A 57,245-nucleotide genomic window follows, 5' to 3' on the forward strand; every position below is an offset into this window, starting at 1 on the left:
GACGCCGTTCCTCGCCGACCGCGCCCGGGAACGGGGCCGCGCCGGCCGCGGCCTCCGAGCGGGCGGAGGCGCCGCCGTGGCGCCGGACGCCGGTGCTGCTGGCCGGGCTCGCCACGGTGGCGGTGCTCGCGGTGGGCGGCGCCTGGACCTGGCGGCGGCGCCGCCGACCGGTCGCCGCGGCCCTCTCCGGCGCGGGCCCGGGGACGCTCTACCCGCGCCCGGCCGCGCCGCGCCCGGAACAGCTCCGCCGCAAGCCGTCCGTCTGGTTGATCGTCCCGGTCGCCGCCGCCGTGCTCGCCGGTACGGTGGGGACGGCGGCCTGGACGGCCACCCGGCAGGTCGCCGCCATCGACACCGACAGCCAGCCGACCGGCGGCGCGTGGGTGGGTCAGGGGATCAACGGCGCCGTCGGCGAGCCGCTGCGCGAGTCGGCGTTCGAGTTCACCGTGTACCGCGTCGCGTGCGAGCCGGGCACGGCGGCCCGGCAGTGCGAGGCCACGGTCGGGGTGCGAAACCTCACCCCGGAGCAGCAGAGCTGGCACGGCCGGCTGCAACGGGCCTACCTGCCCGACGGCAACTTCGTCAGCACCGACGAGCAGGCGACCCGGGCGGCCAACCAGGGCCGGGACGTCTTCGCCCAGCCGATGGCGGCCGGCAGCCGGACGGTGCTGCCACTGGTCTTCACGGTCGACGGGCAGGCACCGCCGCAGCAGTTGGAGCTGCGCAGTGGGGTGTTCTCCGCCGGGGTCCGGGTGGACGTGCCCTGACGGGGCGCCGGGCGGCGGTCGTACCCTGGAATCCGTGACCGCTGCCCTCGTCCCGACCACCGCGCTCGACGCGGCGCGCTGGCAGGCCGAGTGCCGGGCGCACGAGGAGCGCGCCGACTCCCTCACCGCGGGCCACCGCGCCCGCAAGGCCACGAGGCAACGCCACGCGATCGACGACTTCCTGTACGACTACTACGGCACCCGCCCCTCGGTGCTTCGACGGTGGCACCCGGGCGTGGGCGTCTCCCTGGCGCCCGGGCCGGACGGCCCCGCACCGCACCGGCAGTGGCGCTGGTACGCCACGGAGGCGGACGGGGTCGTGAGCCTCGACGTCGCGGCGTTCCTCGCCGACCGGGCCGAGTCGGTGCGCTTCATCCGTCGACTGCTGTCGGCGATCGCGTCACGACCGGCCTTCACCGGCTGCTTCGGCCTGCACGAGTGGGCGATGGTGTACCGCCAGCGTGAGCATCGGCATCCACTCCCCTTGCGACTCGGGCAGGAGGGCACCGACGCGGTGGTCGAGTCGCACCAGATCCGCTGCACGCACTTCGACGCGTTCCGGTTCTTCACCCCGGACGCGGTCGGTCTCAACCGGCTCCGACCCACCAGGGAGAGCCAGGTCGAGCTCGACCAGCCGGGCTGCCTGCACGCGTCGATGGACTGCCACAAGTGGGCAACCAAACTGGGCCCTGCGGTTCCCGGGGACCTGGCGCTCGACTGCTTCGAGTTGGCGAGGGACATCCGGCTGCTCGACATGCGGGCGTCCCCGTACGACTTCTCCTCCTACGGAGAGCCGGCCGTGGCCATCGAGACCCCTGAGGGCAAGGCCGAGTACGTCGCGCGGCAGCGCGAGTTCGCGCAGCGGGCCGCACCGCTGCGGGCGCGACTGGTCGCCGAGTGCGACCGGCTGCTGTCGACCACCGTCGGCTGAGCGGTACCGCCCGGCAATCGTCTGCTCCATGAGCGGTGACTGGCGGCGCCGGATCTCGACGACCATACGGTCCGCTCGCGCGATACCGCACAGGTATCTTTATGCCGCACAGGTATCAGCCTTCGTCGGCAGTGGTTCCTCAGTCGCCGTCGACGCGGCGGTCGCGCTTGCGCTGTGACCGGCGCTTCTTGTCGGCCAGCCGGCGCTCCTTCGCCCCACGGGACGGGCGGGTGGGCCGGCGGGGCGGTGGCGGCGGGGCGACGGCCTCGCGCAGCAGCGCGGCCAGCCGTTCCCGGGCGGCCTCCCGGTTGGCCAGCTGCGCTCGGTGCTCGCTGGCGGTGACGGTCAGCACGCCGTCGACCAGCCGGCCGGCGAGCCGCTCCAGCGCCCGCGCCCGCAGCGGCTCGGGCACGCCGGGCGAGGCGGCCAGGTCGAAGCTCAGCTCGACGCGCGAGTCCGTGGTGTTGACGCCCTGGCCACCGGGCCCGGACGACCGGGAGAAGCGTTCCCGCAGCTCGGCAGCGGGAACGGTCCACCGGTCGTTCACCCGCAGTCCGTCGTCCACCCCCCGAGGCTAGCGCCCCTGCCGGACACTCGGGGTGGCGGACGGGCTCGGGGTCTGGCCCGGCGGGCCGGGCTGGTCGCCGGAGCCGGCGGCGGCGTACGCGACCGCGCCCACCAGCAGCAGGGCGATCACCCCGATCTTCGTGGTGGCCACCCTGATCAGCAGCCACGCGGCGCGCCGGGCGCCGGGCACGGTCTTCTTGGCTGTCTGGTAGTCGGCCCACCCGCGCCGTGCCCGGGCGTACGCCGACCCCACACCGGTACCGATCAACAGGCCCACCAGCAGGAGGGCCACGAACTCAGGACGCTCCACCCACGCCAGTATCCATACTCAGCGTGATATTTCCATTGGCCGATCGTTTCGCGCCGGCTATCCGACAGTTTTCACATTCCCGGGCCGCCCCGGGGGCGGGATCGCAGCTCAGCCCCCCTTTCCGATGATCGTGTCGGCGGTCCGCCGCACCTGTTCGATGGGAATGGCGAAGCCGATGCCGATCGACCCGTTGCCGTCGATCGTGGCGATGGCCGTGTTCACCCCGACCACCTCGCCGCGCGCGTTGACCAGCGGGCCACCCGAGTTGCCCGGGTTGATCGAGGCGTCGGTCTGCACGGCGGTGTGCCGGTTGTCGCCGAGGCGTACCTGTCGGTCCAGTGCGCTGACGATGCCGGCGGTGACGGTGCCGGGCAACCCCAGCGGCGAGCCGACCGCCAGCACCGGCTCGCCCACCCGGGTGGAACCCGGTTTGGCCAGCGGCAACGCCGCCAGACCGGCCGACGGCGGCACCCGCAGCACGGCGAGGTCGCTGCGCGGCTCCCGCCCCACCACCTCGGCGGCGAACCGCCGCCCGTCGGGCAGCTCCACCGTCACCGAGCCGCCGCGCCCCTTGGCCAGGATGTGGTCGTTGGTGACGATGTGCTGCTGGTCGTCGACGGCGAAGCCGGAGCCGGTGGCCGAGGCGCCGCCGGCCCCGCCCACGAGCACCGAGACGACCCCCGGCACGGTCTTCCCGGCCGCCGTCACCAGCTCGGCCGGGACGGGGGCTGCCGAGGCCGCCGCCGGACCGGGAGCATCCTCGCGGCCGGCCACGACGCCGCCGGCCACCGCGCCGGAGGCGGTCGACAGGGCCACCACCGCCAGCGCCGCCAGCACCCGCCCGCGCGGTCCCCGTCCGGCCGGGCCGTCGTCCGGTCCGCCCCCGTCCCGGCGGGGCCGCCCGTGGAGATCCAGCTCCGGCGAGATGAACCAGGGGCCGCGCGGTTCGCCCAGCCCGGTCTGCACTGCCATGCGTACGCTCCTCACGTGTCCTTCTCGACGGTGGCCGTACGGGATCAGGGCAGCCGGGCGAACCACCGCATCGAGCCGGCCGCGGCACCCATGGCGAACACGAGCCCGAGCCCGATGAACCGGGCCGAGATGTCCTGCCGCTCGACGCGGTACCCGACCGAGGTGCCGATGTCGTCGTAGACGGCCCGCAGTTCGTCGCTCGTGCTGGCCTCGTGGAACCGGCCCCCGGTCTCCTCGGCGACCGCGCGCAGGGTCTGCCCGTCGACGGGCACCTGGATCGGCCGGCCACCCCGGTCCACGGTGCCGTCCGGGGTGCCGAACGAGATGGTGTGCACCGGCACCTTCATGTCGATCGCCTCGGACGCCGCCTCCATCGGGTCCATCCCGGAGGTGTTCGCCCCGTCGGAGAGCAGGATGATCCGGGCCGGCGGCGGGTCCTTCGCCGCCTGGCTGTCGAAGCCCTTCACCGCCCCGAGCGAGGTGCTGATGGCCTCGCCGATGGCGGTGCCCTGCACGCCGGTGGCCCCCTCGACCAGCCGCTCGATGCCCTCGTGCAGCGCCTCCCGGTCGGTGCTCGGCGGCACCAGCACCGCCGCGCTGCCGGCGAAGGCGACCAGCCCCACGTTGAACTCGTCCGGCAGGCCGTCGACGAATTGCCGGGCGGACTCCTTGGCGGCGCTGAGCCGGTCCGGTTCCACGTCGCCGGCGAGCATCGAGGTGGAGACGTCGACGGCGACCATCACCGTGGCCCGCTCGCGGGGCACCCGCACCTCCGCCGTGGGTCGGGCGAAGCCGACCACCAGCAGCGCCAGCATGGCCAGGAAGAGCCCGGCCGGCACGTGCCGCCGCCAGGCGGGGCGGTGCGGCGCGACCCGGTCGAGCAGCCGCAGGTTGGTGAAGCGGACGGCGTAGCGGCTGCGTCGGCGCTGCATCAGCAGGTAGCCCACGGTCAGGGCGAGCACCCCGAGCAGGAGCCAGAGCCGCACCGGTGACTGCCAGATCACGCCGCACCTCCCCGGGGCGCCCGGGCCGGCGCGGCCACGAGCCGCCGTTGGGCCCGCACGTGCCGCACGATGTCGGCGCCCCAGTCCCGGTCGGTGCGCAGCGGCAGGTGCGTGGCCGCGCAGCGGCGCAACGCCTGGCGTACCTGGTCGCGCTGGGCGCTCGCGGCGGCGGCGTAGCGCTCGCGCAGCGCCCGGTCGCCGGTCCAGAGCTCGCGCCGACGCCCGGTCTCCGGGTCGACCAGGGTGACCAGGCCGACGTCGGGCAACTCCAGCTCCCGGGGATCGGTGACCTCCACGGCGAGCACCTGGTGGCGTACGGCGAGGCGGCGCAGGGGGGCCTCCCAGGACGGCGCCTGCCGAGGGTCGTCGGGCAGCCCGTCGAGGAAGTCCGAGACCACCACGACGAGGCCGCGGCGCAGCGCCACCCGCTGCACGGCGGCCAGCCCGTCGGCCAGGTCGGGGCCCGCCGGCACCGGCCCGTCCCCGTCGTGACCGCCGACGCGGGGAGCGGTCAGCAGGGCCCGGAGCAGGCCGAGCAGGTGGGTCCGCCCGCTGCGGGGCGGGAACCGGCGCAGCCCGTCCGGGCCGAGCACCTGTGCGCCGAGGCGGTTGCCCACGCCCGCGGTCAGGAAGCCGACCGCCGCGACGGCCGCCACGGCCAGCTCACGCTTGTCCAGCTCGGCGGTGCCGTACTCCATGCTGGGGCTCGCGTCGACCAGCAGCCAGGTGGTCAGCTCCCGGTCGGCGTCGACCTGGCGCACGTGCGGGACCGTGGTGCGGGCCGTCACCGCCCAGTCCATCCGGCGTACCTCGTCCTCACCGGGCCGGTACTCGCGGCTGCCGGCGGTCTCGCTGCCCGGACCGGGCAGCAGGCCGCGGTACCGGCCGTGCAGCAGCCCGTCGAGCCGGCGCGTGACGGTCAGCTCCAGCCGGCGCAGGCGCCGGTCTCCGGTGAGGTCGGCCAGTCCCGGACCGGTCGGCGCGGGGGCCGGCGCGGTGGTGGCGCGCCACCTCATGCCGCCGCCAGGTCGGAGGCGTGTTCCGGGTGGCCGGTGGCGACGCGGGGTGGCGGTACGGCCTCCACCAGCCGCCGGACCACCGCCTCGGCGGCCACCCCGTCGGCGACGGCGTCGAAGGAGAGCACCAGCCGGTGGGCGAGCACGTCGACGGCCAGTTCGCGGACGTCCTCGGGCAGCACGTACTCGCGACCGCGCAGCAGCGCCTGGGCCCGCGCGGCGCGGACCAGGCCGAGGGTGGCCCGGGGGCTGGCCCCGTACGCGAGCAGCGGGGCGATCTCGGGCAGGCCGAACCGCCCGGGGTCGCGGGTGGCGAGGATCAGCCGGACCACGTACTCGGCGATCGCGTGGTGCACGAAGACGTGGGCGGCACGGGCCTGCAGGTTCCGCAGCCGCTGCGGATCGAGCACCCGGCGGGCGGTGGGCCGGTCGGCGCTCATCCGGTAGAGGATGGCGAGTTCGTCGGCGTCGCTCGGGTAGTCGACGACGACCTTCATCATGAACCGGTCGCGCTGCGCCTCCGGCAGCTGGTAGACCCCCTCCGACTCGATCGGGTTCTGGGTGGCCAGCACGAGGAACGGCTCCGGCACGGGATAGCTACGCCCGCCGATGGAGACCTGCCGTTCGGCCATCGCCTCCAGCAGCGCGGACTGCACCTTGGCGGGGGCCCGGTTGATCTCGTCGGCGAGCACCAGGTTGGCCATGATCGGGCCCAGTTCGGTGTCGAAGTCCTCGCGGGAGGCCCGGTAGATCCGGGTGCCGACGATGTCGGAGGGGACCAGGTCCGGGGTGAACTGGATCCGGGAGAAGGTGCCGCCCACCACGGTGGCCAGGGTCTGCGCGGCGAGCGTCTTGGCCACGCCGGGCACGCCCTCCAGGAGGCAGTGCCCGTCGGCGACGAGAGCGGTGAGCAGGCGCTCGACGAGCCGATCCTGCCCGACGATCACGCGTTTGACCTCGAAGAGCGTCTGTTCCAGGTCGGCCGGGGTCGCATCGGGATCGGCCGGGCTGCGCACGCTGGCCAGGGTGTCCGAGATGTCCGTCACGGTGCTTGCTTCCCGTGCCGACGGGCGGACAAACGTCGGATTATCAGCGCCGGGGCGGCCCTTAGCCACCCGAACCGGGACGCCCCTCCCGACCGTACGCGGACGCGCCGACCACGGCCCGCCACGGCCCGCTGCGGGCGTCGATCATGCAGTTGGGGTGCCCCGCACAAGGCGCGATCCAGGGCACATCTCCCACCACAACTGCATGATCGACCTGAAGGGGCGGGCGGGGTGGGTGGGCGGGGTGGGTGATACGGCGGTGCAGGCCCCCTCACGTGGGGGGGCGGCGCCGTCAGCGGGGGCTCAGTTGGCGATGACCAGGTGGAACGGTCGGTCGGCGTAGCTTCCCGACGAGTTGCGGGTCTGGACGAAGACCGCGTTCGGCGTCTGGAGCCGGGGCGCGACGGAGATCTCGCCGCCCGGAGGCACGTTGTACGGGTCGGTGGTGCCGATGGTGGCGTGGAACGCCTTCAGCGAGACGTTGTAGTTGAACAGCACCTGGTACTGGCCGGGGCCGTAACGGGTGGCGGAGACCGCCTCGGGCGAGCCACGGAGCAGGGTGCCGCCGCTGGTGACGACGGCGGAGGCGACGGTGCCCGGCGCGGTCGCCTGCGCGGACGGCCCCTGCGCCAGGGCGGCCTTGGCCGCGCGGGCCTCGGCGGGGGTGACGGCCGGCTGGCTGCCGGAGCCGGGCTGGCGGACGGCCGGCTGGGCGACCTCGACGGGCGCCTGGGCCGCCGGCTGGGCGACGGCGATCCCGCCCCCGGCCAGGGTGAGCGCCAGCGCGGTGAACGCCACCGCCACCGCCTTGCGTCGGAAGAGTGTGGTCATGACAGGGTCTCCCTTTTGTTGACCGTGCGGATTCGGCCTGTCCCACCGATCGAGGGACGGCTGATTTCCATTTCGTGGGCCGGGCGAAAATGAGCGACAAGTGCCTGGAGCTCGCACCTCAGGCCGCACCTTAAATGTTGTCGCTTCAACAATCTCACCCGCTCTGAGCTGGGATTACTACTCAGAGTTTCGACGTCTCAACCCACTGGAAGGTAGCACCACAAAAAGCCGGGCGTCAATAGTTGATCACGCCCTGTTAATGCTTCGTCCGCGCTCGGGATAATTGTGAGAAGCGAGCGCTCGACCATTCACGAATTGGCTGGCGGGCGCGCCCGGCCGCACCGGGTGCTCACCACCTCGGGCCGCCACGAGCGAGGTCCGGGCCACCGCGAGGGCAGGTTCGGCGCCGCCACGAGCGAGGTCCGGCCGCGAGGGCAGGTTCGGGCCGCCGCGAGGGCAGGGGACCCGCTACCCTCCAGCCGTGGTCATCGAGGTGCCTCGGCAGGCGACGAGCCGCCGGGCGACGCGGCTGCGCGCCGCGCTCTGCTGGGCCGCCGTCGCACCCGGCGTCGCCTGGGCGGCGGTACGACTGGGCGGGCTCGACCGGGGGCCGCTGGTACAGCTGCTCGCCTTCACCCCGTACGCCGCCGCCGGCAGCCTGCTGCCGCTGCTGCTCGCGCTCGCCCTGCGGCGCCGCTGGCCCGCGGTGGTCGCGGCGCTGGCCACGGTGACCCTGGTGGCCGTGGTGGCACCCCGGGCCCTGCCCTCCGGCCAGCCCCCGGCCACCGGTCCGGAGGTGCGGCTGCTGACCGCCAACCTGCTCGCCGGGGCCGCCGACGCGCGGACGCTGGTCGAGCTGGTCCGGGGTCACCGCGTCGACGTGCTCGCCGTGCAGGAGTTCACCCCGGACGCCGAAGCGGAGCTGGACCGGCTCGGCCTGGGCCGGCTGCTGCCCCACCGGCGGCTCGACCCGCGGGTGGGCACCGTCGGCTCCGGGCTCTACGCGCGGTTCCCGATCGGCGAGGGCGGCGTCCGGCACAACCGCGGCGGCTGGGGCTTCGACCAGTCCCACGGCACGGTGGCGGTGCCCGGGGCGCCGGCGGTGCGGGTCGAGTCGGTGCACCCGTCGGCCCCGTACGCGCTGGACCAGGTCGGCCACTGGCGCGCCGACCTGGCCGCACAGCCGCCCGCCACCCCCGAGGGGCCGCTGCGGATCCTCGCCGGCGACTTCAACGCCACCCTCGACCACGCCCCGCTGCGCGCCCTGCTGGACACCGGCTACGTCGACGCCGCCGACCAGGCCGGCGCGGGCCTGGTCGGCACGTGGGGCCCGTACGACGGGGACCCGATCCCCCCGGTGACCATCGACCACGTGCTCGTCGACCGGCGGATCGCCGTGCGGGCGGTCACCGTGCACCGGGTCCCGGGCAGCGACCACCGCGCCGTCCTGGCCGAGCTGCGCCTCCCCGCGCGGTGACGCCCGGGCCGGCCCGCGGCTTCCCGCGGCGCGGGTGGCCGGGGCGGCTCAGACCCGGGCCCGGTCGAGGCCGTAGGTGAGCGCGTCGACGAGGGCGTGCCAGGACGCCTCGACGACGTTGGGGTGCACGCCGACGGTGGTCCAGTCGCGTCCGCCGCCGTCGGCCGTCTCCAGCAGCACCCGGGTCACCGCGCCGGTGCCGTGCGTGCCCTCCAGGATCCGCACCTTGTAGTCGGCCAGCTCGAAGTCGCGCAGCTCCGGGTAGTGCCGGGCCAGCCCCGTCCGCAGCGCCTCGTCCAGGGCGTTGACCGGACCGTTGCCCTCGGCGGTGGCGATCACCCGCTCCCCGCGTACGCGGATCTTGACGGTCGCCTCGGAGACCACCGCGCCGTCCTCCCGGTGCTCGACCAGCACCCGGTACGACTCCAGCGCGAACGGCCTGGCCGGGGCGGTGTCCAGCTCGGAGCGGACCAGCAGCTCGAACGAGGCGTCGGCGGCCTCGAACGACCAGCCGCCGGCCTCCAGCTCCTTGACCCGCCGGGTGACCCGCGACAGCGCCTCCGGATGGCCGGCCAGGTCCAGGCCGAGCTCGCGGCTCTTGAGCTCGACGCTGGCCCGGCCGGCCATCTCGGTGACGAGGATCCGCATGTCGTTGCCCACCACCTGTGGGTCCACGTGGTTGTAGAGCAGCGGATCCACCTTGATCGCGCTCGCGTGCAGGCCCGCCTTGTGGGCGAAGGCCGCGGCCCCGACGTACGCCTGGTGGGTGTCGGGGGCGATGTTGGCGATCTCGGCGATGGCGTGGGAGACCCGCACCATCTGCCCCAGGCAGCCGTCCGGTAGGACGGGCAGCCCGAGCTTGAGCTGGAGGTTGGCGACCACGGCGAAGATGTCCGCGTTGCCGGGGCGTTCGCCGTAGCCGTTGGCGGTGCCCTGGAAGTGGCGTACCCCCGCCTCCACGGCGGCGACGGTGTTGGCCACCGCGCAGGCGGTGTCGTTCTGGCAGTGGATGCCGAGCAGCTCCGGGCCGACGCCCAGCCGGGCGGTCAGGTCGACGATGGCGGCGGTCACCTGGGAGGGCAGCATGCCGCCGTTGGTGTCGCAGAGCACCACCCGCTCGGCGCCGGCGGCCAGGGCGGTCTCCACCACGGCGGCCGTGTACGCCGGGTCGGAGCGGTAGCCGTCGAAGAAGTGCTCCCCGTCCACGAAGACCCGCCGGCCCTCGGCCACCAGGTGCGCCACCGTGTCCCTGATCATCGCCAGGTTCTCGGCCGCGGTGGTGCGCAGCGCCCGCTCGACGTGTCGCAGGTCCGCCTTGGCGACCAGGGCGACCGCCGGCGTCTGCGCGTCGAGCAGGCCGCGCACCTGCGGGTCGTCGGCGACGGGCACCCCGGCGCGTCGGGTGGCCCCGAACGCGACCAGCAGCGCGTGCCGCAGGTCGAGTTCGGTGCGTGCCCGACGGAAGAACTCGGTGTCCTTCGGCACCGCGCCCGGCCAGCCTCCCTCGATGAAGCCGACCCCGAACTCGTCGAGCAGCCGGGCCACCGCGAGCTTGTCGACCACCGAGTAGCTGAGCCCCTCACGCTGGGCGCCGTCGCGCAGCGTGGTGTCGTACACCTGGAACGTCATCAGGGAGTCCTTTCGGAGAGCAACAAAAAGACCCCCCGCGGAAGCGGGAGGTCTGCGCGCTCGGCGGAGGGGGCCGGCGCGCTAGGTGCGAATAAACAGGTGGGTGTTCGTCACGAACGCCACTCTGCCACCCGGGTGCCGTTTTTGGGAGGCACAATCCACATCGCGGGATGGTGACGCAGGGTTCCGTTACCGCAGCGACGGCGGGCCTGCCGGCACGACCCGTGACCGGTGATCGACTTCACAAGTCGCCTGGCCGCCCCCCGGCGGAAACGGGGCTAGGGCAGTATCTGGAATTGATCCAGTTACCGGCCTTCGTGCCGCTGTCAAGGAGGACCTGTGCTCACTGTCGGTGACCGCTTTCCCGAGTACGAACTCACCGCCTGCGTGTCGCTGGACGCCGACAAGGCGTTCGAGTCGATCAACCACAAGTCCCACCAGGGCAAGTGGCGCGTCGTCTTCTTCTGGCCGAAGGACTTCACCTTCGTCTGCCCGACCGAGATCGCGGAGTTCGGCCGGCTGAACGAGGAGTTCGCCGACCGGGACGCCCAGGTCCTCGGCGTGTCGGTGGACAACGAGTTCGTCCACTACGCGTGGCGCAAGGACCACCCGGACCTGCGCGAGCTGCCGTTCCCGATGCTCAGCGACGTCAAGCGCGAGCTGACCGCCGCCTGCGGCGTGCTCGGCGAGGACGGCGTGGCCCAGCGGGCGACCTTCATCGTCGACCCGGACAACGAGATCCAGTTCGTCATGGTGACCGCCGGCTCGGTCGGCCGCAACGTCTCCGAGGTGCTGCGGGTGCTCGACGCCCTGCAGACCGACGAGCTCTGCCCGTGCAACTGGAACAAGGGCGGCGAGACCCTGGACGCCACCAAGCTCCTCGCCGGCGCCGGGGCCTGACCATGGGTCTGGACGCGATCAAGGCGGCTCTGCCGGAGTACGCGAAGGACATCAAGCTCAACCTCGGCTCGACCATCGCCAACAGCACGCTGACCCCGGCCCAGGCCTGGGGCACCGCCCTGGCCTGCGCCGTCGCGGCGCGCAACCCGCAGGTGCTGCGGGAGATCGCGGCCGAGGCGGGCGGCCAGCTCAAGCCGGAGGCGATCGAGGCGGCGAAGGGCGCCGCCACGATCATGGCGATGAACAACGTCTACTACCGGGCCAAGCACCTGATCGGCGACGAGCAGTACCAGTCGATCCCGGCGCGGCTGCGGATGCAGATCATCGCCAAGCCGGGCGTGGACAAGGCCGACTTCGAGCTCTGGTGCCTGGCGGTCTCGGCGATCACCGGCTGCGGGGTGTGCCTGGAGTCGCACGAGAAGACCCTGCGCAACGCGGGCTTCAGCCGCGAGCAGGTGCACGAGGGGCTGCGCATCGCCGCCGTCGTGCACGCCGCCGCGGTCACCCTGGACGCCCAGGCCGCGCTCGCCTGACGCGTACGCCCGGTGGGCCGGCGCCGCGCTCGCGGCGCCGGCCCACCGTCGTCTCCGGCGTCCGCCCCGCCCGGTCCCGTTTCCGGTGCCGACCGCCCGGGTAGCTCCCCGCAGGAGGCAGAGGACACCGACCGGCGAGACGACTGGCGACAGTCGGGGCAGGAGTTGTCAGATGGACACGCTCGACCCGCACAGCACCCACGGCAGCCCGGACCCGCTGCGCGGCGGCGGCCAGGGCGAGTTCGCCGGCGGCGCCCCGGCCGGCACGTTCGACCCGTGGCGTTACCGGGACACCGCGAGGGTCGCCGACGCCGACCTCGTCGGCTACAAGGTCGAGGCCACCGACGGCGGCATCGGCAAGATCGACAGCGCCAGCCACGAGGTCAACGACAGCTACCTCGTGGTCGACACCGGACCGTGGATCTTCGGCCGGAAGGTGATGATCCCGGCCGGCACCGTCAACCACGTCGACCACGACGAGCGCAAGGTGCACGTCGACCGGAGCAAGGACCAGATCAAGGCCGCCCCGGAGTACGACGAGAGCGCCGACACCGACCCGACCTACCGGGACCGGCTCGGCGGCTACTACGGCGAGACGTACTCGGCCATCCCGCCCGGCACCGCCCGCTGACCGGCAGCACCGGCGCGACGGCCTCCCGTGGAGCACGGGAGGCCGTTACCGTGTCAGCGTGGACTCCACCGAGGACGGTCGCAGGATTCCCTTCGCCACCATGTTCAACTTCCGCGACGTCGGCGGCCATCGCGGCCACGACGGTCGCCCGGTGCGCCTCGGGCGGCTCTACCGCTCCGACTCGCTGCACCGCATCGACGACACCGACCGGGAGGCGTTCGCCGCCCTCGGCGTGCGCACGGTCATCGACCTGCGCCGTCCGTACGAGGTGGAGCGCGACGGCCGTGTCCCCCACTTCGACGGCCTGACCTGGCGCAACATCCACCCCGAACACACCGAGTGGGGCGAGCGGCTCTACCGGCCCGGCACCGACCTGGCCCGCTACCTGGCCGACCGCTACGCCGACCTGGCCGGCACCGGCACCGCCGGGCTCGCCGAGGCGATCGGGCTGATCGCCGACTGCGCCAACGCCCCCGTGGTCGTGCACTGCGTCGCCGGCAAGGACCGCACCGGCATCGTCTGCGGCCTCACCCTCGCGGTGCTCGGCGTCGGTGACGACGACATCGCCGCCGACTACGCCCTGAGTACCGAGGCCGGCGAGCGCTACCGCGCCTGGTTCGAGTCCACCGGCCGGCGGACCGGTCAGACCCTGCCGGTGCTGACGTGCCCCGCCGAGGCCATGACGCTCTTCCTCGCCGAACTGCGGGCGGCCCACGGCTCGGTCGAGGGCTACCTGCGCCACGCCGGCGTCACCGACGCCCAGCTCGCCGCCCTGCGCGACCACCTGCTCGACTGAGCCCACGCCGACGCCGTCCCGCGCAGGGCTGCGCGGGACGGCGGGTGTGACGTGGACGGACGGGTGGAGCCGACCGCGCCGTCAGAGGATGCGGCGGACCCAGCCGTGCGGGTCGTCGGCCCTGCCCCGCTGGAGATCGACGAGCTGCTGGCGCAGGGCCGTCGTGACCGGGCCGGGCTCGCCGCCGCCGATCAGGAACTCGCCGTCGGGAAAACGCACCTGCCCGATCGGGGTCACGACCGCGGCGGTGCCGCAGGCGAAGACCTCGCGCAGCCGGCCGCTCGCGGCGTCCGCCTGCCAGTCGGCGAAGCTCACGGGCCGTTCCTCGACGCGGTGTCCGGCGTCGGCCGCCAGGGTGAGCACCGACTCCCGGGTGATGCCGGCCAGGATCGCGCCGGTCAGCGGCGGCGTGACCACGCTGCCGTCGTCGTAGACGAAGAACACGTTCATGCCGCCCAGCTCGTCGACGTAGCGGCGCTCCACCGCGTCCAGGAAGACCACCTGGTCGCAGCCGTGCTCGATCGCCTCGGCCTGCGCCACCAGGGAGGCGGCGTAGTTGCCGCCGCACTTCGCCGCGCCGGTGCCTCCCGGGGCCGCCCGGATGTAGTCCGGGGAGACCCAGACCGTCACCGGCTTCACCCCGCCGGAGAAGTACGCGCCGACCGGCGAGGCGATCACCACGTAGAGGTACTCGTTGGCCGGCCGGACGCCGAGGAACACCTCGCTGGCGAACATGAACGGCCGCAGGTAGAGGCTGCCGTCCTCACCCTCGGGGATCCAGTCCCGGTCGATCTCGACGAGGAGGCGCAGTGAGTCGACGAAGGCGTCCTCGGGCAGCACCGGCATCGCCATGCGCCGCGCGGAGATGCCGAACCGGGCGGCGTTGGCCTCGGGACGGAACATGGTGACCCCGCCGTCGGCCGTCCGGTAGGCCTTCAGCCCTTCGAAGATCTCCTGCGCGTAGTGCAGCACCGCGGCGGCCGGGTCCATCGGGATCGGCGCACGCGCCTCGACCCGGGCGTCGTACCAGCCCTTGCCCTCGGCGTGACGGATCGTGACCATGTGGTCGGTGAAGACCCGACCGAAGCCCGGGTTGGCCAGCAGGGCGGCCCGGTCGGTGACGGATACCGGCGCGGGATTCGGACGGATCTCGAAGTCGAGCTTGTCACCACCGCTCATCGCGCTGACCTCCCTGCGGGGCTACGGCACACGGGTCCGCATGCCGAGAAACTGGTGCGAGAAACTTACCCCGAACGGTAGTGGAGCGGGTAGCGCCGCCTGCCGGTCGTACCGACGCGCGGCTGTCACCGCCGGGCCGGATGCGGCCGGGCGGCGTGATGGTCACTCTGGGTGGGACGGTCGGTCACCTCACGAGGTGGCGTACGCGGCCAGCCGGTCGCCGACCTCCTCGGTGCGCAGTGCCGCCCCCGGGGCCCGGCCGGCCAGCTCCACGCCCACCGCCGCGGTGACCCGGGCGGCGGCGTCGGCGTGCCCGAGCTGGTCGAGCAGCAGGGCCGCCGAGAGTACGGCCGCCACCGGGTCGGCCACGCCGCGCCCGGCGATGTCCGGCGCCGAGCCGTGCACCGGCTCGAACATCGAGGGGTGCGCGCCCTCGGGGTTGATGCTGCCGCTGGCGGCCAACCCGATGCCGCCGGTGACGGCGGCGGCGATGTCGGTGAGGATGTCGCCGAACAGGTTGTCGGTGACCACCACGTCGTAGCGCTGCGGCTGGGTGACCAGGAACATCGCGGCGGCGTCGACGTGCTGGTACTCCGTGGCCACGTCGGGGTGCTCGGCGGCCACGGCGTCGAACGCGCGCGCCCACAACGAGCCGGCGTGGGTGAGCACGTTGGTCTTGTGCACGAGGGTGACCTTGCGCCGTTCCCGGCGCGAGGCGCGGGCGAAGGCGTCGCGGATCACCCGTTCCACGCCGTGGCGGGTGTTCAGGCTCTCCTCGGTGGCCACCTCCGCCGGGGTGCCCCGGTGCAGCGCGCCACCGGCGCCGGCGTAGAGGCCCTCGGTGCCCTCGCGGACCACCACCAGGTCGACCTCGCCGGGCTTGACGCTCGCCAGCGGCCCCGCCACGCCGGGCCAGAGCCGCGACGGGCGCAGGTTGACGTACTGGTCGAAGGCGAAACGCAGCTTGAGCAGCAGCCCCCGCTCCAGCACGCCGGGCGGGACGGTCGGGTCGCCCACGGCGCCGAGCAGGATCGCGTCGTGCCCGGCCAGCTCGGTGAGCACCGAGTCGGGCAGCACCTCGCCGGTGCGGTGCCAGCGGGCGGCGCCGAGGTCGTACTCGGTGGCGTCCACCCCCGGCAGCACCGCGTCGATGACCTTGCGGGCCTGCGCGACCACCTCGGGTCCGATCCCGTCCCCGGCCACCACCGCGATCCGTGCCACGTCCCTGTGCCCCCTCGCCTCGCCGTTTCGTCCGACCGTACGCCGACGTCCCGACTCCCGGTACGAACCTTCCATCATGCGGGAAATGAAGATGCACAGCATCCTCCCAGCTGGCATTCATGACGAGGTCATCTCCGCTGCCTAGCGTGGGGACGAGCGGGTCTACGGGGGCCCGTGACGGAGGCCACGACGACGCGGCCGGCGTCAGCGAGGGAGCAGCGTCATGCGGATCGACCAGCAGCCACGGACCCGCTGGGTGGACCAGTCGGGCTTCCGGCCACACCGGCCGGACCTGCGGCTGGGAGCCCGCAACCACCGGGTGGACCGGCCCCGCCCGGTCGGTGAGGACCGGATCGCCGTCCAGCACACCGTGCGGACCTCGACGGCGGAATACTCGCTGCTGCTCAACGCCCCCGAGTGGCTGGGCCGACGCGCCGTCGGGGAGGCGCTGCGCGACGCGGTCGCGGAGCTGCGGGCGGTCGACATCACCTACGGCCCGGCCCGGCCGGAGAGCCTGGTCTCCCGGCTGCGTCGGGGCGAGATCAGCCCCGACTCGTACCCGCCGCTGGCCGACCTGGTGGGCCGCTGCGCGGCGATGCGGGCGGCCACCGACGGCTGGTTCGACGCCTGGGCGGTGCCGGGCGGCTTCGACCCCGGCGGACTGCTCGGCGGGTGGGCGGTGGAGCGGGCCGCCGCCCGGCTGCGCGCCGCGGGCGTGCACGACTACGCCGTGCTCAGTGGCGCCGACCTGGTCGTACGCGGACACGCGGCGCACGGCGGCCCGTGGCGGGTGGCGGTGCACCACCCGACGGACCGGCACCGGGCGCCGCTCGTGCTGGAGATGACGGCCGGCGCGGTCGGCACCTCGGGGGTGAGCGGACGGCAGGGCCACGTGGTGGACCCGCACACCGGCGAACCCGCCGACCAGTTGGTCGCCGCGACGGTCGTCGGGCCGGACCTCGCCGTCGCCGACGCCTACGCCACCGCGCTCTACGCCGCCGGGCCGGCCGGGTTGGCGTGGTTCCGCAACGGCTCGGACTATCGCGCGCTCTTCACCCACCGCCGCTGAACGCGGCCCACGTCGCCCGGACAGCGGGCCGGACCCGCGATCGGCCCCCACGGTCTCGGCAACGACCGTGAGGGCCGGTCAGCGACGAGTGCGCGTGGCTCGCGCAATCGAGGGGTGCGGGCCGGCCGGCCGGACGTCGACCTCGCCACCCGAAGACGGGCCCACGCCGCGAGCTCGGCCAGTGACCGCACCGGTACGCTAGCGAATCGACGCAACTCAACGCAAGGGTCTCCACAGCGGACTGTCGCGACAGGAGCGTGACCGCGTCGGTGGCGGGGTGATTTCGACGCGGCGACGCCCGGATGGCACGCTGTCCGCCGTGAGTTTCGATCTGAGCGTGTGGGCCCTGGCGGACGGGGCGACACCCGAGGACGTGCGGGCGGCGGTGCTGCGGTGCCGGCAGGGCCAGCACGTCGACCGGTACCCGGACCCGCGGGTGGTGGGGTTCTACCGGGCCATCACCGGCAGCTATCCGGACCGGCCGGCCGGACCGGGCACCCCCTGGGCGGTGGCGCCGCTGCACGCGGCCAGCGACCACGTGGAGCTGAACCTGCACCCCACGTGCGAGGACCAGGTGCTGCTCGACATCGAGCGGCTGGCCGGCGCGTACGACCTGATGCTCTTCGACGCCCAGGACGGCTCGGTCTACCCGCCGCCGGCCCGGCTGCCCGGCTGACCGCTCCCCCGACGACGAGGGGCCCGGCGCGTCGGCCGGGCCCCCGCGGTCGTGCGCTCGGGTCACTCGTCGCGCAGGTCCGCCGCGCTGGCCGCGACCGCGCCGATCGAGTCCGCCGCCGAGGTGAGCAGGTCGGCGCCGAGCGCCTGGTCGACGGTGAGGGTCATCAGGGTCTCGCCGCCGGCCTCGCGGCGGGCCACCTGCATCGCCGCGATGTTGACGCCGGCCTCGCCGAGCAGCGTGCCGACCGTGCCGACCACGCCGGGGCGGTCGGCGTAGCGCAGGAAGACGAGGATGCCCTCCGCGCCGATCTCCACGTCGAAGCCGTCGACCTCGGTGAGCTTGATGACGTCGCGGCCGCCGGCGGTGGTCACCGTGCCGGAGACGCTGACCGTACGGCCGTCGGGCAGCGCGCCGCGGACGGTGACCAGGCTGGGGTGGTCGACCGCGTCGGCCTGGGCGACCAGCGTGACCTCGACGCCGCGCTCGGCGGCCAGGTGCGGCGCGTTGACGTAGGTGACCTGCTCCTCGACCACCGAGCTGAACAGCCCCTTGGTGGCGGCGAGCTTCAGCACCGACACGTCGTGGTTGACGATCTCGCCGCGCACCTCGACGGTGACGCTGGCGGCGACCCCGCCCGCGACGGCGGTGAAGGCCCGGCCGAGCTTCTCGGCCAGCGGCAGCAGCGGTCGCACGTCCTCGGCGACCACGCCGCCGGCCTGCACGTTCACGGCGTCCGGCACGAACTCGCCCTGCAACGCCAGCTTCACGCTCCGGGCCACGGCCAGGCCGGCCTTGTCCTGCGCCTCGCCGGTGGAGGCGCCCAGGTGCGGGGTGGCGACCACGTTGTCGAAGGCGAACAGCGGCGAGGAGGTGCAGGGCTCCTTGGCGTAGACGTCCACGCCCGCGCCGGCGACCCGGCCCTCGGCGATCGCGTCGGCCAGCGCCTGCTCGTCGACCAGCCCGCCCCGGGCGGCGTTGACGATCCGGACGCCCGGCTTGACGACGGCCAGCTCCTTCTCACCGATCAGCCCGACGGTCTCCGGGGTCTTCGGCAGGTGGATCGAGATGAAGTCGCTCTCCCGCAGCAGCTCCTCCAGGCCCACGAGGCGGACGCCGAGCTGGGCCGCGCGGGCGGGCTGGATGTAGGGGTCGTACGCGATCAGCCGGGTGCCGAAGGCGGCGATCCGCTGGGCGAAGAGCACGCCGATGCGGCCGAGGCCGACCACGCCGACGGTCTTGCCCTGGATCTCGACGCCGGTGTACTTCGACCGCTTCCACTCCCCCGCCTTCAGCGCCGCGCTGGCGCTGGCGGTGTTGCGGGCCACGGCGAGCAGCAGCGCGAGGGCCTGCTCGGCGGCGGAGACGATGTTCGAGGTGGGGGCGTTGACGACCATGACGCCCCGCGCGGTGGCGGCCGGCACCTCGACGTTGTCCAGACCCACGCCCGCCCGGGCGACGACCTTCAGCCGGGGCGCGGCGGCGATCGCCTCGGCGTCGATCTGGGTGGCGCTGCGCACGATGACGGCGTCGGCCTCGGAGAGCGCCGAGAGCAGGGCCGGCCGGTCGGTGCCGTCGACGTGACGGACGTCGAAGTCGTGGGCGAGCACCTCGATGGCGGCGGGTGCGAGTTCTTCGGCGATCAGTACGACAGGAGTCATTGGTCCTCGTAGTTGTCGTCAGAGCGGTGGGCCGGGCTGCGGGACGCCGCGCTGCGCCCTGCGCTGATCCGGGCCATGGCCGTCAGGTGCCGGCTACGCACCTACCCGCGATCGTAGGGGGCGGGCCGGCCGGGAGGTCCCGGACCGTGGGGTGAGTGCCCTCACAACGGGTGACGACCGGCCGGTGAACGGCGCGCGACGCGGCGCCCGGGCGCGGGTGTGCCGCTCGGCGCCGGCCGGCGCGACGAGCGGCGTCGGTGGTGGTGCGGACAGGGAGGTGGTGGTCGGACGAGGAGGCGGCCCGACCGGGCGCCGGGGAGAGCGCCCGGGCCGGACCGCCGGGGAGAACGCGTCAGGCGGTCTCGGTGATCGGCCGGTCGACCCAGCTCATCATGCCGCGCAGCTTGCGGCCGGTCTCCTCGATCGGGTGCGCCGCGCCCTCGGCCTGCCACTTGCTGAAGTTGGGCCGGCCGGCCTCGTCCTCGGCCACCCACTCCCGGGCGAACTCGCCGGACTGGACCTCACTGAGGATCTTGCGCATCTCCTCCTTGACCCGGGCGTCGATGACGCGCGGCCCCCGGGAGAGGTCGCCGTACTCGGCCGTGTCGGAGATGCTGTAGCGCATCTTCGCGATGCCGCCCTCGTACATGAGGTCGACGATCAGCTTCAGCTCGTGCAGGCACTCGAAGTAGGCCACCTCGGGGGCGTAACCCGCCTCGGTGAGCACCTCGAAGCCGGTCTGCACGAGCGCCGCCGCGCCGCCGCAGAGCACCGCCTGCTCGCCGAAGAGGTCGGTCTCGGTCTCCTCGGTGAAGGTGGTCCGGATGGCGCCGGCCCGGGTGCCGCCGATGCCCTTGGCGTACGACAGGGCCAGCGCGAGGGCGGTGCCGCTGGCGTCCTGCTCGACGGCGACCAGGCAGGGCACGCCCTTGCCGTCGACGTACTGGCGGCGGACCAGGTGCCCCGGGCCCTTCGGCGCGACCATCGCCACGTCGACCTCGGCCGGGGGCTTGATCAGCCCGTAGCGGATGTTGAAGCCGTGCCCGAAGAAGAGCGCCTTGCCGGGAGCCAGGTTCGGCGCGATCGACTCGGCGTAGATGCTGCGCTGGGCGGTGTCCGGCGCGAGGATCATGATGACGTCGGCCTCGGCCGCCGCCTCGGCCGGCGTGGCCACCCGCAGGCCCTGCTCCTCGGCCTTGACGCGGCTCTTGGAGCCCTCGGGCAGACCGACCACCACGTCGACGCCGGAGTCGCGCAGCGACAGGGCGTGGGCGTGGCCCTGGCTGCCGTACCCGATCACCGCGACCTTGCGGCCCTGGATCAGGCCCAGGTCGGCATCGTCGTCGTAGAACACCTCAACGCTCATGGTTTCCCTTTCGTACGGCGGCCCGGCGGCCCGCCGTGGATCTGTGCGGTGTCGGTCCCAGGCGACGCACGGCGCCGGCCTGGTCGGGCGGTCCCGACCGGCACGCGGGCGCCGGCCGGGTCGGGGTCAGGCGGCCCGGAGCGAGGGCCCGGCGGTGATGGAGCGCGAGCCGCGCCCGATCGCCACCAGTCCCGACTGGACCATCTCCTTGATCCCGAAGGGTTCGAGGTCGCGCAGCAGCGCGTCGAGCTTGTCCGGGGTGCCGGTGGCCTCGACGGTCAGGGTGTCCGGTGCCACGTCGACGACCCGGGCCCGGAACAGGCTGACCGTCTCCAGCACCTGGGCCCGGGCCGCGCGGTCGGCGCGCACCTTGACCAGGAGCAGTTCCCGGGCGACCGAGACCTGCGGGTCCAGCTCGACGATCTTGAGCACGTTGACCAGCTTGTTGAGCTGCTTGGTGACCTGCTCCAGCGGTGACGACTCGGCGTTGACCACGATGGTGATCCGCGAGACGTCCGGGTTCTCGGTCTCGCCGACGGCGAGGCTGTCGATGTTGAAGCCGCGCCGGGAGAACAGGCCGGAGACCCGGGCCAGGACGCCCGGCTTGTTCTCCACCAGGACGCTCAGGGTGTGCATGGTCATGCCACGACCTCGCTCCGCTCGGTCGTGCCCTGACGCGGCACGGGGCTGAGCCTGGTGATTCGCTCGCGTTGCTCGCTCATGTCAGATGTCATCCTCGTCGAAGGCCGGGCGGACGCCCCGGGCGAACATGATCTCGTCGTTGCTGGTGCCGGCGGCGACCATCGGCCACACCATGGCGTCCTTGCCGACGACGAAGTCGATGACCACCGGGGCGTCCTCGATGGCCATCGCGGCGGCGATGGTCCGGTCGACGTCCTCGGCGTTCTCGCAGCGCAGCCCCACGCAGCCGAGGGCCTCGGCGAGCTTCACGAAGTCGGGGATGCGGTGCTTGTGGGTGCCGAGGTCGGTGTTGGAGTAGCGCTCGCCGTAGAACAGCGTCTGCCACTGCCGCACCATGCCGAGGTTGCCGTTGTTGATCACGGCGATCTTGACCGGGATGCCCTCCAGCGCGCAGGTGGCCAGCTCCTGGTTGGTCATCTGGAAGCAGCCGTCGCCGTCGACCGCCCACACCACCGTGTCCGGCTTGCCGACCTTGGCGCCCATCGCCGCCGGCACCGCGTAACCCATCGTGCCGAGGCCGCCGGAGTTCAACCAGGTGTACGGCTTCTCGTAGGAGATGAACTGCGAGGCCCACATCTGGTGCTGGCCGACCCCCGCCACGTAGATCGCGTCCGGGCCGACCAGCTCGCCGAGCCGCTTGATCACGTACTGCGGGGAGAGGGTGCCGTCGTCCGGGTCGTCGTAGCCCAGCGGGTACCGCTGGCGCAGGTCGTCGAGCTGGGTCCACCAGTCGGCGAGGTCGGTACGCCGGCCGGCCGCCTGCTCGGTGCTCACCGCCGCGATCAGCTCGTCGATGACGTGCCGGGCGTCGCCGACGATCGGGACGTCCGCGTGCCGGTTCTTGCCGATCTCGGCCGGGTCGATGTCGGCGTGCACCACGGTCGCGTCCGGGGCGAACGAGTCCAGCTTGCCGGTGACCCGGTCGTCGAAGCGGGCGCCCAGGGCCACGATCAGGTCGGCCCGCTGCAGGCCGTACACCGCGGAGACCGTGCCGTGCATGCCGGGCATGCCCAGGTGCTGCGGGTGCGAGTCGGGGAACGCGCCGAGCGCCATCAGCGTGGTGACCACCGGGATCCCCGTCAGCTCGGCCAGCCGGCGCAGCCCCTCCGTGGCGCCGGCCCTCAGCACGCCACCGCCGACGTAGAGCACCGGGCGTCGCGCGCCGGCCATCAGCCGGGCCGCCTCGCGGATCTGCTTGCCGTGCGGATGCAGGGTAGGGCGGTAGCCGGGCAGGTCCAGCGTCGGCGGCCAGGTGAAGGTGGTCGCCGCCTGCAGGACGTCCTTGGGGATGTCGACCAGGACCGGCCCGGGCCGGCCGGTGGCGGCCAGGTGGAAGGCCTCGGCCAGCACCCGCGGGATCTCCTCCGCCTCCTGCACCAGGAAGTTGTGCTTGGTGATCGGCAGGGTGATGCCCTGGATGTCCGCCTCCTGGAAGGCGTCCGTGCCGATCGAGGGCCGCGCGACCTGACCGGTGATGGCCACGATCGGCACCGAGTCCATGTGCGCGTCGGCGATCGGGGTGACCAGGTTCGTCGCGCCCGGGCCGGAGGTGGCGATGCAGACCCCCACCCGGCCGGTCGCCTGGGCGTAGCCCGTCGCCGCGTGCCCGGCGCCCTGCTCGTGGCGGACCAGGATGTGCCGGACCGTGGAGTCGTAGAGCGGGTCGTACGCCGGCAGGATGGCGCCGCCCGGGATGCCGAAGACGACGTCGACGCCGAGCGCCTCGAGGGACCGCACGAGGGAACCGGCGCCGCTGACCTGGGCCGGGGCGGGTGTGCGTACCCCCGGGACGGTCGGGGTGGCCGCGACGCGGGCGGCGCCGGCGGGCTCGGCGTCGCCCGTGGGCTCGGCGACCGTGCGGGCCCGGCGGGCGGAGTGGGCGAGTGTCTCTGGCGTGGGTCTCGTCATGGCGGTTCAGGCCTTCGGCTGGAGTGGGTGCGGCTGTTCGAGCGGGTGACGCGGGCAGGGCCCGGCGTCGATGGGTTCGACGGCAACAAAAAAGCCCTCGTGCAGGATGCACGGGGCCAGCGCACTCTCGACGTGGAGAGAGTGCGCTCAGGTAAGTACTCGCAGCGACCGGTACGACGACATGCGGTCAAGCCTGACGCATCTCACGCGATGAGTCAACTGATCCCACATGTTGGTTGACGGGCCGTCGGATTTCACCCGTCCGGGCGCCTAGCGACCCCACTCCACCTGCGCGGACTCCTGCTCGGAGGAGCGCGGGGCGGGCAACGTCGGCAGCCGGCGCGGCGGCGGCGACGCGGGCGGGACGGCCGGGGCGGCGACCGGGGCGGGGCGGGCCCCCGGCGACGTGGCCGCGTCCAGCATCGCCTCCAGGTGCTCGGCGGGAACGCCCCAGCCGAAGAGCGCTCCCTGACCGAACCGGCAGCCGGCGGCCACCACGGCGGCCAGCTCGGTCGGCGTGGTGACCCCCTCGGCGACGACCTCCAGGCCGAGCTGGTGGCCGAGGCGCATGACGATGTCGACCATCGGCGCGAACGCCGGGCCGTCCCTGTCCACCGGCCGCACCGGCTCGTGCTCCGCGACCAGCCCGTGATCGATCTTGAGGATGTCGATGGGCAGGCGACGCAGCTGCCCGAGCGACGAGTAGCCCGCGCCGAAGTCGTCCAGCGCGATGCGGACACCGGTGGCCCGCAGCGCCGTCAACCGCCGGATCAGCTCGTCCAGGTCGGTCGCGACGGCGTGCTCGGTGACCTCCAGCACCAGCCGCTGCGGCGGCACGTGGTGGGCGCGCAGCGCCTCGGCGACCTGGACCACGTACTCCGGGGCGTGCAGCTCGCGGGGGGACACGTTGACCGATACCCAGACGTCGTGGCCGTCGGCCAGCCAGCGGGAGAGCTGGTGGCACGCCTGGTGCAGCACCCAGGCGCCCAGCTTGGCGATCATCCCGCACTCCTCGGCCAGCGGGATGAACTCGTCCGGACCGACGTTGCCCAGCACCGGATGGCGCCAGCGCAGCAGCGCCTCCGCGCCGACGGGACGCACCGAGGGCAGCGAGGCCACCGGCTGGAACACCAGGCGCAGCTCGTCGCGCTCGATCGCGCCGCGCAGCTCGTGCTCCAGCGTCGTGCGCCGGCGCAGCAGCTGGTCGTACGCGGCGTCGTAGCGCTCGATCCGGTTCTTGCCCTGCTGCTTGGCGTAGCGCAACGCCAGGTCGGCGTGGCGCAGCAGCAGCTCCACGTCGGGCTCGTCGGCCCAGCCCGCCACCCCGATGCTCACCGACAGGAAGACCGGCCCCTCGGGCTGCTCGTAGGCGCGCCCCAACACCCCGAGCAGGCGCTCGGCGACCCGGCCCGCGTCGGCGGGGTGCCCGTGCACCAGCACCGCGAACTCGTCGCCGCCGAGGCGGGCCGCGACGTCGCCGGGGCGCAGGTTCGTGCGCAGTCGCTCGCCCACCTCGGCCAGCACCGCGTCGCCCACGTCGTGGCCCCGCATGTCGTTGACGTGCTTGAAGCCGTCGAGGTCGAGCCCGAGCAGCACGCCGGGGACGCCGGCGTCGGCGCAGCGGTGCAGCGCCCGCAACAGCCCCCGCCGGTTCGCCAGCCCGGTCAGCTGGTCGGTGTGCGCCAACTCCCGGAAGTGCGCCTCGCGCTCGGCCAGCCGCCGGGCGTAGCCGCGCACGTCGCGCAGCGTCAGGTACTGCCGGGTCACCAGGGCGAAGCCCTCCACGCTGCCCGCCACGATGCCGAGCGCGTCGAACCGGCCGTCCTGCAGCAGGTGGTACATCGCCGAGGCGGCCATGGCGAACATCGGCACGAACGCGTACGCGCCGTCGCGGCGGATCAGGTCGAGGGCGGGCCGCGCCGCCGCGTCCAGCCGGCGGGCGGCCCACGCGGCGGCCACCAGGCCGGCGGCGAGCACGCCCGCCCCGACCAGCGCCACGGTCGGCCCCGCCTGGCAGAGGCCGGTGGCGAGGCCGAGGCCGCCGCAGGTCACGGCGGTGGCCCCGGCGCCGAGCCAGGCGGCGCGACCGCGCGGCGGCGGAGCGCGGAAGGCCACGATGAGGGCGAGCCCGGCGGTCAGGGCCGCGCTGAGGGTGGCGAGCAGGATCGGCACGCAGGCCATCGGGGTGGCGCCGCCGAGCAGGCGGGTGGGCTCGGAGAAGAGCACCCAGCCGACGAACCAGAGCGCCGCCGCCATCACCAGGCCGTCGAGCGCCGTCCGGGCGGTGGCCGCCGCCGTGGCGGCCACGCCGGGCGACCGGAGCAGAGCGGCGGAGAAGAGCAGCCCGGCCGTCGCCGTGCCGATCGACACGACGCCGGCCCAGCCGGTGCTCCGGTCGCCGGCGTGCCCGGCGGTCCAGGGCGCCACGGCCACCCCGAGCAGCAGAGTGGCCAGCGCCACCACGGACGCGGCGGCGAGCAGCGCGTACGCCTGCCGGTGCGGCCCGGGGCGGCGGCGGGAGCCGGCGACCGAGAGCGTGGTGGCCGCCGCGGCGACCAACCCGCACAGCACCGCGACCGCGACCATGCCCGGGGGGAACTGCACGTGCCAACTGTGCCGGATGCCGGCCCCGCGCGGGAGCCCGGGTGTGCATCCTTTGGGACACGGCGCGCACGCCCACCGGCCGCCGGGGCGGCGGTGTCACACTGGTGGGCATGCCTGAGCTGCGGTCGAAGACCTCCACGCACGGTCGGACGATGGCCGGCGCCCGGGCCCTGTGGCGGGCCACCGGGATGACCGACGACGACTTCGGCAAGCCGATCGTCGCCATCGCGAACAGCTTCACCCAGTTCGTACCCGGTCACGTGCATCTCAAGGACATGGGTGGCCTGGTCGCCGAGGCGGTGGCCGAGGCCGGCGGGGTGGGCCGCGAGTTCAACACCATCGCGGTCGACGACGGCATCGCCATGGGCCACGGCGGCATGCTCTACTCCCTGCCCAGCCGGGAGCTGATCGCCGACGCGGTCGAGTACATGGTGAACGCGCACTGCGCGGACGCCCTGGTCTGCATCTCCAACTGCGACAAGATCACCCCGGGGATGCTGCTGGCCGCCCTACGGCTGAACGTCCCGACCGTCTTCGTCTCCGGCGGGCCGATGGAGGCCGGCAAGACGATGGCGATCGAGGGCGTCGTGCACTCCAAGATCGACCTGATCGACGCCATGATCGCCTCCTCGAACGAGGCGGTCACCGACGACCAGCTCGGCGAGATCGAGCGGTCGGCCTGCCCGACCTGCGGCTCGTGCTCCGGCATGTTCACCGCCAACTCGATGAACTGCCTCACCGAGGCGATCGGCCTGGCGCTGCCGGGCAACGGCTCGACGCTGGCCACCCACGCCGCGCGCCGGTCGCTCTTCGTCGAGGCCGGCCGCACCGTCGTGGAGATCGCCAAGCGGTGGTACGACGGCGACGACGCCTCCGTGCTGCCGCGCGCCGTCGCGAGCCGGGCCGCGTTCGAGAACGCGGTCGCCCTGGACGTGGCGATGGGCGGCTCGACCAACACGATCCTGCACCTGCTCGCCGCCGCCCGCGAGGCCGAGCTGGACTTCGGCGTCGCCGACATCGACGCCGTCTCCCGCCGGGTGCCGTGCCTGGCCAAGGTCGCCCCGAACTCCCCGCAGTACCACATGGAGGACGTGCACCGGGCCGGCGGAATCCCGGCCATCCTCGGCGAACTGGACCGGGCCGGCCTGCTGCACCGCGACGTGCACGCGGTGCACTCCCCCAGCCTGCAGCGCTGGCTGGCCGACTGGGACGTCCGGGGCGGGTCGGCGACCGGGGAGGCGGTCGAGCTGTTCCACGCCGCCCCGGGCGGGGTGCGCACCACCGAGCCGTTCTCCACCACCAACCGCTGGTCGTCGCTGGACACCGACGCGGCCGGGGGCTGCGTACGGGACCTCGCGCACGCCTACAGCGCCGACGGCGGCCTGGCCATCCTGCACGGCAACCTGGCACCGCAGGGCTGTGTGGTGAAGACCGCCGGGGTGCCCGAGGAGTGCCTGACCTTCCGGGGCCCGGCCAAGGTCTACGAGTCGCAGGACGACGCCGTCGAGGCGATCCTCAACAAGCGGATCGTCGCCGGCGACGTGGTGGTCATCCGCTACGAGGGGCCGAAGGGCGGCCCCGGCATGCAGGAGATGCTCTACCCCACCTCGTTCCTCAAGGGCCGGGGGCTGGGCCGCTCCTGCGCGCTGCTCACCGACGGCCGGTTCTCCGGCGGCACCTCCGGGCTCTCCATCGGGCACGTCTCACCCGAGGCGGCCTCCGGCGGGCTGATCGCGCTCGTCGAGCCCGGCGACGAGATCGTCATCGACATCCCGGGCCGGTCGATCGAGCTGAACGTGGCCCCCGACGTGCTGGAGGCCCGGCGGATCGCCCAGGAGAAGCGCGACAGGCCGTACACGCCGGTGGACCGGCAGCGGCCGGTGTCGGCGGCGCTGCGCGCGTACGCCTCGATGGCGACCTCGGCCAGCGACGGCGCCTACCGCCGCGTCCCGGAGTAGCCGCCGCGGCGGGCCGTCCTCGTGAGCGGATGATCGGTGCTCGCGGGGCGGTGACGTCCGGGCCGCGCGGCACCACCAGACGGCGGCGAACCGTCTACGACGTCAGCTCGACAGCGTTGCGCGGGTGCACCGCCTCCGCTCGTCAACGGGCGCGGTGCCACCGGCGACGCCGGGCGTACCCAGCGTGGGAATGCCACGCCGAAACGCCCGGACCGTCTACTCGGCCTCCTCGCGGGGAAACACCGACGGCCCCGATGTGGGGCTCTGGCTGCGGATCACCGAGCGCCTGCTGCATCAGCCCGAGCCCGCCGACCAGGTTCTCCCCGCCCGCCACCAGCGACGGCTGCGGATCCGGGTCGCCGTGGAACTTCTCGTTCCTCAGGTCCGCCCAGCCGACCTGGCGGAGCTTCACCTCTGAACCCTCCAGCAGTTTCGCCGACGACCAGAAGCTCTCCGTCGCCAACTCCCGCAGGCGCTCCGCCTTGATCGGGTCCACGGCCTGCGCCGCCTCCGCCAGCAGCGACATGCCCCGACCCAGCCGGCACACAATTCCAGTGCAAGGATGCTGGTCCATCCCGTAACCGCATCCCGAGCAGGACTGTCGGATGGGCAACACTTCCTGGCTCCACTGAGGAGTGCGGCGTCGAATGGAGCCATGTCCCCCGATCTTCGCCTCGGCACCGATGAGCGACCCGGAGCGGCGCAGTGAACCAGCCGAGTCCACCACCTTCGGACAGACGGGTCGTGCTGGTGTCGACGGTTGCCGGCGTGGTGGGCGCGGTGGCGGGTGTCATGCAGTGGCTGACCAGCGCCGGCGCCTGGGCCGTGGTGGCGGTCGGGCTCGCCGGCCTCGCCGCGGCCTGCTGGGCGCTGGGGTGGCTCTGGATGCAGCGTCGCCCGGTTCTCGCCACCCTGGTGGTGCTGTTCCTCGTGGTCCTGTCGGCGGTGACCGGCGCGGCCACCGACCGCATCGTGGGCCGGGATCCGGCCGGTGCACGTACGCCGGTCGCGGCGACCCCCTCCCCCGAGGACCGGCCGACACCCGCTGTCCCGACGGTTGCCATCCCGACGCCGACACGCTCGGCGACACCGACCGGCGGTCCCACCGATCCGACCGATGCCCCCGACCCGAGCACCTCCGCGAGCCCGACCTCCGGCGGCGTGAAGTCTCCGAGTCGCACCGGGGAGGGGGTCACCCTCTCGCTGAGCTACTCCCTCGACCTCGACTCCACGGCCCCGAACTGGAACGTCCAGTACGGCTATTCGTCCGGTCAGGGCGTGGACGTGCACCTGAGCCGCGGGTCGCCACCGGTGCGGACCCCTGGTGACGTCGTCGTGATCGACGGGACGCCGTCCGAGAGCGCCTGCGAGACGTCCGTCACCCGGCAGAACGAAATCCTCAGCGAACAACTCCGGACAGGCCAGTCCTTCTGTGTGCGGACGACAGAAAGACGTTGGGCGTGGTTGACCGTCAAGCGCTACGAACCAGGGAAGACGCTCACCTTCGACGTGATCGTCTGGTAGCGGCGGGCACGGGCCGCCAGTCACCTGAACCGGGGGTCGCCCGACTCAGCGACCGGGCGAGGAAGCATCGACCTGCTCAACACCGGCCACCCGAAGCCCGACCTCGTCGCTTCCGCTCGCACCTTCTTCCTCAGCCGGGAGCGTGACGACGCTGCTCACCCAGCCCTGGCCACCTCCTGAGCGTCGTCGCCGGCCAGGCCCTCTCTGCCGGGCAGCACGACGGTCCGGGCGTACCGGATGGCGGCTGGGGTGTCGGGGAAGACCAGGCCGTCGCGGCGCAGCCGGTCGGCGACGCCGAGGGTGGCCAGCACCTGGTCGTGGCCGGGGTCGATGCCGGAGAGCAGCACGGTGACGCCGCGTTCCTGGAGCCGCAGGATCGCGTCGCCGAGCACCTGCGCGCCGGTGGCGTCGAGGGTCGTCACCCGCGACATCCGCAGGATCACCACGCGCACGTCGGCCACGTCGGAGAGCTGGAGCAGGAAGCTGTGCGCGGCGGCGAAGAAGAGCGGGCCGTCCAGCCGGTAGGCCACGATGTGGTCGGCGAGCAGGGCCCGCTCCTCGGCGCTGTGCTCGCCGGGATCGAGCGGAACCCGTTCCACGCGCGCCGTGCGGGCCACCGCGCGCAGGGCGATCACAATCGCCACGCCCACCCCGACCGCGACGGCGGTCACCAGGTCCAGGGCCACCGTGACCGCGAAGGTGAGCACCAGCACGAGGGCGTCGCCCCGGGTGGCGCGGGCCAGCGCCCAGAGCGACCCGGCCTCGACCATCCGGACGGTGGTGGCCAGCAGGACCCCGGCCAGGGCGGCGAGCGGGATCCGGCCGACCAGCGGGGCGGCGGCCAGCACGATCCCGGCGAGGGCGACGGCGTGGGTGAGTGCGGCCAGCTTCGAGCCGGCGCCGGCGCGCACGTTCACGGCCGTACGGGCGATGGCGGCGGTGGCCGGGATCCCGCCGAACACGGGCGCGGCGAGGTTGGCCAGCCCCTGGCCGAACAGCTCGCGGTCGGGGTCGTGACGCTGGCCGACGGTCATCTGGTCGGCCACGGTGGCGGAGAGCAGGCTCTCCAGGGCGGCCAGCGCCGCGACCGCGAGGGCGGAGGGCAGCAGGACCCCGACGGCACCGAGGTCGAGGAAGGCCAGCGAGGGCGCGGGCAGGCCGGCGGGCAGGGCGCCGATGCGGACCAGCTCGACCGGGGCGGTCTCGGCCAGTACCGTCGCGACGGCCACCCCGAGCAGGGAGAACGGCCAGCCGGGACGCCAGCGGGCGCCGAGCAGCATCACCGCCGCGACGCCGAGGGCCATCGCCACCGGGACCGGCTGCGGGTCCGCGACGAACCGGGCGACCGCGTCGGCGGCCACGGCCCAGACGCGGTCGCCGTGCGCGTCGGTCACCCCGAGCGCCGCCGGCACCTGTTGCAGGGCGATGACCACCGCGATGCCGGCGGTGAACCCCTCGATCACGGGGACGGGCAGGTAGTGGACGTACCGGCCGAGGCGGGCGAGGGCCAGCGCGAGCAGCACGAGCCCGGCCAGCGCCCCGACCATCAGCACACCGGTGGGGCCGAACTGCTGGACCACCGGCACCAGCACCACGGTCATCGCCCCGGTCGGGCCGGAGACCTGCAGGTGGGAGCCGCCGAAGACGGCGGCGACGGCGCCGGCCACCACGGCCGTCACCAGCCCGGCCTGCGCCCCGAGCCCGGAGGTGACGCCGAAGGCGAGGGCCAGCGGCAGCGCCACCACCGCCACGGTCAGCCCGGCGAGCAGGTCCCGCCGGGGCGAGCGGCGCACGGCCCGCCAGTCGGCGCGCGGCGGCAGCAGACCGACGAACCGGTCACGCACCGACAGTGTGCTCACCGGTCCCGCCCGTCGGCCCGAAGCTGGTCCAACAGCGCGTCGCGGTCGGTGAGCACGGCGCCCAGGATGCGCCGGCCGGCGGCGAGCAGGTCGGCCACGTCGGGGGTGCTGAGCGCGTACATCACCAGGGCGCCGTCGCGGCTGGAGGTGACCATGCCGGCCCGGCGCAGCACCGCGAGCTGCTGCGACAGGTTGGACGCCTCGACGTCGATCGCCACCAGCAGGTCGCGGACCGGCTTCGGCCCGTCCTGGAGCAGCTCCAGCACCCGGATCCGGACCGGGTGGCCGAGGGTGCGGAACAGCTCCGCCTTGGCCTGGTAGAGCGGTACCGACACGTCAGCCTCCGTCACGCGACCCACATTCGATTGCCAACTTTAGCACTTGCGAAAATCTTCAACTCGCAGCGTCAACCGGGTCCGCCCCGTCCGGGGCGACGGCGGCCCGCAGCGGTCGCCGAGGGCGGCTACCGCTGCGGGCCGCAGTGGGCGTCGGACGGTGTGCGGCCGCCGCGCCACGTGCGGCGGGGGCCGCCCGCCTCAGTACGCGACCAAGGCGATGACCAGCGACGACAGCGCGGCGACGAGCAACACCACGCCGGTGGCGAGGCCGACCACCGCGCTCACCGCGACGGCGCGGGCGCGGGCCACCGGGACCGCCGCCAGCGCCACCGCCGTCACCAGGGCGGCGACCACGTGGATCAGCGGGTAGTCGATCAGCGCCGCGACCGGGAACAGGTGCACTCCCACCACGAGGGCGACCCAGACCGGGATCAGGTCCCGTCGGCGCCGCAGGGCGAGCAGCCCGGCACCGAGCGCCGCGGCGCCGAACTCGATGCCCACGACGACTCCGAAGGCACGGCTGGTCTCGGCGTCGAAGGCCGTCGGGTCGGACCAGCGCCGCCAGGTCAGGATGCCGCCGGCGACCGCGGTGAGCAACGAGAGCGCCGAACCGACGCCGAGGAAGGGTGGCCAACGCCTGGGCGGCGCCTCCTGCGCCCAGCCGAACCAGCTGGACGCGAAGAGACCGAACACGACCGCGGTGGCCGACGCGTCACGAACGTGCTCCGCGATCATGGTTCTCCCTTGATGGTTCGGCGGGCGCGGCTCGGACTTCCCTCCCCCACCGGCCACCCGATCCTTCCCCAGGCACCGGGCCGCCTGCCCTCGGGGTGCGCACGACGGAGATCTTGGTGCGGAACGGCCCCTCCGGGGGCCGTATCCTGCCAAGATCTCCGTCGCGGCACCGGGCGCCGGGTCAACCGGCGGCTGCGTCGTTGACGCAGCGCAGGACGGGGCGGGTGGTCAGGGCCGCCGTGGCCAGTGGGGCGTCCGTGCGCACCGTGAAGGTCGCCGCTTCCCCCGGCAGCAGGGTGACCAACGCGTCGTCGACCTCCGCCGCCGGGTCGAGCCGGTCCGGGAAGAGCGTCACGTCGCGCAGGATCGTGCGGGCGGTGACCCGCACCCGCTGGCCGCCGTCGACCGGCTCGACCGACGCGTCGTACCGGGCCGTCGGCCAGTGCGCGTCGCGGTCCTCGGCGAAGAACCAGAGCGCCCGCTCGGCCGTCCCGCCCGCCTCGGCAACCAGCAGCTCGCGGCGGGCCTGCTCCGGCCGCGCCAGCTCCGCCGGCAGCGCCAGCTCGATCCTGGCGTACGCACCGACGTCCAGCTCCAGCGTGACCTTGGCCCGTGGCTCGCCGGTCAGGGTCAGCCGGGTCACCGAGGCGGTCGCCCGCCATCCGGCCGGCCCGTCGTTGACCGCGACCAGGGCCAGGCCGTCCCCGCGGGGCTGGACGGTCAGCAGCCGGTCGGCGTACGCCCGGCGCAGCGCGTACCACAGGGGCTTGCGGCGGCCGTCGCCGTCGACAACCGACCACGAGGTCACCGGCCAGCAGTCGTTGAGCTGCCACACGATCGTGCCGGCGCAGACGTCCCGGTGGGAGCGGAAGTGCTCGACGGCGAGCTGGATCGCCCGCGCCTGGTTGAGCTGGGTCAGCCAGTGCCAGTCGTCGAAGTCCGCCGGTGCGGGCAGGTGGGCGTCGAGCCCCCGCCGGAGCTTGGCGTCGCCGTCGATCGCCTTCTGGTGGTGCGCCATGCCGGGCGAGTCGGGCGCGAGGGGCTCGTCCGACAACGCCCGGCGCAGCGTCGCGTACGCGGGCGGGGCCTGGTAGCCGAACTCGGCGACGAAGCGCGGCACGTACTCGCGGTACTTCGTGTAGTCGTCGGTGTTCCAGACGTCCCAGATGTGCGTGGTGCCGTGCGCCGGGTCGTTGGGGTGGATCTCCTCGCTGCCCGACCAGGGGCTGCCCGGCCAGTACGGGCGCGTCGGGTCCAGCTCGGCCACGATCCGGGGCAGCAGGTCGAGGTAGTAGCCGCGCCCCCAGCTGCGCCCCGCGAGGGGCTCCTGCCAGTCCCAGTCGTGCCAGCCCCAGATGTTCTCGTTGTTACCGGTCCACAGCACCAGGGAGGGGTGCGGCGCCAGCCGGACCACCTGCTCGGCGGCCTCGGCGGCCACCTCCGTGCGGAACGGCTCCTCCTCGGGATAGGCGGCGCAGGCGAAGAGGAAGTCCTGCTGCACGAGCAGGCCCAGCTCGTCGGCGAGGTCGTAGAAGTCGTCCGACTCGTACCGGCCGCCGCCCCAGACGCGCAGCAGGTTGACGTTCGCGTCGGCGGCCTGCCGGAACCGGTGCGCCAGCCGCTGCCGGGTGATCCGGGTGGGGAACGCGTCGTCGGGGATCCAGTTGACCCCCCGGACGAAGACCGGGGTGTCGTTGACGTGCAGGGCGAACGGGGTGCCGTGCGCGTCGGGGGCGGTGTCGAGGCGTACGTCGCGGAACCCGATCCGACGGGACCAGGTGTCGAGCGGGCGGGCCTCGGCGTCGTGCAGCGTCACCTCCAGCGGGTGCAGCGGCTGGTCGCCGTGCCCCCGGGGCCACCACAGCGCCGGGTCGCGGACGGTGAGGGTCAGCACGGCCGCGCGCTCCCCCGCCGGGATGCCCGCCTCGGCCGTGGCGCCGGCGACGGTCGCCCGTACGGCGAGCGGCGCGTCCGCGGCCCGCTCGACCTCGACGTGCAGCTCCACCCGGCCGTCGCCGGCCTCGACGGTCACCAGGGGGCGTACGACGGCCAGCCGGGCCGTGGACCAGGCGTGCAGCCCGATCTCCCGCCAGATGCCGGCGGTGACCAGGGTCGGTCCCCAGTCCCACCCGAAGTTGCAGGCCATCTTGCGGATGAACGGGAACGGCTCCGGGTAGGCGTTCGGCCGGTCCCCGAGCCGGTCCCGGTGCGCCTCGGCGTAGCGGTAGGCGGAGTCGAAGCGTACGGCCAGGGTGTTGGGCCCGGCGACCAGCAGCGACCGGACGTCGAAGCGGTGGCCGCGGTGCATGTTCTCGGCGCGGCCGACCTCGGCGCCGTTGAGGGTGAGCGTGGCGACGGTGTCGAGGCCGGCGCAGACCAGGTCGATCCGCTCGTCGTCGCCCGGCTGATGGTCGAAGGTGGTCTCGTAGACCCAGTCGGTCCGGCCGATCCAGGCCAGGCCCTGCTCGTTGTCGTCCACGAAGGGATCGGGGATCAGGTCGGCGGCGAGCAGGTCGGTGTGCACGCAGCCGGGTACGGTCGCCGGCACCGCGCGGCCCGCGACCACGGCCGGCACCTGCGGTCCCGGTACGGCCCGCAGGGTCCAGCCCTCGTGCAACGCTCGCCGGGTCACGACCTCACCGCACCTTCCCTGCCTCCGCGGACGATCTGACGGCCGCCGACGCCGAGCTGGTGCGGAGGGGACGCTCCCGGTGTCGAGAGAGGCGCCAACTGAACCGGATAAGTGACGCCACCGTACGGGCCGGCCTCGGCAGTGTCAACGGACGGTCACCGACGCTGCCGGGCGGCGATCTCGATCGGCGCGGCGGCGCGATCATGGCAGGCACTGGCACTCGGTCAACACGGCGGAGATGCTCCACCGGCGGCCTGGACCGCGACGGGAGCAGGCCGCCAGGCGGGGAACTTAACCGGGAAAGTGATCAGCGGCCGCCGCCGCCCGGGGGCAACGGTCGTGCGGCCACCGGTGCAGTAGCGTGGATCGGCGCCGGTCGCCCCGGCCCCGCGGTGCGCCCGCCCGGGCGGGAGAGTGGAGGAGGAGACCGGTGAAGCGGCCCACGATCGCCGACGTCGCCCGACGCGCCGGGGTGTCCAAGGGGGCGGTCTCCTACGCGCTCAACGGCCAGCCCGGCGTCTCCGAGATCACCCGCCAGCGGATCCTCGCCATCGCCGCCGAGATCGGCTTCAGCCCGAGCCGCGCCGCCCGGTCCCTGTCGGGGGCCACCGCCGACGCGGTGGGCCTCACCCTGTGCCGCCCGGCCCGCACGCTCGGCATCGAGCCGTTCTTCATGGAGCTGATCAGCGGCGTCGAGGCCGAACTCTCCGCCCGGTCGTACGCCCTCACCCTCCAGGTGGTGGCCGACCAGGCGGCGGAGGTCGCGGTCTACCGCCGGTGGTGGGGCGAGCGGCGGGTCGACGGCGTCCTCGTCTGCGACCTGCGCGTCGACGACCGGCGGGTGCCGGTGCTGGAGGAGCTGGGCCTGCCCGCGGTGGTGATCGGCGGCCCGGGCGGCACCGGCGGGCTGGCCAGCGTCTGGTCCGACGACGCGGCGGCGCTGGTGGAGACCGTGGAATACCTGTTCGCCCTCGGCCACCGTCGGATCGCCCGCGTCGGCGGCCTCCCCGCCCTGCTGCACACCGAGATCCGCACCGAGGCGTTCACCCGGGTGTGCCGGCGGCTCGGCCTGGCCGACGCGGTCACCGTGCCCGCCGACTACACCGGCGAGGAGGGGGCGCGCGCGACCCGGCGGCTGCTCAGCTCGGCCGGCCGCCCCACCGCCGTGATCTACGACAACGACGTGATGGCGATAGCGGGACTGTCGGTGGCCCAGGAGATGGGCCTCGCCGTGCCGGGCGAGGTGTCCATCGTGGCCTGGGACGACTCGCCGCTCTGCCAACTGGTGCACCCGCCGCTGACCGCGCTCGGCCGGGACATCCCGGCGTACGGCGCGCACGCCGCCCGCCAACTGCTCGCGGTGATCGGCGGCGCGCCGGCCGATCGGGTCCAGGACGGGACGGCCCACCTGACCCCCCGGGGCAGCACGGCGCCGCCGCGCGCCGGCTGACCCGGTCGAGTCACCTGGCCTTCACCACCGGCAACTGGAGCTCGGTGACGCCCTTCTCCGGGTCCTCCGCGCAGTAGTCCAGGTACAACTCGCGCGCGTAGCCGTCGGCCCGCCAGCCGTTCGCCTCGATCCAGGCGGCGAGCGCCTGGATGCTGCCGGCGACCTCGTCCATCGACCCGTGGTGGACGATCGTCGCGGCGGCGGGCACCGGCGGCAGGTCGACGACCGAGAAGTCCCGGGCCGCCGCGCGGTCGGCGGTCACCGTCACCGCGGCGTGCACCACCACGGCCTCGCCCTCCCCCGCCGGTTCGTACCAGGCCAGGCCCGGGCCGCAGGGGGCGACGCCCGCCTCGCCGAGGCGCCGGAACAGCTCCGGGTAGAGCGGCTGGATCACGGCGGAGATGTCCGGGGTCTCGTAGCTGCGGGCCACCGCGGTCAGCTCCGCGACGCGGACCGGGGGCAGTTCCTTGAGTACGACGTCCTGGGTGGTCATCCGACCCTCCCTCTCGATCATGCGGAGCCTCGCCTCGACCCCGGCCAGCCGTGCCGTGTCGGCCGCCAGCCGGGCCTCCAGCTCAGACCGGCGCAGCCGCAGCATGCCGCGCAGCTCGGCGACCTCGACGGTGTCGTCGAGGATCGCCCGCACCTGCCCGAGGGTGAGCCCGAGTTCCTTGAGGGCGATCACCCGGTTGAGCCGGTGCAGCTGCTCGGCCCGGTAGGACCGGTATCCGGTGTGCGGGTCGACGGCGGCCGGGCGGAGCAGCCCGATGGCGTCGTAGTGGCGCAGCATGCGGACCGACACGCGGCCGAGCCTGGCGAAGTCTCCGATGGTGAACATGGCCCCTCACACGTTCGGCCCTGACACGGTGTCAGAGTCAACCAGGCGGGGCGGATCGCGCGGGTCGCCCGCTCAGCGCGAGGCCGACGGGAACTCCTCGAAGTACGCCTCGACCCGCTCCGCGGTGGCCGGTCGGGCCAGCGCGGAGCCCTGCCCGTACCGGCAGCCGGCCCGCCGCGCGCCGTCGACCAGACTGGCCGACTCCAGCTCCTCGGCCACGATGTCCAGCCCCAGCCGGTCCCCCACGTTCACCACCACGTCGATCAGCGGGCGGTGCGGGTCCGCCGGGTCCACCAGCTGCGGGCCGACCTTGAGCAGGTCGATCGGCAACCGGCGGAGCTGGGCCAGCGAGGCGTGCTCGGCCCGGAAGTCGTCCAGCGCGGTGCGCACGCCCAGCGAGCGCAGCCCGGCCAGCCGGGCCACCACCGTCGGCAGCTCGGCGCCCACCCGGGGCTCCGCCACCTCGACCACCAGCCGGTCGGGCGACAGCCCGTACGCGTCCAGCACGGCCGCCGTCCGCGGCACGAAGTCGGGTGCGGCCAACTCCCGGACGGTCACGTTCACCGCCATCCAGAGCTGCCGGCTGCCCGACGACCAGGCGGCGAGCTGCCGGCAGGCCCGGTCCAGCACCCAGCAGCCCAGCTCGCCCACGACGTCGAGGTCCTCGGCCACCGGCAGGAACTCGGCGGGAAGCACCGTGCCGAGCACCGGGCTCCGCCAGCGCAGCAACGCCTCGGTGCCGACCGGCTGCCGGTCGGCCAGGTCGAGGACCGGCTGGTAGACGAGGTCCAGCTCGCCCCGGGCCACCGCCCCGGGCAGCTCCCGTTCCAGGTCGAGCCGGCGGACGAGCTGCTCCTCCAGGTACGCGTCGTACCACTCGACCCGGTCCCGGCCGAGCTGCACGGCCCGGCGCCGGGCCAGGTCCGCCTGCCGCAGCACGTCCTCCGGGCCGCCGTTGCCGACCTCGGCCAGCCCGACACCGGCCCGCAGCCGCAGCACCGCACCGGCCACCTCGTAGGGCTGGGTGAGCGCGGCGAGCAGCCGGGTGCCCAGCGCGTACGCCAGCACCGGGCCGACCTCGGTGACCACGGCGAAGCCGGTGGCGCCGACGTCCGCGAGCAGGTCCCGGGGGCCGACGACGGCGCGGGCGCGACGAAGCACCTCGGCCAGCACGTCCGCCGGCACCTGGCGACCGTCGGGGCCGGGGCCGTGCAGGTCGACGACGAGCAGCGCGCCGGCCAGGGTCGGCGCGTCCCGCAGGGCGGCGAGGGCCCGCAGCAACGCCGGCCGGTCCACGGGTCCGCCGGCCGGGTCCGCCGGCCGGGGCCGCGCGGACGGAACCTCGACGCGGGCCGACCGGGCCGTGTCGTCGCCCCGGAGCAGGTCGCGCAGGACCAACGGCGGGGCCATCGCGAGCACGAGCAGGACCGCGGTGAGGTCCGGCGGCCCGCCGTCGCGCAGCTGCCAGCCGGCGGCCGCCACGGCCGCGACGGCCGGGACCACGGCCCGGGGCCACACCCTGGTGGGCAGGGCGGGCGGGTCCGCGCGGGTCGTCCGCCGCGCCCCCGCCGCCGTCAGCAGGACCCCGCCCACCAGCGGAGGTACGGCGAGCAGCGCCGCCCGGCCCGGCGCCGCGCCCGTGGGGAGCGCGGCCAGCGTCACCAGCCCGGACAGGGTCAGTGCCGCCCCGGTCCGGCAGCGGGCCCCACCGGTTCGCCGGTGCGGCCCGGTCGACACGAGGAGCACGGCGAGCGCGAGCGCGCCCAGGGCCACTGCCGTGCCCAGCCGGACGGGCGGGTCGAGGCGGTCGCGGGGCAGCAGCAGCCAACCGGCGAGGACCAGCCCCAGGCCGGCGGCGGTCGCGTCGACGGCTGCGCGCAGCCGGACCCGGGGGGCCGGGCGGCGCGGGGATACCTGCGGGGGCAGACCCGCGACGAACAGCACGGCGGCGACGGCCAGCCCCGCCCCGACGACGGCCCACCGGTGGGCCGCAGCCACGAGCGGGAGCACGGCGGCGGTCAGTCCCGCCGTCACCACCGCGGCGTCGAGCAGGACGAGGCCGCAGCGCGGGGTGACCGCACGGCGACGGGCGGACCGGGACCGGCCCGGAACCTGTGCGGCGGGGGCCGGCGGCGGGGCGGCGGCGAGCTGGGAGAGCCGTGTGCCGGCCAGGGCGCAACCGGCCGCGCCGGCCAGCGCCACCACGGCCAGGGCGGGCAGCCGACCGGTCGCGCCGGCGAGCAGGAGCAGCGCGACGGCCGCGAGGACGAGGATGTCGGGCACGGCGGGACGGGGTGGGCACGCGTGTTGCGGGTACGCGAGGGGCACGGCGGTCGCCTTCGTGAGGGGGCACGGGCGGTGCGACGGTGCGGGGCGCCGGACACGGGGTGAGTCCGCTGCCCATCACTCGCCAACGACCGGGCACGACGGGGGTGACGCCGGTTCGGCAGTGATCCCCGTCACCGCGGACACGGGGCGGCGCGGCGCGGCCCCCCGCTCACCACGGGCCACGGGGGTGGGATCATCGGGGGGTGAGCAGCTCCGACACCGTGCACTTCCGGCACAACCAGGCGTTCCTGGCCGCCGCGATCGTCGCCTTCTTCGGTGCCCTGCCGGTGGCCGGCGCCCGGTGGTACCTGCTGCCGGTGCTGCTCGTCCCGCTCACCGTCGCGATCTGGGCGTGGCGGGCCGGCACCGACGCGGACGCCGACGAGCTGCGCCTGCGGGCGCTGTTCGGGCAGCGCCGGATCGGCTGGGACCGGGTCGCCGAGCTGGCCGTCGACCCGCGCGGCCGGGCGGTCGCCCTGCTCGACGACGGCCAGCGCGCCGTGCTGCCGGCCGTGCGCGGCACCGACCTGCCCCGGCTCGTCTCGGCCACCGGCCAGACCCTGCCCGGCGCGGCCGGCTGAGCACCGCCGGGGCGGCGGTGGCCGGCAGCCGTCGGCTCAGTAGCCGTCGACCACGATGTTGATCAGCGGCTCGCCGGCCGCGAACCGGCGGACCTGCTCGGCGACGAGGCGGTAGGCGCGCGGCAGCAGGTTGCGTACCGATCCGGCGACGTGCGGGGTGAGCAGCACGTTCGGCATCGTCCACAGTTCGTGGTCGGCGGGCAGCGGCTCCGGATCGGTGACGTCCAGCGCCGCCGAGATCCGACCGGTACGCAGCTCGGCGGCCAGCGCCTCGGTCCGGGCCACCGGCCCACGGGCGGCGTTGACCAGCAGCGCGCCGTCGCGCATGGCGGCGAGGAACTTCTCGTCGACCAGCCCCCGGGTCTGCGCGGTCAGCGGCACCAGCAGCACCACCACGTCGGCCTCGGGAAGCAGCCCCGGCAGCTCCTCGACGCCGTGCACGCCCTGCTCGGGGCGCGCGGTGCGGGCCACCAGCGTGAAGCTCACCTCGAACGGCGCGAGCCGGTCGCGTACCGCCGTGCCGATGGAGCCCGCGCCGACGATCAGCACCCGCTTGCCAGCCAGCTCGTCGGTGGGGGCCACCTCGTCGTACGCCCACTCGCGCCGGGCCTGCGCGCGGGCGAGGGCGGGGAAGGCACGCAGCTGGGACAGGATCGCCGCGACCACCCACTCGGCGGTGGACGGGTCGTGCACCCCCCTGGCGTCGCAGAGCGTCACCCCGGACGGGACCCGACCGGCCCACGCGTCCGCCCCGGCGGAGAGGAGCTGCACCACCGCCAGGTCGGGCAGCTCGCGCAGCAGCGCGGTGGCGTCCCCGCCGGACAGGAAGGGCGGCACCCAGAACCGGACGCCCGCGGCCGGCGAGGGGAGCCGCGAGGCGTCCTCGGCCACCTCGACCGTGACCTGCGGCGGAAGCTCACCGAGGAGCGACAGACCGACCGGGTGCGGGATCCATACCTTCACGCCCGCCGACGATAGGCCCCCGGCGGGGACGCCCGCCGCGCGGGGCGGCTCCGACACCCGGACGGGTCCCCCGCCGCACGCCGAGGTGATCCGGGCGGCGCCCCGGCGACCGAGGCGATTCGGGCCCGGAGGGGGTATAAGGGAGAACCGGAGTGCCGGTCGGCCTCCATCCCGCACGGACAGGTGGTCAATGACCGACGGCTCCCGCGACGACGCCCCGGAGCGGGCCGACCCGATCTCGGCGCTCCGCGACCCCGATCGACTGCGTTCCCTCGCCGAGACCGGGCTGACGGCGGCCCCCGACGAGGCGTTCGACCGGTTCGCCCGGCTGGTCGGGGACCTGCTCGACGTGCCGGTCGCCCTCGTCTCCCTGGTCGACGCCGAGCGCCAGTTCTTCCCCGGTGAGGTGGGTCTGTCCCGGCCGTGGGCCGCCCGGCGGCAGACCCCGCTGAGCCACTCGTTCTGCCAGCACGTCGTCGGCCTCGGTGCCCCGATGGTGCTGCCGGACGCCCGGCTGCACCCCGCCCTGCGGGACAACCTCGCCGTGCCCGAGCTGGGCGTGGTGGCGTACGCCGGGATGCCGCTGACCGACCTGGAGGGCCGGCCCCTCGGGTCGCTCTGCGCGATCGACGACAAGCCGCGCGACTGGACCGCCGAGCAGTTGCGCACGCTCGCCGACCTGGCCGCCGCCTGCTCGTCCGAGCTGCGGCTGCGGATCGCCCTCGAGGGCGCCGAGCAGGCGCGGCGGCGGGCCGAGGAGGCCAACGGCCGGCTGGAGCTGCTGGCCGGGCTGGCCGGGACCCTGGCCGGGACGCTCGACGTGGCGACCGCGCTGCGCCACCTGCGCGACACGATGGTGCCGCTGCTGGCCGACTGGTCGCTGGTCACCCTGGTCGGGCCCGACGGGGCGCCCCGCGACGTGACCGCCGCGCACCGCGATCCCACCCGGGCCCCCGAGGTCGCCCGCTTCGCCGAGCTGATGCGTACGGGGCTCAGCCCCGACTCGATCACCCGGACGGTGCTGCGCACCGGGCGGCCCGTGCTGGGCAGCGCCGCCACCCTCGCCGACGTGCGGCGGGGCGCGATCGGGCCGGAGATGCCGGAGCTCGCCGCCCGGCTGGGCTTCTCCTCGCACCTCAGCGTGCCGATCGCCGACGCGGGACGCGTGCTCGGTTGCATCACCCTGATCAACGGTCCGCGGCGGCGCAACTTCGACGACAGCGACCTGCTCATCGCCGCGGACATCGGCCGCCGGGCAGGGCAGGCGATCGGCAACAGCCGGATGTACGGCGAGCAGCGGCACGTCGCGCACGTGCTGCAGCACAGCATGCTGCCGGAGCTGCCGGTCACCGACGACCTCGAGCTGGCCGCCCGCTACCAGCCGGCCGCGGACCGCGTCGAGGTCGGCGGCGACTGGTACGACGCCTTCCGGCAGCCCGGCGGGGAACTGATCGCGGCGATCGGCGACGTGGCCGGCCACGACATCGAGGCCGCGGCGACGATGGGACAGCTGCGCAACCTCGTCCGGGGCAACGCGTACGGCCGCCCCGACACCGTCGGCGAGCTGATGAGCCGCCTGGACGAGACGATCCGCGGGCTGCACATCCCCGCCGCGGCCACCGCGACCCTGGTCCGGCTGCACGCCGACGAGGCCGGCGGCCAGCGGGTCACCTGGTGCAACGCGGGTCACCCCGCGCCGCTCGTGGTCCGGGCCACCGGCGCGGTGGAGATGCTCGCCGGGGCGCCGGAGCCCCTGCTCGGGCTGAACCGTCCGGTACGGCGGACGACCCGGGACACCCACCTGGCCGGCGGCGACACCCTGCTGCTCTACACCGACGGGCTCATCGAACGGCGGGACCGCTCCATCGACGAGGGGCTGACGGAGCTGATCGACCGGCTGGGCGGCACGGACCGGCTGCCGTTGGGCGAGCTCTGCGACCTGCTGCTGACCGCCGTACCCCACCGGGAGGACGACGTCGCGCTGCTCGCCGTACGGGCGATCTGACCGACGCCCGGTGCCGCTGCGATCCGTCGGCCCCGGTGGGGCGCTCCGGCGGACTACCCTGGGCCGGGTGAGCGCCCGTCCCCCGTACCCTCGCACCCACCGTCTCCGGACGGCCCTGGCGGCCTCGTGCGCGGCGCTGCTGCTGGCCACCGCCGGTTGCAGCTTCGGCGAGCCGGAGCCCGACCCGGCCGGCGAGCCGCCCAACCTCCCGACGCCGTCGGCGACGGCGAGCCCCGGCGGCGCCGGCCAGGAGGTCGTCACCACCGTGCTGGCCAAGGGCCTGCGGGTGCCGTGGGCGATCGCCTTCCTGCCCGACGGCGCCGCGCTGGTCACCGAACGGGACGGCGGCCGGATCCTGCGGGTCGGCCCCGAGTCGGGACCGGACGGACTGAAGGTCACCCCGGTGCAGACGATCCCCGACGTGGCGGCCTCCGGCGAGGGCGGGCTGATGGGCATCGCCGTCTCGCCCGACTACCAGCGGGACAAGGCGGTCTTCGTCTACTACACGACCGAGCGGGACAACCGGATCGCCCGCCTGGAGCTGGGCGGCACGTCCACCCCGATCCTCACCGGCATTCCCAAGGCCGGCATCCACAACGGCGGCGGGCTCGCCTTCGGCCCCGACGGCCTGCTCTACGCGAGCACCGGCGACGCCGGCGACCGGCCGCAGGCGCAGGACGTCAAGCGCCTGGGCGGCAAGATCCTGCGGATCACCCGGGACGGCAAGCCGGCCCCCGGCAACCCGTTCCCGAACTCCCCGGTGTGGTCTCTGGGTCACCGCAACGTGCAGGGCATCGCCTGGGACGCCGGCAAGCGGATGTACGCCGTGGAGTTCGGCCAGAACACCTGGGACGAGATCAACCAGATCACCAAGGGACGCAACTACGGGTGGCCGACGGTCGAGGGGCGCGACGACGACAAGCGCTTCGTCAACCCGATCGCCCAGTGGCCGACGTCGGACGCGTCCTGCTCCGGGCTGACCGCCGCGGACCGGCTGCTCGTCACCGCGTGCCTGCGCGGCAAGCGACTCTGGCTGGTCGAGCTCACCGACACCGGCACCGTGCTCGGCCAGCCGCGCGAGCTGCTGACCGACCGGTTCGGGCGGCTGCGTGCCGTGGCCGCCGCACCCGACGGTTCGATCTGGGTGAGCACCTCCAACCACGACGGGCGGGGCCAGCCCGCACCCGAGGACGACCGGCTGCTGCGACTAGTCTTCGCGGGCGGCGGGGCAGGCCGGAGCTGACGCACCGGCTCTCCCGGGTTTCCCAAGATCCTTCAGTGGGCAGGTCAGAATCTCAGCATGGACGGCCAGGAGAACGAAGAGCAGGCGAACCGGGACGAGGACGCCCCGGCGACGGGTCGCGCCCCGCGCCGGACGCTCCGCCCGGTGGGCGCCGACCGGACCGGCCGGCGAGCCCTACGGGCGACCGGGGTGACCCTGGCGGTCCTCGTCGTCGCCCTGGTCGGCGTGGTGATCGGTGTGCTCGCAGGTGGGCGGGTGAGCACCGACATCGGCCCGTTCCACGCCGACCTGACGGTCTCACCGGCCGTGGGCGGGGGCACCACCGTCGACATCCCGCCGCTGGGCGCGCTGCTGCTCGACAGTCACGACGGGCCGACCCACCTGACCGTGGAGCTCGGCGCGCTGGACCAGAGCCGCACCGAGGCGCTGCTCGACGATCCGGCGAGCATCAACCGGGCGAGCCAGTCGGCCGTCGACGACGTCCGCGATGGCGTGCTGCGACTCGGCCTGCGGACGCTCGCCTCGACGGTGCTGGTCACGCTGCTGCTGGCCCTGCTGGTGTTCCGCGACACCCGCCGGGCGGCCTGGGCGGGCGCGCTGGCGCTGGTGGTCACCGCCACCAGCCTCGGCACCGCCGCGGCGACCATCCGACCGGAGTCGATCGAGGAGCCGCGCTACGAGGGACTGCTGGTGAACGCCCCCGCGATCGTCGGTGACGCCCGACGGATCGCGAACGACTACACCCGGTACGCCGAGCAGCTCCAGCGCATCGTCGGCAACGTCAGCCAGCTCTACACCACCGTGTCGTCGCTGCCGGTCTACGAGCCCGCCCCCGGCACGACCCGCGTACTGCACGTCTCCGACATGCACCTCAACCCGACCGGCTGGCAGCTCATCCGCACCGTCGTCGAGCAGTTCGGCATCGACGTGGTGATCGACACCGGGGACATCACCGACTGGGGCTCCGAGCCGGAGGCCTCGTACGTCGGCTCGATCGGCCTGCTCAAGAAGCCGTACGTCTACATCCGGGGCAACCACGACTCGGGGCGCACGGCCGCGGCCGTGGCCCGCCAGCCGAACGCGATCGTGCTGAACAACACGACCACCACCGTCGCGGGGCTGACCATCGCCGGCATCGGCGACCCGCGTTTCACCCCCGACAAGAACACCTCGCCGGCGGGCAGCGGGCTCACCCAGCAGACCGCCGACCAGCTCATCGGCGTCGGCGACCAGCTCGCCGCCACGGTCAGCAGTTCGCCGCGCCCCGTGAACATCGCGCTGGTGCACGACCCCGCCTCCGCCGGCCCGCTGTCGGGCGCCTGCCCGCTGGTGCTCGCCGGACACACCCACAACCGGCAGGTCTCCAAGCTGCCGGAGGTACCGGGGAAGGGGCCCACCCAGCTGATGGTGCAGGGCTCCACGGGCGGTGCCGGCCTGCGCGGGCTGGAGGGCGAGAAGCCCACCCCGCTGTCGATGACCGTGCTCTACTTCGACCAGGACAAACTGCTCCAGGCGTACGACGACATCACCGTCGGCGGCACCGGGCAGGCGCAGGTGAACCTGGAGCGGCACGTCGTGGAGGACCCGAAGGCGGGCGTGCCCGCCCCGGTCACCCCCACCCCGACCCGCTGATCCGGATGCGCTGACCGTCACATCGCGTCTTCGTTACCGTGGGTCAACTCGGGAGGGATCGCTGCCGCCCTTCCCCGCACAGCCCTCCGGACGCCTCGACGGGGATCAGCGCAGGGACAGGGCCGCGAGGGCGGCGTTGACGATGCTGCCGGGCAGCAAGTCGTGCAGGTCGTACAGCTCGTGGACGCTGCCGGACTGACCGAACTCGTCCACGCCCAGCGGCACCGCCGGTGCGGCGAGCGCCGAGCCGAGCCAGGCCATGGCGTGCGAGGCGGCGTCGTGCACCGTCACCACCGGCACCCGGTCGGCGAAGGCCGAGCGCAGCGCGCCGGGCACGCTCGGCACGGTGGCCGTGCGTACTCCCTGCCGCAGGGTGCGCTGCCAGGACCGGTAGAGCCGGTCCAGCGAGGTGACGTCGACGACGTGCGCGGCGATGCCCTCCTCGGCCAACTCGGCCGCCGCCGCGAGCACCTCGGGGAGCACCGCGCCGGAGGCGGCGAGCTGCACCACCGGGGCGTCCGCCAGGTGCGGGTGAGCCGCGTGCGCGTCGACGAGACGGTACGCGCCGGCGACCGCCTGCCGGCGCAGCACCGCGTCGCCGAGCCGGGCCCGGGCCGCCTCGAAGGGCGCCTGGTCGATCGGGCGGGTGCTGAGCCGGAAGTAGTACGCCCCGTCCTCGACGGGAGCGGCGGTCGTCGGCCGGGCCGACCCGGCGGCGATCTGGCCCAGCGCGTCGCAGAGCAGCCAGTCCAGGGTGGCCGCGTACGCGGGCTCGAGGAACGTCACCCCGGGCAGCTCAAGGCCCACCGAGGCGGTGATGGTCGACTGGTGGGCGCCGCCCTCCGGGGCGAGCGTGATGCCCGACGGGGTGCCGGCGACCACGAACCGGGAGCCGGAGTACGTGCCGTAGAGGAACGCGTCCAGCCCGCGCAGCACGAACGGGTCGTAGACCGTGCCGACCGGCAGCAGCGGCTGCGCCGACAGGTCCCACGACAGGCCGAGCTGCCCCAGCAGCAGGAACAGGTTCATCTCCGAGATGCCCAGCTCGATGTGCTGCCCGGCGGGGCTCTCCGTCCAGCGCAGCATCCGGTCCTCGGTCCAGGAACGCTGCTCCGTCGGCGCGAAGACGCCGGTCTTGTTGATGAACCCGGCCAGGTTGGTGGAGGTCGCCACGTCCGGCGCGGTGGTCACCAGGTAGCGGCCCACCTCGGGGTTGCGGGCCAGCTCCACCAGCACCCGGCCGAAGACCTCCTGCGTCGAGATCGGCTTGTTCGCGCGTACCCGCGTCGTCTCCGGGACGGTGACGCCCAGCGCCCGCTCGCGGGGCGCGCGGGACAGCGCCTCCCGACGCTCGCCGGCCCGGATGCCCGCCGGGGACGCCGGGTCCAGCCGGTCCCACTCGGTCTCCCGCGTCAGCCCCTGCGCGGCCCGCAGCGCGTCGACCTGCTCCGTGGTGAGCAGCGCCGAGTGGTTGCGCGGATTGCCGGCGATCGGCAGACCCCACCCCTTCACGGTGTACGCGAAGATCACACTGGGCCGGTCGGAGACCGCGTCGCACTGGGCGTACGCGTCCAGCATCGCCGCCAGGTCGTGCCCGCCCAGGTCGGTGACGAGCGGCCCCAACTCGTCGTCGTCGACGTCGGCGATGAACGCCTCGATCCCGTCGGGCGCACCGTCGAGGAACCGCGTGCGCAGCGCCGGGCCGGCGAGCCCGAACAGCGACTGGTACTGCTCGTTGGGCATCGCGTCGATCCAGTCGCGCAGCGCCTCGCCGCCCGGCCGGGCGTACGCCTCGGCGAGCCGGCGGCCGTACTTGACCTCGACCACGTGCCAGCCGGCGGCCTCGAACTGGCCGCGCCACTGGTTGATCCGCACCCCGGGCACCACCCGGTCCAGCGACTGCCGGTTGAAGTCGACCAGCCACGTCACGTTGCCCAGACCGGTGGTGGCCGGGTCGGCGACGGCCTCCCAGATGTTCCCCTCGTCCAGCTCGGCGTCGCCGATCAGCGCGACGAAGCGGGAGTGCGGACGGGCGCCGAAGTGCGCGTCGACGTAGCGGCGGGTCGCGGCGGCGAAGAGCGGCGCCGCCGCGCCGAGCCCGACGGAGCCGGTGGAGAAGTCGACCTCGTCCGGGTCCTTGGTGCGCGACGGGTACGACTGGAGCCCGCCCCGGGCGCGCAGCTTCGTGAGGTAGGAGCGGTCGAGGTTGCCCAGCAGGTACTGGATGGCGTGGAAGACGGGCGAGGCGTGCGGCTTGACCGCCACCCGGTCCTCGGCGTCGAGGTGCGCGAACCACAGCGCCGTCATGGCGGTGACCAGCGAGGCGCTGGACGCCTGGTGCCCGCCCACCTTCACCCCGTCGCCGGTGTCCCGGTCGTGGTTGGCCGCGTCCACGATGCGGGTCGCGAGCCAGAGCACCCGCTGCTGGATCTCGTCGAGGACGTCGAGGTCGGGCTGGTTCACGGTGGCTCCATCCGGGCGTCGCCGTTGACGCCCTGCCGAGGGGGTGTGCGGTGCCGCTCCGCCCACCTGCCCACCGGTCCGCGTTGATCATGAGGTTGACGGCAGTCGTCGATCTTCAAACTGCCGCCAACCTCATGATCAACGGGTGGGTGACGGGGTGGGGTGGGGTGGGGTGGGTGGGGTGGGGTTAGGACTGGGCGCCTAGGCGCTCCAGGATCAGCTCGCGGACCGTCTTGGCGTCGGCCTGTCCACGGGTGGTCTTCATGACCGCGCCGACCAGGGCACCGGCCGCGGCGACCTTGCCGCTGCGGATCTTGTCGGCGATGTCGGGGTTGGCGGCGATCGCCTCGTCGACGGCCGCGGTGAGCGCGCCCGTGTCGGAGACGACCTCCAGACCCCGGTTGGTCATGATCTGCGTCGGCGAGCCCTCGCCGGCCACCACGCCCTCCAGGACGGCGCGGGCCAGCTTGTCGTTGAGCTTGCCGGCGTCGACCAGGCCCTGCAGCTCCGCGACCTGCGCCGGGGTGGCCCCGACGTCGGCCAGCTCCACGCCGGTCTCGTTGGCCCGCCGGGACAGCTCACCCAGCCACCACTTGCGGGCGGCGGCCGGGGTCGCGCCGGCGGCGACCGTGGCCTCGATCAGCTCGACGGCGCCGGCGTTGAGCACCGACTGCATGTCCGCGTCGGAGAGGCCCCACTGCTCCTGGAGCCGGCGCCGGTGCAGCCGGGGCAGCTCGGGCAGCGCCGCCTTCAGCTCGGCGACCCAGGCGGCGTCCGGCGCCAGCGGCACCAGGTCGGGCTCGGGGAAGTACCGGTAGTCGGTCGCGGTCTCCTTGGACCGGCCCGGCGTGGTGTCGCCGGTGTCCTCGTGGAAGTGCCGGGTCTCCTGGGTGATCCGGCCGCCCGCGTCGAGCACGGACGCCTGCCGGATGATCTCCGAGCGGACGGCGCGCTCGACCGAGCGCAGCGAGTTGACGTTCTTGGTCTCCGTCCGGGTGCCCCAGTCCTCGCCGGGCAGGTTGAGGGAGGTGTTCACGTCGCAGCGAAGCGAGCCCTCCTCCATCCGCACGTCCGAGACGCCCAGGGAACGGATCACGTCGCGCAGCTCCGTGACGTACGCGCGGGCCACCTCGGGGGCCAGCGCGCCGGTGCCGGGAACCGGCTTGGTGACGATCTCCACCAGCGGGATGCCGGCCCGGTTGTAGTCGACCAGCGACTCGGTGGCGCCGTGGATGCGCCCGGTGGCGCCGCCGACGTGCAGCGTCTTGCCGGTGTCCTCCTCCAGGTGCACCCGCTCGATGCCGATGCACACCAGCTCGCCGTTCACCTCGACGTCCAGGTAGCCCTCGAAGCACAGCGGCTCGTCGTACTGGCTGATCTGGAAGTCCTTCGGCATGTCCGGGTAGAAGTAGTTCTTCCGGGCGAACCGGCACCAGTCGGCGATCGAGCAGTTCAGCGCCAGGCCGATCCGGATGGTCGCCTCGATGGCGGCCTTGTTCGCCACCGGCAGCGACCCGGGCAGGCCCAGGCAGACCGGGCAGACCCTGGTGTTCGGCTCGCCACCGAAGTCCGTCGGGCAGCCGCAGAACATCTTGGTGTTCGTGCCCAGCTCGACGTGGGTCTCCAGGCCGATCACCGGTTCGTAGCGCGCGACGACCTCGTCGTACGCGGGCAGTGTCGTCGTCATCTGAGCTCCTGCCTCACAGTGCCGGTGGGGTGAAGGTGCCGACGACGCTCTCCAGCGCGGCGGCGACCCGGTACATCCGGTCGTCGGCCATCGTCGGGGCCATGATCTGGAAGCCGACCGGCAGCCCGTCGGAGAGCCCGCACGGCACCGAGATGCCCGGCCCGCCGTACAGGTTCGTCGGGATGGTGAACAGGTCGGCCAGGTACATCTGGTAGGGGTCGGCGGTGCGCGCGCCGATCGGGAACGCCACGAACGGGGTGGTCGGCGAGATCAGCGCGTCGACCTGCTCGAAGGCGGCGGTGAAGTCCCGGGTGATCAGCGTCCGGACCTTCTGCGCCTGCCCGTAGTAGGCGTCGTAGTAGCCCGACGAGAGCGCGTACGTGCCGATCATGATCCGGCGCTTGACCTCGGCGCCGAAGCCGGCCTCCCGGGTCAGCGACATGACCTCCTCCAGCGACCGGTTGCCGTCGTCGCCGACCCGCAGGCCGAACCGGACGCCGTCGAACCGGGCCAGGTTGGAGGAGGCCTCGCTCGGGGCGATCAGGTAGTACGCCGGCAGCGCGTAGCGGAAGTGCGGGCAGGACACCTCGACGACCTCGGCGCCCAGCTTGGTCAGCGCGTCGACCGACTCGCGGAACGCCGCCATCACGCCCGGCTCGGCGCCCTCGCCGACGAACTCGCTGACGATGCCGAGCTTCACGCCGGTCAGGTCGCCGGTCGCGCCGAGCCTGGCGGCGGCCACCACGTCCGGCACGGGCTGCGGGATCGAGGTGGAGTCGCGCGGGTCGTGCCCGCCGATCACCTCGTGCAGCAGCGCCGCGTCCAGCACGGTACGGGCGCAGGGGCCGGGGGTGTCCAGGGAGGAGGAGAACGCCACCAGGCCGTAGCGGGAGGTGCCGCCGTAGGTGGGCTTGGCGCCGACGGTGCCGGTGACCGCGCCGGGCTGGCGGATCGAGCCGCCGGTGTCGGAGCCGATCGCCAGCGGCGCCTCGTAGGCGGCCAGCGCCGCGGAGCTGCCGCCGCCCGAGCCGCCCGGGATGCGGCTGAGGTCCCACGGGTTGTGCGTCGGCCCGTACGCCGAGTACTCCGTGGAGGAGCCCATCGCGAACTCGTCCATGTTGGTCTTGCCGAGCATCACCGTGCCGGCGGCGCGCAGCCGCTGCACGATCGTCGAGTCGTACGGCGGACGCCAGCCTTCCAGGATCTTCGACCCGACGGTGGTCGGCACGCCCTTGGTGGTCAGCACGTCCTTGACGGCGACCGGCACGCCGGCCAGCGGCCCCAGCTCCTCGCCGGCGGCGCGGCGGGCGTCCACCTCGGCGGCGGCGGCCAGTGCGCCCTCGCTGTCGACGTGCAGGAACGCGCGCACCCGGTCGTCGACGGCGGCGATCCGGTCCAGGTGTGCCCGGGTGACCTCGACGGCCGAGGTCTCGCCCGTGGCGACGAGGCCCGCGATCTGCGTCGCGGTCATTCTGGTCAGGTCGGTCTGGGTCATGACGCCACATCCTCATCCAGGATCCGCGGTACGCGGAACCGCTGCGCCTCGGCGTCGGGCGCGCCCGACAGCGCCTCCTGCGGGGTCAGCCCGGGCACCACGACGTCGTCGCGCAGGACGTTGGTCAGCGGCACCGAGTGCGACGTCGGCGGGATGTCCGCCGCGGCGACCTCGCCGACCTGCGCGACCGCCTGCAGGATCACGTCGAGCTGGCCGGCGAAGGTGTCCAGCTCCTCCTCCGTGACGGCTAGCCGCGACAGTCGCGCCAGGTGCGCGACCTCCTCGCGGGAGATGGCGGCCATCGGTGCCCCCTTCGTGACGGTGCTGCGGGTCGGACCGGGAGTCGGCCGCGCGGCCGAGGTGCGTGACGCGCGGTGACCGGAGCGAGTCTATTGTTCCGCCCCGACGCCGCGTCCCCGACTCCCCCTCCCGCGCGGCGGGGCGTCGTGTGCCGACGGCCGCACCGGCGAGGGCCGGGTGGCTCAGCGGGCGTGCCGGCGGGGAATCTCCGCGTCGGGGCTCGGCGTCGGGCGGACCGGACGGTAGCGGGCCAGCCAACCGACCAGTTCCTCGGCCGGCATGGGCCGGGCGTAGAACCAGCCCTGCGCCGCGTCGCAGCCCGCCGCGTGGAGCATGCGCCAGGTGCGCTCGTCCTCGACGCCCTCGGCGACCACCCGCAACCCGAGCGCCTTCGCCAGCTCGATCGTCGACTTGACGATCGCCGCGTCGTCGGCGTCCTCGGCCATCCCCAGCACGAAGGAGCGGTCGACCTTCACCTCGGACAGCGGCAGCCGCCGTAGGTGCTGCAGCGAGGAGTAGCCGGTGCCGAAGTCGTCCAGGGCGATGCCCACGCCGATCCGGTGCAGCCGGGTGATGGTGGCCAGCACCCGACGCGGGTCGGCCATCAGGGCGCCTTCGGTGATCTCTAGTTGCAGCCGCTGCGGCGGCACGCCGTACCGGGCGAGCCGGTCGGCGATCTGGTCGGCGATCTCGCCGGTGTGCAGGTCCCGCACGCTGACGTTGAGCGCCGCCGGCAGGCTCATCCCGGCGGCCGACCACTTGGCGAGCTGTTCCACCACGTCGTCCACGACCCGGCGGGTGAGCAGCCGCATCACCGCGCTCTGCTCGGCGACCCGGATCAGCTCCTCGGGGTCCACCATCCCCCGGCGGGGGTGCCGCCAGCGCAGCAGCGCCTCCACGCCGACCACCTCGCCGGTCGCGATGGCGACCTGCGGCTGGTAGTACATGGTGATCTCGCCCGCGTCGACGGCCGGGGCGGTGTCCGCGACCCGCCGGCCGGTCGCGTCGTGCCGCGGGCCCCGCCGGCCAGCCGGGGCGCGGTCGCCGCCGCGATCCTGCGCGCCGTCGTCGACGGGGGTGCCCTGCCGGCGTACGACCGCACCGCCCTGCCCGCCGACGCGCCCGGCGCCGTTGCGGCGGCCGGGACCGTCGCCCCGGTCGAGGCCGGTCCCCGCGGCCTCCACCGTGCGGCGGCGGATCGGGTCGGCGGCGGTGACGATCCGGTTGATCAGCTCATCGGCGGGCGCGGGCCCGGGCCGCTGCCTACGGCGGCGCAACCGCCAGCGGCCCGACCCCGGGGCGAGGTCGGCCACGTCGGCCGGGAGTTCGGCCCCGTCGCCGCCGCGCGTGGCGCCGGCCCGCCCGCCGACCGGCGGCGGTCCCGCCGGGAGGGCCACCGCCCCGCCCGCCACGGTCACCGCCCCGTCCGCCGCGGGCGGGGCGGCGGCGGGACGACCGGCCTCCAGCACCCGGCGCAGGTCCGCGAGCAGGCCGAGGCGCTCGGCGGAGTTGTGGTCGGACTCGGCCGTGTAGACGGCCACGGTGTCGTTGCGGTGCTTGGCGTCGTACATCGCCACGTCGGCATGGCGCATCAGGGTCGCGAAGTCCTCGCCGTGTTCGGGGAAGAGCGCGACGCCGATCGAGCCGCCCACGTCGAGCGGCAACCCGTCCAGCGACACCGGCTCAGTCAGCGCGCGGACCACCCGACCGGCGAACTCGCGGGCCTCGTCGACGTCGGTCAGGGCGGTCATGACGATGGCGAACTCGTCCCCGCCAAGCCGGGCGACCATGCCCTCCCCGGCCACACCGGTCAGCCGCGCGCTCACCTCGACCAGCAGCCGGTCGCCCACCGCGTGCCCGAGCGCGTCGTTGACGTTCTTGAACCGGTCGAGGTCGATCAGCAGCAGCGCCAGGCGGGCGCCGGGCTCGCCGCGGCCCGCCCGTTCGGCGTGCAGGTGCACCTGCTCGCCGACCTCGGCCAGCAACGCCTTGCGGTTGGGCAGGCCGGTGAGCGGGTCCAGGGAGGCGAGCTGCTGCTGCTCGACACTGAGCCGGGCCATCCGGTAGACGGCGAAGAGCGGCACCAGCACCAGCGGGATCAACGCGGCGCTGGCCCGCGCCGCCGCGACCAGCACCGGGGCGAGCAGCAGCAACGAGCCGGTGGAGAGCAGCTCGAAGCCCAGCCCCTGGCGCAGGCTGGGCCACCACCGGTCGCCGAAGCGCAGCCGCACGGCAGCGCTGACCAGCGCGTAGTTGACGGCGAACCAGGCCACCGTCGCGCCGCCCACCGCCAGCACGTCGGTGCCCCGCAGCCGGTCGCCGTCGAAGATGCTCCCGGGCCCCAGCCAGGTGACCGCGTACGCGGCGCCCAGGGCCGCCGCGTACTGGGCCGCGTTGAAGGCGGTGCGCCACGGCGCGTGGCCCATCCGCCAACCGGAGACGACGACGGCCACCGCCTGCACCAGGATCGCGGGGCCGAACCCCCAGCCGAGCAGGATGGCGAAGGTGAAGCAGGTGGACGGGAAGACCGCCGAGGTCTGCCGGCGCCCGGGCGGCACGAACGGGCGCGCGTCACAGCCGACCGCCAGGGCCGCCATCACCCAGAACGCCATCGGCAGCCGCGGCAGTTCGGCCGGGAGTTCGAGCAGCGGGCGTACGCAGAGCGCCACGGCCAGCGCGACCACCGACCAGACGAAGCCGAAGAACGGGCGCACCCGGCCGGGCGGAACGGAGTTGCGCGAGTCCGCGACCTCCATCACACCTCCCGAGGGCTCGGTCCACGGGGCGTGACCCGGTGGCACGCCGTGCCACCAATGAAACGCCCTCCGTGTCGCAATGCCCGACACGACAGTCGCGAATCGGTCGTAGTCGTAATTAAGTTGGTATCTCCACCTGCCCCGCCGGCCGGACGGTCGCCGCGGCCCGGGGCGTCACTGCTCGGTGCGGGCGACCTCCCGGGCGGCCTCCGGACCCGCGTCGAGCAGCACCCGGAAACCCTCCTCGTCCAGGACCGGCACCTTCAGGCTGGCGGCCTTGTCGGCCTTCGAGCCGGGGTTCTCTCCCACCACGACGAACGAGGTCTTCTTGGAGACCGAACCGCTGACCTTGCCGCCCCGGCTCTGGATCGCCTCGGACGCCTGGTCGCGGCTGAACCCGGGCAGCGTGCCGGTCACCACGACCGTGAGCCCCTCCAGGGGCCGCGGCCCCTCGTCTCCCGCCTCCTCCGCCATCCGTACGCCCGCCTCGCGCCACTTGCGGACCAGCTCGCGGTGCCAGTCGACGGCGAACCACTCCCGGATGCTCGCCGCGATCGTCGGCCCGACGCCGTCGACCGAGGAGAGTTCCTCCTCGCTGGCCCGGTCGATCGCCTCGATGGAGCGGAAGTGCCGGGCGAGCGCCTGCGCGGCGGTGGGGCCGACGTGCCGGATGGACAGACCCACCAGCACCCGCCACAGGTCGCGCTCGCGGGCCACGGCCAGGTTGTCGAGCAGCTTGACGGCGTTGCTGCCGAGCGTGCCGTCCTTGTTGACGAAGAAGGGCGAGCGCGCGAGCTGCTTCTCGTCCAACGAGAAGAGGTCGCCCTCGTCGGTGATGATCTCGGCGTCGAGCAGCGCCGCCGCGCCCTTGTGGCCGAGCGCCTCGATGTCGAACACCTTGCGGCCGGCGAGGTGGAAGACCCGCTCGCGCAGCTGACCGGGGCAGGTGCGGGAGTTGGGGCAGCGGATGTCGACGTCGCCCTCCTTCGCCGGCGCGAGCGGCGTGCCGCAGGCCGGGCAGGTGGTGGGCATGACGAACGGCCGGGCGTCGGCGGGACGCAGGTCGACGACCGGGCCGAGCACCTCGGGGATCACGTCGCCGGCCTTGCGCAGCACCACGGTGTCGCCGATCAGGACGCCCTTGCGTTCGACCTCCCGGGCGTTGTGCAGGGTGGCGTAGGCGACGGTGGACCCGGCCACCTTGACCGGCTGGAGGACGGCCCGCGGCGTGACGCGGCCGGTGCGCCCGACCTCGACGTCGATGTCGAGCAGCCTGGTGTTCACCTCCTCCGGCGGGTATTTGAAGGCGATCGCCCAGCGCGGCGCCCGGCTGGTCGAGCCGAGCCGTCCCTGGATGGGGACCGGGTCGACCTTGACCACCACGCCGTCGATCTCGTGCTCGACGTCGTGCCGGTGCTCGGCGTAGTGGGCGATGTAGTCGGCGACACCGGCCAGGTCGGGCACCACGCGCCAGCGGTCACTGGTCGGCAGCCCCCACGCCCGCAGGGCCGAGTAGGACTCGGACTGCGTCGCCGGCTGGAAGCCGCGGCGCGCGCCGATGCCGTGCACCACCAGCCGCAGGGGCCGCGACGCGGTGATCCGCGGGTCCTTCTGGCGCAGGCTGCCGGCGGCGGCGTTGCGCGGGTTGGCGAACGGGGGCTTGCCCTGCTCGACCAGCCCCGCGTTGAGGTCGGCGAAGGCGGCGACCGGGAAGTAGATCTCGCCGCGCACCTCGACGAACTCCGGCACGTCGCCGAACTCGGCCGACGCGGTGAGCTGACCCGGCACGTCGCGGATGCTGCGCACGTTGGCGGTGACGTCCTCGCCGGTGCGACCGTCGCCCCGGGTCGCCGCGCGGACCAGGCGCCCGCGCTCGTAGGTGAGGTTGATGGCGAGCCCGTCGACCTTGAGCTCGCAGAGGTAGGGCACCGGACCGCCCGCGTCGCGCTCGACCCGCTCGGCCCAGGCCGCCAGCTCCTCGTCGGCGAAGGCGTTGTCGAGGGAGAGCATCCGCTCGGCGTGGGCCACGGGGGTGAAGTCGGTGGAGAAGGTGCCGCCCACCCGCTGGGTCGGCGACTCGGGGGTGCGCAGCGCCGGGAACTGCTCCTCCAGCGCCTCCAGCTCCCGCAGCAACCGGTCGAACTCGGCGTCGGGGACGGTCGGCGCGTCCAGCACGTAGTAGCGGTACTGGTGGTCCGTCAGCTCCTGGCTGAGCGTCGCGTGCCGTTCCCGGGCGTCGGGGGTCGGCTCGGCGCCCGCGGCCGCCTCCTGTGCCGCGGTGACCTGCTGCGTGATGACTTCCTCGGACACCGCGACCTCCCGTGATTGCGCCACCTCGGCACCGTATCGGGCCGGTGGGACAATCCGTCGGCCGGTCGCCGCGCCCGAGCGGCGCGGGGGCCGCCGCCGTGCGAGGATCGCCGCACGGCGGTGCCGGGCGGGCCGCTCCGCGCCGTCGTCGAAGCCGCGGCGTCCGCGCCGCACCACTGACCGGGCGGGGGTACGGATGCCGCAATGGCTGCTCTGGGCGGGGGCGATCGTGCTGGCGGTGGCCGCCGGCTGGGCCTGGAACGAGCGGCGGCGGGGCGACCGCGACGCCGGGCCGCGCCCGTCGCGGCGACCGGGTGCCCGGCCCCGCCGCAGGACGCCGCCGGGCGGGCCG

Annotated in this window: 45 protein-coding genes; 16 read left to right on the top strand and 29 right to left on the bottom strand. The window is 74.2% G+C overall.

All coding sequences use genetic code 11. The features are described from left to right. Window positions 1-767 (top strand): hypothetical protein (locus V6U77_RS19670; protein WP_334607807.1); only part of this gene is annotated, 767 nt, incomplete at its 5' end. A gap of 34 nt (window positions 768-801) precedes the next feature. Then, on the top strand, window positions 802-1,698 hold the full coding sequence (locus V6U77_RS19675; protein ID WP_334607808.1) for a 3-methyladenine DNA glycosylase: 897 nt from the start codon (window positions 802-804) through the stop codon (window positions 1,696-1,698). A gap of 139 nt (window positions 1,699-1,837) precedes the next feature. Here the strand turns inward: V6U77_RS19675 and arfB are convergent, their stop codons facing one another. The 7 genes from arfB to V6U77_RS19710 all read right to left on the bottom strand — a co-directional run bounded on the left by arfB (window position 1,838) and on the right by V6U77_RS19710 (window position 7,444). Next, window positions 1,838-2,263 carry an alternative ribosome rescue aminoacyl-tRNA hydrolase ArfB gene (arfB, locus tag V6U77_RS19680; RefSeq protein WP_334607809.1) on the bottom strand — a complete coding sequence of 142 codons (426 nt, stop codon included), beginning with the start codon at window positions 2,261-2,263 and terminating at the stop codon, window positions 1,838-1,840. 9 nt (window positions 2,264-2,272) lie between these two features. Then, the gene (locus V6U77_RS19685; protein ID WP_334607810.1) at window positions 2,273-2,575 is read right to left on the bottom strand and encodes a hypothetical protein; all 303 of its coding nucleotides are present in this window, start codon (window positions 2,573-2,575) and stop codon (window positions 2,273-2,275) included. A 108-nt stretch (window positions 2,576-2,683) separates the two neighbouring features. Then, window positions 2,684-3,547: a S1C family serine protease gene (locus tag V6U77_RS19690; protein ID WP_334607811.1), complete on the bottom strand. Its 864-nt coding sequence runs from the start codon at window positions 3,545-3,547 to the stop codon at window positions 2,684-2,686. Between the two features lie 44 nt (window positions 3,548-3,591). Next, window positions 3,592-4,551: a VWA domain-containing protein gene (locus V6U77_RS19695; protein WP_334607812.1), complete on the bottom strand. Its 960-nt coding sequence runs from the start codon at window positions 4,549-4,551 to the stop codon at window positions 3,592-3,594. Continuing rightward, window positions 4,548-5,567 carry a DUF58 domain-containing protein gene (locus V6U77_RS19700; protein WP_334607813.1) on the bottom strand — a complete coding sequence of 340 codons (1,020 nt, stop codon included), beginning with the start codon at window positions 5,565-5,567 and terminating at the stop codon, window positions 4,548-4,550. Before V6U77_RS19700 ends, V6U77_RS19695 begins: the two co-directional genes overlap by 4 nt. Next, entirely contained in the window at window positions 5,564-6,613 is a 1,050-nt protein-coding gene (locus V6U77_RS19705) for an AAA family ATPase (RefSeq protein WP_334607814.1), read from the bottom strand. Before V6U77_RS19705 ends, V6U77_RS19700 begins: the two co-directional genes overlap by 4 nt. Window positions 6,614-6,916: 303 nt before the next feature. Then, entirely contained in the window at window positions 6,917-7,444 is a 528-nt protein-coding gene (locus tag V6U77_RS19710) for a hypothetical protein (RefSeq protein ID WP_334607815.1), read from the bottom strand. Window positions 7,445-7,937: 493 nt separating this feature from the next. Here V6U77_RS19710 and V6U77_RS19715 point away from each other — a divergent pair, with 493 nt between their 5' ends. Continuing rightward, window positions 7,938-8,921: an endonuclease/exonuclease/phosphatase family protein gene (locus V6U77_RS19715; RefSeq protein WP_334607854.1), complete on the top strand. Its 984-nt coding sequence runs from the start codon at window positions 7,938-7,940 to the stop codon at window positions 8,919-8,921. A gap of 48 nt (window positions 8,922-8,969) precedes the next feature. Here the strand turns inward: V6U77_RS19715 and cimA are convergent, their stop codons facing one another. Beyond that, entirely contained in the window at window positions 8,970-10,550 is a 1,581-nt protein-coding gene (cimA, locus tag V6U77_RS19720) for a citramalate synthase (RefSeq protein WP_334607816.1), read from the bottom strand. Window positions 10,551-10,889: 339 nt separating this feature from the next. On the opposite strand from cimA, the gene V6U77_RS19725 reads away from it, so the two are divergent. The 4 genes from V6U77_RS19725 (at window position 10,890) to V6U77_RS19740 (ending at window position 13,410) form a co-directional block, all read left to right on the top strand. Continuing rightward, entirely contained in the window at window positions 10,890-11,450 is a 561-nt protein-coding gene (locus V6U77_RS19725) for a peroxiredoxin (RefSeq protein WP_121396157.1), read from the top strand. Window positions 11,451-11,452: 2 nt separating this feature from the next. Further along, window positions 11,453-11,983, top strand: coding sequence for a carboxymuconolactone decarboxylase family protein (locus tag V6U77_RS19730; protein WP_334607817.1), 531 nt, complete (start codon window positions 11,453-11,455; stop codon window positions 11,981-11,983). 172 nt (window positions 11,984-12,155) lie between these two features. Then, window positions 12,156-12,614 carry a PRC-barrel domain-containing protein gene (locus V6U77_RS19735; protein WP_334607819.1) on the top strand — a complete coding sequence of 153 codons (459 nt, stop codon included), beginning with the start codon at window positions 12,156-12,158 and terminating at the stop codon, window positions 12,612-12,614. Window positions 12,615-12,672: 58 nt separating this feature from the next. Then, window positions 12,673-13,410: a tyrosine-protein phosphatase gene (locus tag V6U77_RS19740; RefSeq protein ID WP_334607820.1), complete on the top strand. Its 738-nt coding sequence runs from the start codon at window positions 12,673-12,675 to the stop codon at window positions 13,408-13,410. Between the two features lie 81 nt (window positions 13,411-13,491). Here the strand turns inward: V6U77_RS19740 and V6U77_RS19745 are convergent, their stop codons facing one another. Together V6U77_RS19745 and V6U77_RS19750 are read right to left on the bottom strand one after the other, a co-directional pair. Continuing rightward, the gene (locus V6U77_RS19745; protein ID WP_334607821.1) at window positions 13,492-14,589 is read right to left on the bottom strand and encodes a branched-chain amino acid aminotransferase; all 1,098 of its coding nucleotides are present in this window, start codon (window positions 14,587-14,589) and stop codon (window positions 13,492-13,494) included. 189 nt (window positions 14,590-14,778) lie between these two features. Further along, window positions 14,779-15,810 (bottom strand): 3-isopropylmalate dehydrogenase, encoded by a 1,032-nt coding sequence (locus V6U77_RS19750; protein ID WP_334607822.1) that lies wholly within the window; start codon window positions 15,808-15,810, stop codon window positions 14,779-14,781. 223 nt (window positions 15,811-16,033) lie between these two features. Here V6U77_RS19750 and V6U77_RS19755 point away from each other — a divergent pair, with 223 nt between their 5' ends. After that, a complete protein-coding gene (locus V6U77_RS19755) occupies window positions 16,034-16,879 on the top strand; it encodes an FAD:protein FMN transferase (protein WP_334607823.1) in 846 nt (281 codons plus the stop codon). 319 nt (window positions 16,880-17,198) lie between these two features. Beyond that, window positions 17,199-17,555: a hypothetical protein gene (locus V6U77_RS19760; protein ID WP_334607824.1), complete on the top strand. Its 357-nt coding sequence runs from the start codon at window positions 17,199-17,201 to the stop codon at window positions 17,553-17,555. 62 nt (window positions 17,556-17,617) lie between these two features. On the opposite strand, the gene serA is transcribed toward V6U77_RS19760, so the two are convergent. The 5 genes from serA to V6U77_RS19785 form a co-directional block, all read right to left on the bottom strand. Then, window positions 17,618-19,216 (bottom strand): phosphoglycerate dehydrogenase, encoded by a 1,599-nt coding sequence (serA, locus tag V6U77_RS19765; protein WP_334607825.1) that lies wholly within the window; start codon window positions 19,214-19,216, stop codon window positions 17,618-17,620. 352 nt (window positions 19,217-19,568) lie between these two features. After that, window positions 19,569-20,582: a ketol-acid reductoisomerase gene (gene ilvC, locus V6U77_RS19770; protein ID WP_334607826.1), complete on the bottom strand. Its 1,014-nt coding sequence runs from the start codon at window positions 20,580-20,582 to the stop codon at window positions 19,569-19,571. A gap of 126 nt (window positions 20,583-20,708) precedes the next feature. Then, window positions 20,709-21,224, bottom strand: a complete 516-nt coding sequence (gene ilvN, locus V6U77_RS19775; RefSeq protein ID WP_334607827.1) for an acetolactate synthase small subunit — start codon at window positions 21,222-21,224, stop codon at window positions 20,709-20,711. A gap of 81 nt (window positions 21,225-21,305) precedes the next feature. After that, window positions 21,306-23,192, bottom strand: coding sequence for an acetolactate synthase large subunit (locus tag V6U77_RS19780; RefSeq protein WP_334607828.1), 1,887 nt, complete (start codon window positions 23,190-23,192; stop codon window positions 21,306-21,308). A 270-nt stretch (window positions 23,193-23,462) separates the two neighbouring features. Further along, window positions 23,463-25,778: a putative bifunctional diguanylate cyclase/phosphodiesterase gene (locus V6U77_RS19785; protein WP_442934464.1), complete on the bottom strand. Its 2,316-nt coding sequence runs from the start codon at window positions 25,776-25,778 to the stop codon at window positions 23,463-23,465. 128 nt (window positions 25,779-25,906) lie between these two features. Here V6U77_RS19785 and ilvD point away from each other — a divergent pair, with 128 nt between their 5' ends. After that, window positions 25,907-27,754, top strand: coding sequence for a dihydroxy-acid dehydratase (gene ilvD / locus V6U77_RS19790; RefSeq protein WP_334607830.1), 1,848 nt, complete (start codon window positions 25,907-25,909; stop codon window positions 27,752-27,754). 142 nt (window positions 27,755-27,896) lie between these two features. Here ilvD and V6U77_RS19795 read toward each other — a convergent pair whose 3' ends face one another. Next, on the bottom strand, window positions 27,897-28,280 hold the full coding sequence (locus V6U77_RS19795; RefSeq protein ID WP_334607831.1) for a hypothetical protein: 384 nt from the start codon (window positions 28,278-28,280) through the stop codon (window positions 27,897-27,899). A 224-nt stretch (window positions 28,281-28,504) separates the two neighbouring features. Here V6U77_RS19795 and V6U77_RS19800 point away from each other — a divergent pair, with 224 nt between their 5' ends. Next, entirely contained in the window at window positions 28,505-29,278 is a 774-nt protein-coding gene (locus V6U77_RS19800) for a hypothetical protein (RefSeq protein WP_334607832.1), read from the top strand. Window positions 29,279-29,433: 155 nt separating this feature from the next. Here the strand turns inward: V6U77_RS19800 and V6U77_RS19805 are convergent, their stop codons facing one another. The 4 genes from V6U77_RS19805 to V6U77_RS19820 form a co-directional block, all read right to left on the bottom strand. Then, window positions 29,434-31,137: a SulP family inorganic anion transporter gene (locus V6U77_RS19805; RefSeq protein WP_334607833.1), complete on the bottom strand. Its 1,704-nt coding sequence runs from the start codon at window positions 31,135-31,137 to the stop codon at window positions 29,434-29,436. After that, a complete protein-coding gene (locus V6U77_RS19810) occupies window positions 31,134-31,472 on the bottom strand; it encodes an ArsR/SmtB family transcription factor (RefSeq protein WP_334607855.1) in 339 nt (112 codons plus the stop codon). Before V6U77_RS19810 ends, V6U77_RS19805 begins: the two co-directional genes overlap by 4 nt. Before the next feature lie 201 nt (window positions 31,473-31,673). After that, window positions 31,674-32,210 carry a hypothetical protein gene (locus tag V6U77_RS19815; RefSeq protein WP_334607834.1) on the bottom strand — a complete coding sequence of 179 codons (537 nt, stop codon included), beginning with the start codon at window positions 32,208-32,210 and terminating at the stop codon, window positions 31,674-31,676. Between the two features lie 181 nt (window positions 32,211-32,391). Further along, window positions 32,392-34,842 (bottom strand): glycoside hydrolase family 2 protein, encoded by a 2,451-nt coding sequence (locus V6U77_RS19820; protein ID WP_334607836.1) that lies wholly within the window; start codon window positions 34,840-34,842, stop codon window positions 32,392-32,394. 430 nt (window positions 34,843-35,272) lie between these two features. On the opposite strand from V6U77_RS19820, the gene V6U77_RS19825 reads away from it, so the two are divergent. Further along, on the top strand, window positions 35,273-36,292 hold the full coding sequence (locus tag V6U77_RS19825; RefSeq protein WP_334607837.1) for a LacI family DNA-binding transcriptional regulator: 1,020 nt from the start codon (window positions 35,273-35,275) through the stop codon (window positions 36,290-36,292). A gap of 10 nt (window positions 36,293-36,302) precedes the next feature. Here V6U77_RS19825 and V6U77_RS19830 read toward each other — a convergent pair whose 3' ends face one another. Continuing rightward, window positions 36,303-37,130: a MerR family transcriptional regulator gene (locus V6U77_RS19830; protein WP_334607838.1), complete on the bottom strand. Its 828-nt coding sequence runs from the start codon at window positions 37,128-37,130 to the stop codon at window positions 36,303-36,305. 72 nt (window positions 37,131-37,202) lie between these two features. Further along, window positions 37,203-39,413, bottom strand: coding sequence for a bifunctional diguanylate cyclase/phosphodiesterase (locus V6U77_RS19835; RefSeq protein WP_334607839.1), 2,211 nt, complete (start codon window positions 39,411-39,413; stop codon window positions 37,203-37,205). Between the two features lie 248 nt (window positions 39,414-39,661). Here V6U77_RS19835 and V6U77_RS19840 point away from each other — a divergent pair, with 248 nt between their 5' ends. Then, window positions 39,662-40,039, top strand: coding sequence for a PH domain-containing protein (locus V6U77_RS19840; RefSeq protein ID WP_334607841.1), 378 nt, complete (start codon window positions 39,662-39,664; stop codon window positions 40,037-40,039). Between the two features lie 36 nt (window positions 40,040-40,075). On the opposite strand, the gene V6U77_RS19845 is transcribed toward V6U77_RS19840, so the two are convergent. Then, on the bottom strand, window positions 40,076-41,002 hold the full coding sequence (locus tag V6U77_RS19845) for a 2-hydroxyacid dehydrogenase (RefSeq protein WP_334607842.1): 927 nt from the start codon (window positions 41,000-41,002) through the stop codon (window positions 40,076-40,078). 190 nt (window positions 41,003-41,192) lie between these two features. Here V6U77_RS19845 and V6U77_RS19850 point away from each other — a divergent pair, with 190 nt between their 5' ends. The 3 genes from V6U77_RS19850 to V6U77_RS19860 all read left to right on the top strand — a co-directional run bounded on the left by V6U77_RS19850 (window position 41,193) and on the right by V6U77_RS19860 (window position 45,882). Then, window positions 41,193-43,007 carry a GAF domain-containing SpoIIE family protein phosphatase gene (locus V6U77_RS19850; protein ID WP_334607843.1) on the top strand — a complete coding sequence of 605 codons (1,815 nt, stop codon included), beginning with the start codon at window positions 41,193-41,195 and terminating at the stop codon, window positions 43,005-43,007. 67 nt (window positions 43,008-43,074) lie between these two features. After that, on the top strand, window positions 43,075-44,250 hold the full coding sequence (locus V6U77_RS19855; RefSeq protein ID WP_334607845.1) for a PQQ-dependent sugar dehydrogenase: 1,176 nt from the start codon (window positions 43,075-43,077) through the stop codon (window positions 44,248-44,250). A gap of 57 nt (window positions 44,251-44,307) precedes the next feature. Further along, window positions 44,308-45,882 (top strand): metallophosphoesterase, encoded by a 1,575-nt coding sequence (locus V6U77_RS19860; protein ID WP_334607847.1) that lies wholly within the window; start codon window positions 44,308-44,310, stop codon window positions 45,880-45,882. 105 nt (window positions 45,883-45,987) lie between these two features. Here the strand turns inward: V6U77_RS19860 and V6U77_RS19865 are convergent, their stop codons facing one another. The 6 genes from V6U77_RS19865 to ligA all read right to left on the bottom strand — a co-directional run bounded on the left by V6U77_RS19865 (window position 45,988) and on the right by ligA (window position 56,893). Next, window positions 45,988-48,345 carry a transketolase-like TK C-terminal-containing protein gene (locus V6U77_RS19865; RefSeq protein WP_334607849.1) on the bottom strand — a complete coding sequence of 786 codons (2,358 nt, stop codon included), beginning with the start codon at window positions 48,343-48,345 and terminating at the stop codon, window positions 45,988-45,990. A 187-nt stretch (window positions 48,346-48,532) separates the two neighbouring features. Further along, a complete protein-coding gene (gene gatB / locus V6U77_RS19870) occupies window positions 48,533-50,032 on the bottom strand; it encodes an Asp-tRNA(Asn)/Glu-tRNA(Gln) amidotransferase subunit GatB (protein ID WP_334607850.1) in 1,500 nt (499 codons plus the stop codon). Between the two features lie 13 nt (window positions 50,033-50,045). Further along, window positions 50,046-51,527: an Asp-tRNA(Asn)/Glu-tRNA(Gln) amidotransferase subunit GatA gene (gene gatA, locus V6U77_RS19875; RefSeq protein ID WP_334607851.1), complete on the bottom strand. Its 1,482-nt coding sequence runs from the start codon at window positions 51,525-51,527 to the stop codon at window positions 50,046-50,048. Then, complete coding sequence (gatC, locus tag V6U77_RS19880; protein ID WP_091621275.1) at window positions 51,524-51,829, bottom strand: Asp-tRNA(Asn)/Glu-tRNA(Gln) amidotransferase subunit GatC; 306 nt, start codon at window positions 51,827-51,829, stop codon at window positions 51,524-51,526. Before gatC ends, gatA begins: the two co-directional genes overlap by 4 nt. A gap of 180 nt (window positions 51,830-52,009) precedes the next feature. Further along, entirely contained in the window at window positions 52,010-54,583 is a 2,574-nt protein-coding gene (locus tag V6U77_RS19885; RefSeq protein ID WP_334607853.1) for a putative bifunctional diguanylate cyclase/phosphodiesterase, read from the bottom strand. 174 nt (window positions 54,584-54,757) lie between these two features. Next, window positions 54,758-56,893 (bottom strand): NAD-dependent DNA ligase LigA, encoded by a 2,136-nt coding sequence (ligA, locus tag V6U77_RS19890; RefSeq protein ID WP_334607856.1) that lies wholly within the window; start codon window positions 56,891-56,893, stop codon window positions 54,758-54,760. Window positions 56,894-57,245: the final 352 nt, after the last annotated feature.

This window comes from Micromonospora sp. CPCC 205546 (assembly GCF_036902715.1).
GTDB lineage: Bacteria > Actinomycetota > Actinomycetes > Mycobacteriales > Micromonosporaceae > Micromonospora.

Coding starts and splice junctions, on each gene's coding strand:
- V6U77_RS19690 (WP_334607811.1), bottom strand. CDS start 3,547: ATGGCAGTGCAGACCGGGCTGGGCGAACCGCGCGGCCCCTGGTTCATC.
- V6U77_RS19700 (WP_334607813.1), bottom strand. CDS start 5,567: ATGAGGTGGCGCGCCACCACCGCGCCGGCCCCCGCGCCGACCGGTCCG.
- V6U77_RS19710 (WP_334607815.1), bottom strand. CDS start 7,444: ATGACCACACTCTTCCGACGCAAGGCGGTGGCGGTGGCGTTCACCGCG.
- cimA (WP_334607816.1), bottom strand. CDS start 10,550: ATGACGTTCCAGGTGTACGACACCACGCTGCGCGACGGCGCCCAGCGT.
- V6U77_RS19730 (WP_334607817.1), top strand. CDS start 11,453: ATGGGTCTGGACGCGATCAAGGCGGCTCTGCCGGAGTACGCGAAGGAC.
- V6U77_RS19735 (WP_334607819.1), top strand. CDS start 12,156: ATGGACACGCTCGACCCGCACAGCACCCACGGCAGCCCGGACCCGCTG.
- V6U77_RS19745 (WP_334607821.1), bottom strand. CDS start 14,589: ATGAGCGGTGGTGACAAGCTCGACTTCGAGATCCGTCCGAATCCCGCG.
- V6U77_RS19755 (WP_334607823.1), top strand. CDS start 16,034: ATGCGGATCGACCAGCAGCCACGGACCCGCTGGGTGGACCAGTCGGGC.
- serA (WP_334607825.1), bottom strand. CDS start 19,216: ATGACTCCTGTCGTACTGATCGCCGAAGAACTCGCACCCGCCGCCATC.
- ilvC (WP_334607826.1), bottom strand. CDS start 20,582: ATGAGCGTTGAGGTGTTCTACGACGACGATGCCGACCTGGGCCTGATC.
- ilvN (WP_334607827.1), bottom strand. CDS start 21,224: ATGACCATGCACACCCTGAGCGTCCTGGTGGAGAACAAGCCGGGCGTC.
- V6U77_RS19780 (WP_334607828.1), bottom strand. CDS start 23,192: ATGACGAGACCCACGCCAGAGACACTCGCCCACTCCGCCCGCCGGGCC.
- V6U77_RS19785 (WP_442934464.1), bottom strand. CDS start 25,778: ATGGTCGCGGTCGCGGTGCTGTGCGGGTTGGTCGCCGCGGCGGCCACC.
- ilvD (WP_334607830.1), top strand. CDS start 25,907: ATGCCTGAGCTGCGGTCGAAGACCTCCACGCACGGTCGGACGATGGCC.
- V6U77_RS19795 (WP_334607831.1), bottom strand. CDS start 28,280: ATGTCGCTGCTGGCGGAGGCGGCGCAGGCCGTGGACCCGATCAAGGCG.
- V6U77_RS19815 (WP_334607834.1), bottom strand. CDS start 32,210: ATGATCGCGGAGCACGTTCGTGACGCGTCGGCCACCGCGGTCGTGTTC.
- V6U77_RS19830 (WP_334607838.1), bottom strand. CDS start 37,130: ATGTTCACCATCGGAGACTTCGCCAGGCTCGGCCGCGTGTCGGTCCGC.
- V6U77_RS19850 (WP_334607843.1), top strand. CDS start 41,193: ATGACCGACGGCTCCCGCGACGACGCCCCGGAGCGGGCCGACCCGATC.
- V6U77_RS19860 (WP_334607847.1), top strand. CDS start 44,308: ATGGACGGCCAGGAGAACGAAGAGCAGGCGAACCGGGACGAGGACGCC.
- gatB (WP_334607850.1), bottom strand. CDS start 50,032: ATGACGACGACACTGCCCGCGTACGACGAGGTCGTCGCGCGCTACGAA.
- gatA (WP_334607851.1), bottom strand. CDS start 51,527: ATGACCCAGACCGACCTGACCAGAATGACCGCGACGCAGATCGCGGGC.
- gatC (WP_091621275.1), bottom strand. CDS start 51,829: ATGGCCGCCATCTCCCGCGAGGAGGTCGCGCACCTGGCGCGACTGTCG.
- V6U77_RS19885 (WP_334607853.1), bottom strand. CDS start 54,583: ATGGAGGTCGCGGACTCGCGCAACTCCGTTCCGCCCGGCCGGGTGCGC.